This is a genomic window from Achromobacter anxifer, from assembly GCF_903652925.1.
GTDB classification, from domain to species: Bacteria; Pseudomonadota; Gammaproteobacteria; order Burkholderiales; family Burkholderiaceae_B; genus Achromobacter; species Achromobacter anxifer.
Genome location: NZ_CAHLAR010000004.1, coordinates 1 through 54353 on the forward strand (window position 1 = coordinate 1; position 54353 = coordinate 54353).

Annotated in this window: 56 protein-coding genes (1 of these 56 running past the window's edge); 26 read left to right on the forward strand and 30 right to left on the reverse strand. The window is 67.9% G+C overall.

Going from position 1 to position 54353, the window contains the following annotated elements; all coding sequences use genetic code 11:
* The first annotated feature begins 336 nt into the window (after window positions 1-336).
* The 4 genes from HWY37_RS12995 to HWY37_RS13010 all read left to right on the forward strand — a co-directional run bounded on the left by HWY37_RS12995 (window position 337) and on the right by HWY37_RS13010 (window position 4408).
* A complete protein-coding gene (locus HWY37_RS12995) occupies window positions 337-1002 on the forward strand; it encodes a response regulator transcription factor (RefSeq protein ID WP_175208477.1) in 666 nt (221 codons plus the stop codon).
* Window positions 999-2384 (forward strand): ATP-binding protein, encoded by a 1386-nt coding sequence (locus HWY37_RS13000; RefSeq protein WP_176088790.1) that lies wholly within the window; start codon window positions 999-1001, stop codon window positions 2382-2384. The genes HWY37_RS12995 and HWY37_RS13000 overlap by 4 nt, the downstream gene beginning before the upstream one ends.
* A gap of 111 nt (window positions 2385-2495) precedes the next feature.
* On the forward strand, window positions 2496-3725 hold the full coding sequence (locus HWY37_RS13005) for a helix-turn-helix domain-containing protein (protein WP_176088791.1): 1230 nt from the start codon (window positions 2496-2498) through the stop codon (window positions 3723-3725).
* Window positions 3726-3760: 35 nt separating this feature from the next.
* Entirely contained in the window at window positions 3761-4408 is a 648-nt protein-coding gene (locus HWY37_RS13010; protein WP_175208474.1) for a Vgb family protein, read from the forward strand.
* Window positions 4409-4417: 9 nt separating this feature from the next.
* Here HWY37_RS13010 and HWY37_RS13015 read toward each other — a convergent pair whose 3' ends face one another.
* The gene (locus tag HWY37_RS13015; RefSeq protein ID WP_175208473.1) at window positions 4418-5155 is read right to left on the reverse strand and encodes a hypothetical protein; all 738 of its coding nucleotides are present in this window, start codon (window positions 5153-5155) and stop codon (window positions 4418-4420) included.
* A gap of 290 nt (window positions 5156-5445) precedes the next feature.
* Between HWY37_RS13015 and HWY37_RS13020 the strand changes: the two genes are divergently transcribed.
* The 3 genes from HWY37_RS13020 to HWY37_RS13030 all read left to right on the forward strand — a co-directional run bounded on the left by HWY37_RS13020 (window position 5446) and on the right by HWY37_RS13030 (window position 9313).
* Window positions 5446-6570: a TRAP transporter substrate-binding protein gene (locus tag HWY37_RS13020; RefSeq protein WP_175208472.1), complete on the forward strand. Its 1125-nt coding sequence runs from the start codon at window positions 5446-5448 to the stop codon at window positions 6568-6570.
* A 116-nt stretch (window positions 6571-6686) separates the two neighbouring features.
* A complete protein-coding gene (locus HWY37_RS13025) occupies window positions 6687-7310 on the forward strand; it encodes a TRAP transporter small permease subunit (protein ID WP_175208471.1) in 624 nt (207 codons plus the stop codon).
* Window positions 7307-9313 (forward strand): TRAP transporter large permease, encoded by a 2007-nt coding sequence (locus HWY37_RS13030; RefSeq protein ID WP_175208470.1) that lies wholly within the window; start codon window positions 7307-7309, stop codon window positions 9311-9313. The genes HWY37_RS13025 and HWY37_RS13030 overlap by 4 nt, the downstream gene beginning before the upstream one ends.
* 113 nt (window positions 9314-9426) lie before the next feature.
* Here HWY37_RS13030 and HWY37_RS13035 read toward each other — a convergent pair whose 3' ends face one another.
* Window positions 9427-9885: a bleomycin resistance protein gene (locus HWY37_RS13035; protein WP_176088792.1), complete on the reverse strand. Its 459-nt coding sequence runs from the start codon at window positions 9883-9885 to the stop codon at window positions 9427-9429.
* Window positions 9886-10162: 277 nt separating this feature from the next.
* On the opposite strand from HWY37_RS13035, the gene HWY37_RS13040 reads away from it, so the two are divergent.
* Together HWY37_RS13040 and HWY37_RS13045 are read left to right on the forward strand one after the other, a co-directional pair.
* Window positions 10163-10693 (forward strand): MarR family winged helix-turn-helix transcriptional regulator, encoded by a 531-nt coding sequence (locus tag HWY37_RS13040; protein WP_246302279.1) that lies wholly within the window; start codon window positions 10163-10165, stop codon window positions 10691-10693.
* On the forward strand, window positions 10690-11469 hold the full coding sequence (locus HWY37_RS13045; RefSeq protein WP_176088793.1) for a DNA alkylation repair protein: 780 nt from the start codon (window positions 10690-10692) through the stop codon (window positions 11467-11469). The genes HWY37_RS13040 and HWY37_RS13045 overlap by 4 nt, the downstream gene beginning before the upstream one ends.
* A gap of 44 nt (window positions 11470-11513) precedes the next feature.
* On the opposite strand, the gene HWY37_RS13050 is transcribed toward HWY37_RS13045, so the two are convergent.
* Window positions 11514-12263: an SDR family oxidoreductase gene (locus HWY37_RS13050; RefSeq protein WP_176088794.1), complete on the reverse strand. Its 750-nt coding sequence runs from the start codon at window positions 12261-12263 to the stop codon at window positions 11514-11516.
* Between the two features lie 175 nt (window positions 12264-12438).
* Here HWY37_RS13050 and HWY37_RS13055 point away from each other — a divergent pair, with 175 nt between their 5' ends.
* Window positions 12439-13233 carry a DUF169 domain-containing protein gene (locus tag HWY37_RS13055; RefSeq protein ID WP_176088795.1) on the forward strand — a complete coding sequence of 265 codons (795 nt, stop codon included), beginning with the start codon at window positions 12439-12441 and terminating at the stop codon, window positions 13231-13233.
* Here the strand turns inward: HWY37_RS13055 and HWY37_RS13060 are convergent.
* Entirely contained in the window at window positions 13230-14138 is a 909-nt protein-coding gene (locus tag HWY37_RS13060) for a LysR family transcriptional regulator (RefSeq protein ID WP_176088796.1), read from the reverse strand. The genes HWY37_RS13055 and HWY37_RS13060 overlap by 4 nt on opposite strands.
* 107 nt (window positions 14139-14245) lie before the next feature.
* On the opposite strand from HWY37_RS13060, the gene HWY37_RS13065 reads away from it, so the two are divergent.
* Entirely contained in the window at window positions 14246-15424 is a 1179-nt protein-coding gene (locus HWY37_RS13065) for an MFS transporter (protein ID WP_176088797.1), read from the forward strand.
* A 69-nt stretch (window positions 15425-15493) separates the two neighbouring features.
* Entirely contained in the window at window positions 15494-16168 is a 675-nt protein-coding gene (locus HWY37_RS13070; RefSeq protein WP_176088798.1) for an HAD family hydrolase, read from the forward strand.
* Window positions 16169-16216: 48 nt separating this feature from the next.
* On the opposite strand, the gene HWY37_RS13075 is transcribed toward HWY37_RS13070, so the two are convergent.
* The 6 genes from HWY37_RS13075 to HWY37_RS13100 all read right to left on the reverse strand — a co-directional run bounded on the left by HWY37_RS13075 (window position 16217) and on the right by HWY37_RS13100 (window position 20880).
* Window positions 16217-17176 carry a DMT family transporter gene (locus HWY37_RS13075; protein ID WP_176088799.1) on the reverse strand — a complete coding sequence of 320 codons (960 nt, stop codon included), beginning with the start codon at window positions 17174-17176 and terminating at the stop codon, window positions 16217-16219.
* 82 nt (window positions 17177-17258) lie between these two features.
* Window positions 17259-18128 (reverse strand): AraC family transcriptional regulator, encoded by an 870-nt coding sequence (locus HWY37_RS13080; RefSeq protein WP_246302280.1) that lies wholly within the window; start codon window positions 18126-18128, stop codon window positions 17259-17261.
* A 70-nt stretch (window positions 18129-18198) separates the two neighbouring features.
* Entirely contained in the window at window positions 18199-19476 is a 1278-nt protein-coding gene (locus HWY37_RS13085; protein ID WP_176088800.1) for an RNA polymerase sigma factor, read from the reverse strand.
* Entirely contained in the window at window positions 19473-19880 is a 408-nt protein-coding gene (locus tag HWY37_RS13090) for a VOC family protein (protein WP_175208461.1), read from the reverse strand. Before HWY37_RS13090 ends, HWY37_RS13085 begins: the two co-directional genes overlap by 4 nt.
* 16 nt (window positions 19881-19896) lie before the next feature.
* Window positions 19897-20442, reverse strand: a complete 546-nt coding sequence (locus HWY37_RS13095; RefSeq protein WP_175208460.1) for an SRPBCC family protein — start codon at window positions 20440-20442, stop codon at window positions 19897-19899.
* 27 nt (window positions 20443-20469) lie between these two features.
* A complete protein-coding gene (locus HWY37_RS13100) occupies window positions 20470-20880 on the reverse strand; it encodes a YciI family protein (RefSeq protein WP_175208459.1) in 411 nt (136 codons plus the stop codon).
* A gap of 212 nt (window positions 20881-21092) precedes the next feature.
* Between HWY37_RS13100 and HWY37_RS13105 the strand changes: the two genes are divergently transcribed.
* Window positions 21093-21245: a hypothetical protein gene (locus HWY37_RS13105; RefSeq protein WP_175208458.1), complete on the forward strand. Its 153-nt coding sequence runs from the start codon at window positions 21093-21095 to the stop codon at window positions 21243-21245.
* Window positions 21246-21281: 36 nt separating this feature from the next.
* Here the strand turns inward: HWY37_RS13105 and HWY37_RS13110 are convergent, their stop codons facing one another.
* Together HWY37_RS13110 and HWY37_RS13115 are read right to left on the reverse strand one after the other, a co-directional pair.
* Entirely contained in the window at window positions 21282-21635 is a 354-nt protein-coding gene (locus HWY37_RS13110) for a YciI family protein (protein ID WP_175208457.1), read from the reverse strand.
* Between the two features lie 117 nt (window positions 21636-21752).
* Complete coding sequence (locus HWY37_RS13115) at window positions 21753-22172, reverse strand: SgcJ/EcaC family oxidoreductase (RefSeq protein ID WP_246302281.1); 420 nt, start codon at window positions 22170-22172, stop codon at window positions 21753-21755.
* A gap of 171 nt (window positions 22173-22343) precedes the next feature.
* Here HWY37_RS13115 and HWY37_RS13120 point away from each other — a divergent pair, with 171 nt between their 5' ends.
* Window positions 22344-24101, forward strand: coding sequence for a SulP family inorganic anion transporter (locus HWY37_RS13120; RefSeq protein ID WP_246302282.1), 1758 nt, complete (start codon window positions 22344-22346; stop codon window positions 24099-24101).
* A 36-nt stretch (window positions 24102-24137) separates the two neighbouring features.
* On the opposite strand, the gene HWY37_RS13125 is transcribed toward HWY37_RS13120, so the two are convergent.
* The gene (locus HWY37_RS13125; RefSeq protein WP_176088801.1) at window positions 24138-24770 is read right to left on the reverse strand and encodes a LysE family translocator; all 633 of its coding nucleotides are present in this window, start codon (window positions 24768-24770) and stop codon (window positions 24138-24140) included.
* Window positions 24771-24870: 100 nt separating this feature from the next.
* Between HWY37_RS13125 and HWY37_RS13130 the strand changes: the two genes are divergently transcribed.
* Window positions 24871-25323 (forward strand): Lrp/AsnC family transcriptional regulator, encoded by a 453-nt coding sequence (locus HWY37_RS13130; protein WP_175208454.1) that lies wholly within the window; start codon window positions 24871-24873, stop codon window positions 25321-25323.
* A gap of 70 nt (window positions 25324-25393) precedes the next feature.
* Here HWY37_RS13130 and HWY37_RS13135 read toward each other — a convergent pair whose 3' ends face one another.
* The 3 genes from HWY37_RS13135 to HWY37_RS13145 all read right to left on the reverse strand — a co-directional run bounded on the left by HWY37_RS13135 (window position 25394) and on the right by HWY37_RS13145 (window position 28075).
* Window positions 25394-26368 carry an OmpA/MotB family protein gene (locus tag HWY37_RS13135; RefSeq protein ID WP_176088802.1) on the reverse strand — a complete coding sequence of 325 codons (975 nt, stop codon included), beginning with the start codon at window positions 26366-26368 and terminating at the stop codon, window positions 25394-25396.
* A complete protein-coding gene (locus HWY37_RS13140; protein WP_175208452.1) occupies window positions 26365-27246 on the reverse strand; it encodes a motility protein A in 882 nt (293 codons plus the stop codon). The genes HWY37_RS13135 and HWY37_RS13140 overlap by 4 nt, the downstream gene beginning before the upstream one ends.
* Before the next feature lie 211 nt (window positions 27247-27457).
* Window positions 27458-28075: a GNAT family N-acetyltransferase gene (locus HWY37_RS13145; protein ID WP_246302283.1), complete on the reverse strand. Its 618-nt coding sequence runs from the start codon at window positions 28073-28075 to the stop codon at window positions 27458-27460.
* A gap of 93 nt (window positions 28076-28168) precedes the next feature.
* Here HWY37_RS13145 and HWY37_RS13150 point away from each other — a divergent pair, with 93 nt between their 5' ends.
* Genes HWY37_RS13150 through HWY37_RS13160 form a run of 3 tightly spaced genes read left to right on the forward strand, consistent with a single transcriptional unit; the run spans window position 28169 to window position 30740 of the window.
* Window positions 28169-29917 (forward strand): NYN domain-containing protein, encoded by a 1749-nt coding sequence (locus HWY37_RS13150; RefSeq protein ID WP_176088803.1) that lies wholly within the window; start codon window positions 28169-28171, stop codon window positions 29915-29917.
* Between the two features lie 9 nt (window positions 29918-29926).
* Window positions 29927-30433 carry a 2-thiouracil desulfurase family protein gene (locus HWY37_RS13155; protein ID WP_176088804.1) on the forward strand — a complete coding sequence of 169 codons (507 nt, stop codon included), beginning with the start codon at window positions 29927-29929 and terminating at the stop codon, window positions 30431-30433.
* The gene (locus HWY37_RS13160) at window positions 30420-30740 is read left to right on the forward strand and encodes a hypothetical protein (protein WP_246302284.1); all 321 of its coding nucleotides are present in this window, start codon (window positions 30420-30422) and stop codon (window positions 30738-30740) included. The genes HWY37_RS13155 and HWY37_RS13160 overlap by 14 nt, the downstream gene beginning before the upstream one ends.
* A gap of 21 nt (window positions 30741-30761) precedes the next feature.
* On the opposite strand, the gene HWY37_RS13165 is transcribed toward HWY37_RS13160, so the two are convergent.
* From HWY37_RS13165 to HWY37_RS13175, 3 genes are all read right to left on the reverse strand, one after another.
* Window positions 30762-31739 (reverse strand): Bug family tripartite tricarboxylate transporter substrate binding protein, encoded by a 978-nt coding sequence (locus HWY37_RS13165; RefSeq protein WP_176088805.1) that lies wholly within the window; start codon window positions 31737-31739, stop codon window positions 30762-30764.
* Window positions 31740-31870: 131 nt separating this feature from the next.
* Entirely contained in the window at window positions 31871-32446 is a 576-nt protein-coding gene (locus tag HWY37_RS13170; protein ID WP_175208448.1) for a hypothetical protein, read from the reverse strand.
* Between the two features lie 119 nt (window positions 32447-32565).
* Complete coding sequence (locus HWY37_RS13175; RefSeq protein ID WP_246302285.1) at window positions 32566-33027, reverse strand: carboxypeptidase regulatory-like domain-containing protein; 462 nt, start codon at window positions 33025-33027, stop codon at window positions 32566-32568.
* Between the two features lie 136 nt (window positions 33028-33163).
* On the opposite strand from HWY37_RS13175, the gene HWY37_RS13180 reads away from it, so the two are divergent.
* A complete protein-coding gene (locus HWY37_RS13180) occupies window positions 33164-33709 on the forward strand; it encodes a TetR/AcrR family transcriptional regulator (RefSeq protein WP_246302286.1) in 546 nt (181 codons plus the stop codon).
* A gap of 39 nt (window positions 33710-33748) precedes the next feature.
* Here the strand turns inward: HWY37_RS13180 and HWY37_RS13185 are convergent, their stop codons facing one another.
* The gene (locus tag HWY37_RS13185; RefSeq protein WP_175208446.1) at window positions 33749-34144 is read right to left on the reverse strand and encodes a hypothetical protein; all 396 of its coding nucleotides are present in this window, start codon (window positions 34142-34144) and stop codon (window positions 33749-33751) included.
* 108 nt (window positions 34145-34252) lie between these two features.
* Between HWY37_RS13185 and HWY37_RS13190 the strand changes: the two genes are divergently transcribed.
* Window positions 34253-35149: a LysR family transcriptional regulator gene (locus HWY37_RS13190; protein ID WP_176088806.1), complete on the forward strand. Its 897-nt coding sequence runs from the start codon at window positions 34253-34255 to the stop codon at window positions 35147-35149.
* Here the strand turns inward: HWY37_RS13190 and HWY37_RS13195 are convergent.
* From HWY37_RS13195 to HWY37_RS13225, 7 genes are all read right to left on the reverse strand, one after another.
* Entirely contained in the window at window positions 35146-36540 is a 1395-nt protein-coding gene (locus HWY37_RS13195; protein ID WP_176088807.1) for a M20 family metallopeptidase, read from the reverse strand. The two genes, HWY37_RS13190 and HWY37_RS13195, sit on opposite strands and share 4 nt — an antisense overlap.
* Window positions 36537-37508 (reverse strand): ABC transporter ATP-binding protein, encoded by a 972-nt coding sequence (locus tag HWY37_RS13200; protein WP_175208443.1) that lies wholly within the window; start codon window positions 37506-37508, stop codon window positions 36537-36539. The genes HWY37_RS13195 and HWY37_RS13200 overlap by 4 nt, the downstream gene beginning before the upstream one ends.
* Window positions 37505-38494, reverse strand: a complete 990-nt coding sequence (locus HWY37_RS13205; protein WP_246302287.1) for an ABC transporter ATP-binding protein — start codon at window positions 38492-38494, stop codon at window positions 37505-37507. The genes HWY37_RS13200 and HWY37_RS13205 overlap by 4 nt, the downstream gene beginning before the upstream one ends.
* A 2-nt stretch (window positions 38495-38496) precedes the next feature.
* Window positions 38497-39408, reverse strand: coding sequence for an ABC transporter permease (locus tag HWY37_RS13210; protein WP_176088808.1), 912 nt, complete (start codon window positions 39406-39408; stop codon window positions 38497-38499).
* 1 nt (window position 39409) lies between these two features.
* Window positions 39410-40327, reverse strand: coding sequence for an ABC transporter permease (locus HWY37_RS13215; protein ID WP_175208441.1), 918 nt, complete (start codon window positions 40325-40327; stop codon window positions 39410-39412).
* 14 nt (window positions 40328-40341) lie between these two features.
* The gene (locus HWY37_RS13220; RefSeq protein WP_176088809.1) at window positions 40342-41910 is read right to left on the reverse strand and encodes an ABC transporter substrate-binding protein; all 1569 of its coding nucleotides are present in this window, start codon (window positions 41908-41910) and stop codon (window positions 40342-40344) included.
* A 109-nt stretch (window positions 41911-42019) separates the two neighbouring features.
* On the reverse strand, window positions 42020-42775 hold the full coding sequence (locus HWY37_RS13225; protein ID WP_175208439.1) for a GntR family transcriptional regulator: 756 nt from the start codon (window positions 42773-42775) through the stop codon (window positions 42020-42022).
* A 201-nt stretch (window positions 42776-42976) separates the two neighbouring features.
* Here HWY37_RS13225 and HWY37_RS13230 point away from each other — a divergent pair, with 201 nt between their 5' ends.
* The 3 genes from HWY37_RS13230 to HWY37_RS13240 all read left to right on the forward strand — a co-directional run bounded on the left by HWY37_RS13230 (window position 42977) and on the right by HWY37_RS13240 (window position 47298).
* A complete protein-coding gene (locus HWY37_RS13230) occupies window positions 42977-44152 on the forward strand; it encodes a pyridoxal-phosphate-dependent aminotransferase family protein (protein ID WP_176088810.1) in 1176 nt (391 codons plus the stop codon).
* Between the two features lie 125 nt (window positions 44153-44277).
* Window positions 44278-45330 (forward strand): serine hydrolase domain-containing protein, encoded by a 1053-nt coding sequence (locus HWY37_RS13235; protein ID WP_176088811.1) that lies wholly within the window; start codon window positions 44278-44280, stop codon window positions 45328-45330.
* A gap of 957 nt (window positions 45331-46287) precedes the next feature.
* On the forward strand, window positions 46288-47298 hold the full coding sequence (locus tag HWY37_RS13240) for an aldo/keto reductase (protein ID WP_176088812.1): 1011 nt from the start codon (window positions 46288-46290) through the stop codon (window positions 47296-47298).
* Between the two features lie 125 nt (window positions 47299-47423).
* Here the strand turns inward: HWY37_RS13240 and HWY37_RS13245 are convergent, their stop codons facing one another.
* A complete protein-coding gene (locus tag HWY37_RS13245; protein ID WP_176088813.1) occupies window positions 47424-48764 on the reverse strand; it encodes an MFS transporter in 1341 nt (446 codons plus the stop codon).
* A gap of 85 nt (window positions 48765-48849) precedes the next feature.
* Window positions 48850-50487, reverse strand: a complete 1638-nt coding sequence (locus HWY37_RS13250) for a GMC family oxidoreductase (RefSeq protein ID WP_176088814.1) — start codon at window positions 50485-50487, stop codon at window positions 48850-48852.
* A gap of 180 nt (window positions 50488-50667) precedes the next feature.
* Here HWY37_RS13250 and HWY37_RS13255 point away from each other — a divergent pair, with 180 nt between their 5' ends.
* Complete coding sequence (locus HWY37_RS13255) at window positions 50668-51513, forward strand: IclR family transcriptional regulator (RefSeq protein WP_175208433.1); 846 nt, start codon at window positions 50668-50670, stop codon at window positions 51511-51513.
* 81 nt (window positions 51514-51594) lie between these two features.
* Here HWY37_RS13255 and HWY37_RS13260 read toward each other — a convergent pair whose 3' ends face one another.
* Window positions 51595-52311 carry a GntR family transcriptional regulator gene (locus tag HWY37_RS13260; protein ID WP_175208432.1) on the reverse strand — a complete coding sequence of 239 codons (717 nt, stop codon included), beginning with the start codon at window positions 52309-52311 and terminating at the stop codon, window positions 51595-51597.
* A 227-nt stretch (window positions 52312-52538) separates the two neighbouring features.
* On the opposite strand from HWY37_RS13260, the gene HWY37_RS13265 reads away from it, so the two are divergent.
* Both HWY37_RS13265 and HWY37_RS13270 read left to right on the forward strand, forming a co-directional pair.
* Window positions 52539-53534 (forward strand): Bug family tripartite tricarboxylate transporter substrate binding protein, encoded by a 996-nt coding sequence (locus HWY37_RS13265; RefSeq protein WP_246302288.1) that lies wholly within the window; start codon window positions 52539-52541, stop codon window positions 53532-53534.
* Window positions 53535-53591: 57 nt separating this feature from the next.
* Window positions 53592-54353, forward strand: the 5' portion of a protein-coding gene (locus tag HWY37_RS13270) for a M20 aminoacylase family protein (protein ID WP_176088815.1). The gene runs 429 nt beyond the window's last position; only the first 762 of its 1191 coding nucleotides appear in the window; the start codon lies at window positions 53592-53594; the stop codon falls past the right edge of the window.

Below are 54353 nucleotides of genomic sequence, written 5' to 3' on the forward strand. Positions count from 1 at the left end.
CGGCCGGGGCGGCCGGGGCGGGCGCCGCGGATGCGGCGGACAGGGCGGGCGCGGCAGGCAGGGCCGCCGCCAGCGCCAGCAACAGCGGTCCCGCGAGCCTGCGCGGAAAACCTCTCAAAACGCGAACTTCAACTGCCGGAAGACGACGCATCGATGCTCCTCGGTGGGAGAGAGAGAGAAGGGATGGTTTAACTCGTATATACAAGTATGGTCAAGCACGCTTTCTCAAACGTTTAGAATGTGCCGCTGCCGTCCCGCACCGTCCGGGCGGGGCTTTAACGAATTCTTAAAACGGTGCCGGCATGCTGCGGCATCGATGACTGTCCTGGAGCTTTCTTGCGTGTCCTGCTAGTGGAAGACGACGCCATGCTGGGCGACGCCGTGCACACCAGCCTGACGCAGTCGGGCGCGGACGTGCAGTGGGTGCGCGACGTCGCGCAGGCCCGGCTGGCCCTGGTCGAGCATGGCTTCAATGCCGTGCTGCTGGACTTGGGGCTGCCCGATGGCAGCGGGCTGACGGTGCTGAAGCAATTGCGTGCGCGCTACGACGCCACGCCCGTCCTGATCCTGACCGCGCGCGACCGCTTGAGCGAACGGGTGCAGGGCCTGGACGCGGGCGCCGACGACTACATCGTCAAACCCTTCCAGCTCGACGAACTGCAGGCCCGGCTGCGCGCCGTGGTCCGGCGCAGCAGCAACGCGGTGGTGTCGGCGCTGCGTTGCCGCGACGTGACGCTGGAGCCCGCCAGACGGGTGGTGACCCGCGACGGTGTCGAAGTCAGCCTCAGCGCGCATGAATACCGGACCCTGCTGGCGCTCATGGAGCGCACCGGCCATACCGTCAGCCGCGAACAGCTGGAGGCCGCGGTCTACGGCGACAGCGGCGCCATCGAAAGCAACACGGTGGCGGTCTACATCCATCAACTGCGCCGCAAACTGGGCGACAAGCTGATCGCCACGGTCCATGGCCTGGGCTACCGTATCGAGGCCGGATCCGAATGAAGACCCTGCGCAGGCAGCTGACGCTGACGCTGCTGCTGACCATGACCCTGTCCTGGATCGCGGTGTTCGCCTTCCAGCAGTACGAAACCGCGCGCTCGCAGACGGGCGCGCGCGACCAGTGGCTGCACGACGCCGCCAGCCAGATGCTGGCGTCCCTGCCGGTCAGCCTGCTCGGCAACGAGGCGCCGTCCGAGCGCTTCACGCCGCCCGCGTCCAGCCGCGTCGATGGCGACAAGGTGCGCTTTCACCTGTGGTCGCTGGCCGACCGCCGGCTGCTGCTGCGTTCGCCCGAGTCTCCCGGCGAGCCGCTGAGCGGCGGTTTCCAGGACGGCTATTCCGACGTGTCGGCCGATGGGGTCGACTGGCGCGTCTACGCGATCAGCGATGCCGGCGGACGCGTGCAGGTGCAGGTGGCCAGGCCCCAGAGCGAATTGCGCGCCCAGTCGCTGTACAGCCTGAAGCGCGGGTTGGTCATCGTGTCCGTGCTGTTCGCGCTGCTGGCCGTGGTGAGCTGGATGGTGGTGGGCCGCGCGTTCCGCAAGGTCGACCGCGCGGGCGCGGCCATTGCGCGGCGCGGCCCGTTCGACCTGGCGCCGCTGCCCATGGCCGGCATGCCCGGCGAATTGCGCCCCTTCATCCGCTCCATCAATCAGCTGCTGCTGCGGGTGAAGGGCGGCATGGACCGCGAGCGCCGCTTTCTGGAGGATGCGGCGCACGAGCTGCGTACCCCGCTGGCCGCCTTGAGCGCGCACGCGGAACTGGTGGCCCGCAGCGCCGGATCCGGCGACGCCCCGGCCGCCATCGAGAAGCTGCGCCAGGTGGCTCAGCGCACCTCGCGCCTGTCGGAACAACTGCTGGACCAGGCGCGCATGGATGCCCTGAGCGCCAGCGCCGACGCGCCCGAACCGGTCGAGCTGGATGCGCTGCTCGTCATGCTGGTGCGCGATTGGGAAACGGACGCCACTCGCAAGCAGTTGCGCATCCAGCTGGACGTGCAGCCCTGCGCGGTCCGGGGGCGGCTGGACGCCCTGGGCGTGCTGGTCCGCAACCTGCTGGACAATGCCGTGCGCTATACGCAGAGCGGCGGCCAGATCGCCGTGTCCTGCGGCCCCTTGGCGGATGGCGGCGTTTGCCTGCGCGTGGCCGACGACGGTCCCGGCATCGCGCCGACCGAACGCGCGCGCGTGTTCGATCGCTTCTACCGCGCCGCGGGCAGCGCCCCGGGCGGCAGCGGCATCGGCCTGTCGCTGGTGGCGCAGATCGCGCAGCAGCACGGCGCCCGGGTGGACCTCGACACGGGCCTGCACGGCGTGGGCGTGGCGTTGACGGTGACTTTCCCGCCCATGGCAGGGGAGTCCGCCGCCGGGGAATCGCGCACCTGAACGGTGCGCAGCGGCATTTCCGCCGGCCGGACCTGCTTGCGCGGATCCGCCAGATGGTAGATTAGGCTCCGGTCTGGGGACGGCGGGAGCGGCGGCAGTGGCGGGATTTCCATGGATGTTCTGATCACCTCGGCGGCGCGGGCACTGGCCGCGGGCGACCCATTGGGCGCCCTCAACTTCGTGGCCTTGCGCGACGACGCGCCCGCGCTGGCGTTGCGCGGCATCGCCATGGCGCAGCTGGGCGAGTTCCGCCGTGCCAAGGCCCTGCTGCGCAGCGCGGCCAAGGGCTTCGATTCCAGGAATGTGCTGGCCCGGGCCAGGTGCGTGGTGGCCGAGGCCGAGATCGCCCTGGTGTCGCGGGATCTCGCCTGGCCTGAGAAGGCGCTGGAGACCGCGCGGGCCGCCTTGGATGCCCACGGCGATCCGGCCAATGCCGCGCACGCGCGGCATCTGCAGGCGCGGCGCGAATTGCTGGTCGGACAGCTGGACCGCGCCGAGGCCACGCTGGGCACGCTGGATCCAACCGTCCTGGCGCCGGCGTCGCGCGCCATCCACGAATTGATCACGGCCGGTATCGCCTTGCGGCGCTTGCGCACGGGACCGGCGCGCGCCGCGCTGACCCAGGCGGAACTGGCCGCCCGCGGCGCCGCCATTCCCGCCCTGATGGCCGAAGTCGAAAGCGCCTCGCTGGTGTTGAACACGCCCGCCGCGCGCCTGATTGCGCAGGGCGAGCAGCGGCCCATCCTGCTGGATGAAGTGGAAGCGCTGCTGGCGTCCGACGCGCTGGTGGTGGACGCCTGCCGTCATGCGGTGCGCGGCGAGGGCAAGGCGGTCGCGCTGGCCAGCCGGCCGGTGCTGTTCGCGCTGGCGCGGGTCCTGGCCGAGGCCTGGCCGCAGGCGGCGCCCAGGGAAACGCTCATCGCGCAGGCGTTCCGAACCACGTATTTCGACGAGACGCACCGCGCGCGCCTACGCGTCGAGATCGGGCGCTTGCGCGCGGCGTTGCGCGGCGTCGCCGGCATCGCGGCGGAACGCGGCGGCTTTGCGCTGAAGCCGCGGGAGGGCAGGCAGGTCGCCGTGCTGGCCCGGCCGGTCGAGGAGGGCGACAGGGACCAGGGGGCGGTCCTGGCCTTTCTGGCCGATGGCGAAGCCTGGTCCAGTTCGGCCCTGGCGCTGGCGATGGGCGCCAGCCAGCGCACGGTGCAGCGCGCGCTCGACGCGCTGGCGGCGGCGGGCAAGGCGCAGGCTCGCGGACAGGGGCCGGCGCGCCGCTGGATGACCCCGCCAGTGCCGGGATTCACGACAACCTTGTTACTCCCGGCCGCGCTGACCGGCGACTAGGATGAAGGCTCGAACTTCAGTCCAAGGATACCGACATGAAACAGACGCAAGCCCAGATCATCCGCGAGTACGGTCCTTTTCCAGGCGTGAAAGCCGTGCACGGGGTCACCTATGACGGCCGCCGGGTATGGTTCGCTACCGGCGACAAGCTAGTCGCGCTGGACCCCGAAAGCGGCAGCACCGTGGATTCCATCAACCTCGTCTGCAACGCGGGCACGGCCTTCGACGGCAAGCACATCTATCAGATTTCCAACGGCGCCATCGTGAAGGTGGAACTGGAAAGCGGCCGCATCCTGGCGACCATTCCCCTGCCGGACGGCGGCGGCGCTTCCGGCATGGCCTGGGCCGAGGGCAGCCTGTGGGTGGGCGTGTACCGCGAACGCAAGCTCCATCAGCTGGATCCCGAGACCGGCCGGGTGCTGCGCACCATCGAATCCAATCGCTATGTCACCGGCGTGACCTGGGTGGATGGAGAGCTTTGGCATGGCACCTGGGAAGACGACAAGAGCGATCTGCGCCAGCTGGACCCGCAAACCGGCGCGCTGCTGCAAAGCGTGGACCTGCCGGCCGGCGTGTTCGTATCGGGGCTGGAATCGGACGGCGCGGACCGCTTCTTCTGCGGCGGCGGCGAAAGCGGAAAGCTGCGGTCGGTGCGGCGGCCGGCGGGCAAGGCCGCCGGCTAGCCGGCGTTCCTACCAGCGGATCGCGTAGGGGTTGTCGCCCAGGCCCCAGACGCCGTCCTTTCTTTCCAGCATGATGTAACGGGTTTCCCATTCCTCGGGCCGGTAGTCCGACGGGAAGCCCGAGATCCAGGGATGGAACACGGGATCCGCCGCCCAGCCGGCGGTGGCGCGGTCCAGCCGCCATTCGAACTTCACGGCCGACACGTCGTTGGGGTTGTCGTCGAAGGGATTCTTGGCGGGCTTGGTGTAGGTGAGGATCTTGCCGACCTGCAGGCCCGGGGCGCAAAACCTGGCCGTATAGATCAGGTTGCGGCCGACGCGGGCCTCGCCATCCGTATAGAAGGCCTTGCCCTTGTCGGTCAGCTCGACGCGGCTGGCCGCGTCCTCGGGATCTTGCGCCTGTTTCGATGACGCGCCCTGGCCGTCCGGCTCGATGGGCGTCACGGTGATGAGCTGGTGCTTGACCAGTCCCTGCACGATCTTGTCCTGGTCTTCGAGGAAGGCGTTGTACACGTCGCTGGGCAGGGGCCGCACGCCCAGGATGCTGACGCAGGCGCTGTCCGGCGCGTTGGTGGGCGTGGCCATGGCCTCGACCAGAATCTTGCGGACCTTGCTTTCGCTCAGGCCCGGCCCGAGGGGCGATTCCTTCCAGAAATAGAAGCCGACGGCGCCTGCAGCGAGCGCGGCCAGGGCCCAGGCCTTGCGCGGAATCCGGCGGCGTTTATCGGCACGCTGTGCTTGATTCATCCTCAACCTTGTCGATTTCAGTCCCCCGATAGTAGCGCGGGGCCTTGTATCGCCGCGCTTTCAGTCCCCCTTCGGATTGCATCCAACCTTGGGCCTAGTCCTCCTTCTAGGGTAATTCCTGACAAGAAGCTGATTGTCAGCAAATAGTCAGAAAGGTTTAATCAGCACACGGTTGCGCGTCATCCCCAAACGCGCCGTCGGGAGTCCGCGGCAGGTCTTGCGGTCCCGCATCCACGCTGCAGCAGTAACTATGAGCTGGTCCATGTAGTCCACCCAGGAGACAACACGCCATGCAACACGTTACAAAACCCCGCCGCAAGTTCATCTCCGGCGCTGCCGTGGCCGGAGCCGCCGCGCTGGGATTCCCGGCAGTCGCGCGCGCGCAGAACGCTCCGGTTTCCCTGCGCTTCCAGAGCACCTGGCCCGCCAACGACATCTTCCACGAGTTCGCCCGCGACTACGCGCAGAAGGTCAACGACATGGCCGGCGGCCAGTTGAAGATCGAAGTGCTGCCGGCTGGCGCGGTGGTCAAGGCCTTCGATCTGCTGGACGCGGTGTCCGCGGGCACGCTGGACGGCGGCCATGGCGTGGTCGCGTACTGGTACGGCAAGAACACGGCGGTGGCGCTGTGGGGGTCGGGCCCGTCCTTCGGCATGGACGCCAACATGCTGCTTGCCTGGCACGAGTACGGCGGCGGCAAGGAATTGCTGGTCGAGATCCAGAAGGCCATGGGCGTGAACGTGGTGTCGCTGATGTACGGCCCGATGCCGACCCAGCCCTTCGGCTGGTTCAAGCGGCCGATCACCAAGGCGGAGGACGTGAAGGGTCTGAAGTTCCGCACCGTGGGCCTGGCGATCGACATGTACACGGCCATGGGCGCGGCGGTGAACGCGCTGCCCGGCGGCGAAATCGTGCCGGCGCTGGACCGCGGGCTGCTGGACGGCGCGGAGTTCAACAATGCCTCGTCGGACCTGGCGCTGGGCTTCCAGGACGTGTCCAAGATCTGCATGCTGCAGAGCTTCCACCAGAGCGCGGAGCAGTTCGAGATCCTGTTCAACAAAGCCAAGTACGACGCGCTGCCGGAACACTTGAAGCACATCCTGGGTTATGCCGCGCAGGCCTCCAGCGCGGACATGTCCTGGAAGGCGGCGAACCGCTATTCGCAGGACTACATCAAGCTGCAGAAGGACCACAACGTCAAGTTCTACAAGACGCCCGACGCCATCCTGCAGCAGCAGCTCAAGATCTGGGACGAGATGATCGCGAAGCGTTCGGCCGAGAACCCCTTGTTCAAGAAGGTGCTGGATTCGCAGCGCGCCTTCGCCGAGCGGGTAGGGCGCTGGAACGGGGACACCACGGTCAATTACCGCATGGCCTACAACCACTACTTCTCGCGCACCGCGAAGCAGGCTTGAGACCCGCCCCGCGCCGTGCTGGCGCGGGCTTCCTCAAGGGGGCGGCGCCTCCGTATTCCACGCCTAGCGCCTTTCCGGGCGCGGCGGGACGCCATGCGTCTTGACCTGGAAGCGAGATGATCCGAATCATACGTTTCATAGACCGTATCTCCACTTTCGTCGGGCAGGCTTTCGCCTGGCTGATCGTCATCCTGACACTGCACATCTGCTGGGAGGTGGCCGCGCGCTACCTGTGGAACCAGCCCAGCGCCTGGGCCTTCGACATGCAGATGATGTATTACGGCATCCTCTTCATGATGGCGGGGGCCTATACCCTGGCCAAGAACGGCCATGTGCGCGGCGACATCCTGTACGGCTTTCTGCCGCCTCGGGTGCAGGCGACGCTGGACCTGATCCTGTACATCGTCTTTTTCTTTCCCGGCGTGATCGCGCTGGTCTGGGCGGGCTGGTACTACGCCGGCTATTCCATCGCCATCCGCGAGCACTCCTCGCTGATGGCCAACGGGCCGCCCATCTATCCCTTCAAGGCCTTCATTCCGCTCGCGGGCGCGGTGCTGCTCATGCAGGGCGTGGCGGAAGTGCTGCGTTGCGTGCTGTGCCTGCGGCGCGGCGCCTGGCCCTCGCGGGCCGAGGACGTCGAGGAAGTGGACGTCGATAAGCTCAAGAAAATGGTGCACGTCAAGGACGAGGACATCGCCAAGCTGGACCGCTACGTCACTTCCGGGGAGCCGCGCGCATGAAGATCCACAAAGCGCTTTGGTTCGGCCTGTCTTGCATCGCGCTGGTGCTGCTGATGATCGCGTTCCTGACGCCCTGGGACCATCTGACCACCGGACACATCGGCCTCCTGATGCTGGCGCTGATCGTGGTGGCCATCATGCTGGGATTTCCCACCGCCTTCACGCTGATGGGCATGGGGGTGCTGTTCACCTTCCTGGCGTACTACATGCAGAGCGCGGACGCGGGCCGTTCAGTGGGGCAGACGCTGGACCTGATGGTGCAGCGGACCTACGCCACGATGACCAACGACTCGCTGATTTCGATTCCGCTGTTCGTGTTCATGGGCTATCTGGTCGAACGCGCCAACCTCATCGAGAAGCTGTTCCGCTCCATGCACCTGGCCCTGGCGCGCCTGCCCGGCGCGCTGGCCGTGGCCACGCTGGCGACCTGCGCGATCTTCGCCACCGCCACGGGCATCGTCGGCGCGGTGGTCACGCTGATGGGCCTGCTGGCTATGCCCGCCATGCTGAAGGCTGGCTACAGCGTGCGCCTGACCGCGGGCGCCATCACGGCGGGCGGCTGCCTGGGCATTCTGCTGCCGCCCTCGGTGATGCTGATCGTGTATGGCGCGACGACTGGCGTGTCCGTGGTGCAGCTGTACGCCGGGGCGTTGTTCCCGGGCATCATGCTGGCCGTGCTGTACATGGTCTACGTGATCATCGTCGCCAAGCTGCGGCCGGACATGGCGCCGCCCTTGCCCAAGGAAGAGCGTGGCGTGCCCCTGTCCGCGGAATCGGCGGCGCTGGCCGCGGGCGGGTACACGCGCGCGCTGTCGGGTATGGTGGCGTCCCTGTTCAAGGGGCGCCGCAACCAGGACGTGCCGTTCGGCTTCCTCATGCGCAACATGGCACTGGCGCTGGCGCCGCTGGCGGTCACGGTGTTGCTGGTGGCCGTGGTCTACCAGGCGACGACGCGGCCCGCAGTGGTGTACGACATCCCCGCCGAACTGCAGCTGGGCTCCTCGGGAGGCTTCGATTCGGGGCTGAGCGAGCCGCCGGGAGATGGCTTGGCGGAGCCTCCGTCGGACGCGCTGGCCGAGCCGCCCTTGAACGACCCGGCGGGCGGGCTGTCCGAGCCTCCCTCGAACGAGCCGGCGGCGGGCGGACTGACCGAGCCGCCCGGCACGCCGGCCGGGGCAGGCGCTGCTACGGCTGCCGCGCCGCAAGCCCTTGCCGCCGCGCCAGCCGCGGGGCAAGCCGACGAGAGCATCGCCGCGCCCAAGGGCTTCTGGATCTTCGCGGCGATATGCGCGGCGATCCTGGCGGTCTTCTACGCGGTGTTGACCTGGTCGCGGCTGGAAATCTTCAAGATGCTGATGGGCTCGTTCTTTCCGCTGGCCGTGATGATCGCGGCGGTGCTGGGCTCCATCGCCTTCGGTCTGGCCACGCCCAGCGAGGCCGCCGCCATGGGCGCCATGGGCGGCGCGCTGCTGGCGCTGGCGTACCGCCGCCTGAACCTGCCCGTGCTGCGCGAATCGGTGTTCCTCACGGCCAAGACCAGCGCCATGGTGTGCTGGCTGTTCGTCGGTTCATCGATCTTCTCGGCCGCGTTCGCGCTGTTGGGCGGGCAGGCCATCATCGAGGAATGGGTGCTGTCGTTGGGGCTGACGCCATTGCAGTTCCTGCTGCTGGCGCAGGTCATCATCTTCCTGCTGGGCTGGCCGCTGGAATGGACCGAGATCATCGTGATCTTCATGCCCATCTTCGTGCCGCTGCTCAACACCTTCGGCATAGACCCGCTGTTCTTCGGCCTGCTGGTGGCGCTGAATCTGCAGACTGCATTCCTTTCGCCGCCGGTCGCCATGTCGGCCTTCTACCTGAAGGGCGTCTCGCCGCCGCACGTGACGCTGAACCAGATCTTCCTGGGCATGATGCCGTTCATGGGCATCCAGGTGGTGGCGATCTTCCTGCTGTATATGTTCCCGGGCATCGGCATGTGGCTGCCCACGGTGCTGTACCGATAGGGACGCGGTCCGGGGGCGGCCGGCTGGCCTCTCCCGGACTGGGGGCGTCACGTCATGCAGGCCCCTCCCGGATTGGGGCATCATGCAGGCCTGTCCTAGACCAGGCGCACCATTCAGACGGCGGCCGCAATGGGGCGCCTGCCCAGTCCCGCCGAAAAGCGCAGCAGATAACCATCGGGATCCTGCACCAGGAACTGCTGCACGCCGACCTCGCTGGCGTCGGCGCGATACCACTTCTCCTCGGGCTCCATGTACAACGGCCAGCCGGCGCTGCGCAAGGCATCGACGATAGGCGCGATCGCGGGCACTTCGATCTGCAGATTGATCCCGCGGCCCAGCGGCGCTTCCAGCGGGCCGGTGATCCAGTTCCTGCCGTGGCCGTATTCCTCCAGCATGACCTGGGAACCGTGCTTGTCCAGATAGGCGAAGTGGTCCTCGGGCCGATCGTAGGCTATCGAGAAGCCGCAGAGCCCGCACCAGAAATGCAGGCTCTTGCCGATGTCCGAAACCAGCAGCTCGGGCACGACGCGGGCGGCGGAGAATTCCGAGGCGGGGAGCACGGGGTAGTTCATGGCGGAGGTCTGTGGGGATGAGGCGGAAGACGGATCGCCGACGGGCGGCGGGTTCAGGCCGGCAATCATAGGCCGGATTGAGCGGACGGTCGCGCTAGCGAGTACACCAGGGTCTCGCGGCCGTAGTGGCGGTCGCGCGAAGAGGGCGGAGAATGGCTTCAGCGGGCTATGTTGGAGGCGGGTGGAGTGATAGCGGCTTGTACGCAGTGAAGGGCTTGCAGAGATATAATTAGGTGCCTTACTATCTGGCGCTTGAACGCCTCAAAGAGCCAAGCCCATGCACGACACGCAACACATGCTCGAACCCAAGCACCGCGCGCTGCTCGACGTTGCCGCCCGGCGCGGGCTGCCGTCGGCGAGCGGCATCGGCCTTTGCTTTCAACTGCTGTCGCTTGCCGGCGCCATCGACCGCGACTGCGCGGCGCGGCTGGCGCCGCGGCAATTGTCGGAAGGCAAGTTCGTGCTGCTGTTCCTGTTGCATGAACAGCCGGACGGCCTGTCGCCGCACGAGCTGGCGGAAGGCGCGGGCGTTACGCGCGCCACCGTCACAGGGCTGCTGGACGGCCTGGAGCGCGACGGCTTCGTGTCGCGGCGCGCCGGCAAGGACGACCGGCGCAAGATTATCGTGAAGCTCAGCGCCAAGGGCAGGGCCGAGGCCGGCAAGCTGCTGCAGGAGCACACGGACTGGATAGCTTCGTTGTTCTCTGGCCTGAGCGGCCCGGAGCAGGCGCGACTGCGCGAGTTGCTGGGCAAGATCTGGCTAGGCACGGACGCGGGCCGCGCCACGGCGCAGGAGACTGAACAATGAGCAAGACCGCAACCTCCGCGCCCACGGGCCGCGGCGTGAAGGACATAAGCGCCGAACGCCTGGCGCAGTTGAATGCCGGCGAACCGGCAAGCAACCTGACCGAATGCCTGGCCGTGGACTTTGCCGCGCTGATGCAGGCGGCCGCGCCGCAGGCCGGGGCCGAGGCGGTCGCCGCGTTGCGCGCCCAGGCGGGGCTGGGCATCTCCAAGCGCATGGCGCTGGCGGCGCAGATACTGCTGGAGCGCCAGGGCGCCGACGCCTTCAAGCAGTTGAAGACGCATCGCTCGGACACCGTGCGGGGCTGGGCCTGCTTCATGGTCGGAACGTTGCCGGACCTGACGCAAAAGCAGCGCCTGGCGATGATCCGGCCGCTGGCCGACGATGCGCATTTCGGCGTGCGGGAATGGGCCTGGCTGGCGGTACGGCCGCAATTGGCGTTGGAACTGGATGCGGCGGTGCAGCTGCTGCTGCCCTGGACGGCAGACCCGTCCGAGCGCTTGCGGCGTTTCGCCAGCGAATGCTTGCGGCCGCGCGGCGTCTGGTGCGCGCATATCGCGGCGCTGAAGGCCGATCCCGGCCGGGCGCTGTCCTTGCTGGAACCATTGCGGGCCGATCCCGCCGTCTATGTGCAGGATTCGGTGGCGAATTGGCTGAACGACGCCAGCAAGGACCAGCCGGACTGGGTGCGCGGCGTCTGCGCGCGCTGGTCCAAGGGCAATCCGGCCGAGGCGACGCAGCGCATCTGCAAGCGCGCGCTGCGGTCCATCGGCGCCTAGGTCCGGGCTGCCGGCTGCTGGGCTGTCCTGCCTTCCGGACGGCCCTACAACTGGCTCATGCCCCCGTCCGCAATGATCTCCGTGCCCACGATGAAGGCCGACTCCGGCGACGCCAGATGCAGCACCGTCGAGGCGATTTCCTGCGGCGTGCCGAAGCGGCCCAGCGGCACCTGGGCGCGAATGCTGGCGGCGGTCTTTTCCAGCGCCGCGGCGTCCAGGCCCAGCTTGTCGTAGATCGGCGTCGCGACAGGGCCGGGGCTGATGACGTTGACGCGGATGCCGCGCGGCAGCAGTTCGGCCGACAAGGTCTTGGCCAGCGAGATCAGGGCGGCCTTGCTGGCGGCATAGATGGATGATGCCGGCATGCCGATGCGGGCGTTGATCGAACCGTTCAGCACGATGGACGCGCCGGGATTGAGCAGCGGGTCCAGCGCCTGCAACTGGAAGAAGGCGCCTTTGACGTTGGTCGAAAAGGTCTGGTCCCAGAGCGCCTCGGTGGCTTCGGCCAGAGGGGCGAACTTGGCCACGCCGGCATTGATGAACACCGCGTCCAGGCGGATGCCGGCCTGTCGTAATTCAGCGGCCAGCGCGGTAGCCGCGCCCGGCGCGCCGGCGTCGTTGCGCAGGGCCAGGGCGTGCGAGCCCAGGCTGGCGCGGACCTGTTTCAGCACCGCCGCGTCGCGGCCGGTGACGACGACGCGGGCGCCTTCGGCGGCGAACGCCTGGGCCGCGGCCAGGCCGATGCCGCTGGTGCCGCCGGTGACCAGGACGGTCTTCTGTTCGAAACGGTTCATGGTGGGCTCCTAGGGAGTCGGGGAGAGTTTCCTGCGGGGGTGCCGCCTGCTGGATTGCCGTTTTCCACGATAGATCAATCAAGGAGCCGGCGGGCGATTCGTTATAGTCCTTGATGACCGCAATCAATCTGCGGCGATGCGGCAAAGGCCGCGCACAACAGTCCAGGGGACGGGCATGGAAGAGACAAGGCTGAATTGGGCATCGCTGGTCGATGACCTGAACAAGTTGTTGCGCCTGAAGACCACTGTCATCGGCATGAAGCTGTACGAGCGCGAGGAGGACATGGCTGCGGTGCAAGGCTTGCGGCGGCCGCAGGCCACGCACACCACGGACCAGATCGTCGGCATGGCCGCCAGGCTGGGCTGGACGGTGGGGATCACCGGGGATGATCTGGTCGGCGCGCAATGCCGCGCCGTGATCGGACTGGGTCCGCAGGATGAGGCCTGGAAGCGCGGCGAGGACTACGTGGGCGTCTGGCACGCTACCCAGGAAGACGCGCAGGCGCGCCAGGAGGCGCTGTCCTGTGTGCCGGCGGGCAAGTACCGCGGGCTGGTGGTGTCGCCGCTGGCCTCGGGCCGGCTGGACCCGCCGGACATCTGCCTGATCTACGCCACGCCGGGACAGATGATCATCCTGATCAACGGCCTGCAATGGAAGAATTACCGGCGCTTCGACTGGAGCGTGGTGGGCGAGACCGCCTGTGCGGATTCCTGGGGCCGGGCGCTGGCGACCGGCGAGCCCAGCCTGTCCTTGCCCTGTTTCGCCGAGCGCCGCTACGGCGGCGTGCCCGACGAGGAAATGCTGATGGCCATGCCGCCGCGCTACCTGCCCATTGCCATCGAAGGCATGAAGGCCTTGTCAGCCAACGGCCTGCGCTATCCGATCCCGCCCTACGGCATTCAGAACGACGTGCGCGCTGGCATGGGCGTGAGCTACGCGCGCGCGCCAGCCGCGCCGGCCAAGTCCTAGTGGGCCGCGCCGCGCAGGGCGGCCGCGAGCACGCGGGCGGCCGGTCCCAGGGGCTGGTCGATGCGGTGCGCCAGGTAGGTTTCGCTGGTGACCTGGCTGCCGCGGCCCAGGCTGTCGGTGGGCAGGCGCAGCAGCCGGCCCTCGGCCAGGTCGCGCTCCACCTGCCACAGCGGCAGGCGTCCCCAGCCCACGCCCGCCAAGATCAGCGCGTGCTTGGCGTCCTGGCCGTTGACGCGGCAGGTTTGCGGCGACAGCACCGCGAAGTCGCGGCCCTGCGTCAGCGAGGACGGGTCCGTTTGCACGATCTGTACGTGGTCGGCAAGCTCCGACGGACTCAGCGGCGCAGCGGCGGCCACGCGCCGCGCCAGGGCATGCCCTGCGCCGACCACCGCCACCATCTGCACCGAGGACAGCGCCTGCATGGCGATGCGCGGATTGCGGAAATGGTCTCCAGCGGTGATGGCCAGCGTGTGGCTGCCCGTCAGCAGGGCTTCTACCGGGCCGCCCAGCGGCAGCACGGATACCCGGACGGCGACGGAAGGATAGGCCGTGCGCAGGGCGTTCAGGGCGGCGCCCACTTCGGCTATCGGGTACAGGGTGTCCACCGCCAGCGACAGCTCCAGCTCCACGCCTTCGCCCAGTCCCTGGGCGCGGGCGCGCATGGCGTCGACGCGCAACAGGATGTCGCGGGCGTTCGCCAGCAGGGCCTCGCCTTGCGGCGTCATCACGGGCCGGTGGCCGCTGCGGTCGAACAGCGTCACGCCCAGCTGGGCTTCCATGTTGGCGATGGCGTGGCTGACGGCCGATTGCACCCGGGACAGCCGGCGCGCGGCCGCGCGGAAACTGCCGGCGTCCGCCACGGCGGCGAACACGCGCAACTGGTCGAGGGTCAGGGCGTCTATCATCTGGCCGGCTGATCTATTTAATCGATCGGTTTCATCAAAAGATTATCACTTACCAGGATCGGTTTGCGCTGGCATCCTGGCAGGGTTGAAAATGAGGGGAGACAAGGATGGGCAAGGAAGGAACGCGCTGGTCGGCGGTGCTGGCCATCGTGGGGGCGGGCGTGGTGGCCGCGCTGCAAGTGGGCAAGGTCATCATCGCCGCGCCCCTGCTGCGCAAGGACATGGGGCTGGACCTGGCGTCCATCGGGGCGCTGGCCGCGGTGTTTTCCATTCTGGGCCTGGTCGGCGGGATCGCCGCGGGCGGCGTCATCAACCGCTATGGCGCGCGCCGCATGCTGCTGGCCGGCCTGGTGGCGACGGCGGCGGGCTCGGTGACCGGGGCCATGGCGTCGGCATACGGCGTCCTGCTGACCTCGCGCGTGGTGGAGGGCCTGGGTTTCCTGATGATCACCGTGGCCGGGCCGGCGGCCTTGCAGCGCATGGTGTCGGCATCCACCCGCGATTTCGCGTTCGCCTTGTGGAGCTGCTATATGCCCGCGGGCATGGCCATCGCCATGCTTGCCTCGCAGGCGTTCACCGACTGGCAGGCCTACTGGTGGTGCGCGGGCGCGGCGGTGCTGGTGGCGCTGGCCTGCGTGGCGGCGCTGGCGCCGGCCACGCCCGGTGGCGCCAGCCTGTCGTGGCAAGGGCTGCGGCAGGACACGGTCGATACGCTGGGCGCGCCCGGCCCGCGCCTGTTGGCGCTGTCGTTCACGCTCTACAGTCTGATGTTCTTCGCGCTGTTCACCTTCCTGCCGGTCCTGCTGACCGAGCAGCTGGGGCTGCCGCTGGCCACGGCCGGCCTGTACAGCGCCATCGCCAGCGCCGCCAACGTGGTCGGCAACCTGGGCGCGGGCATGCTGCTGGCGCGCGGCTGGCGGCGTTCGACGCTGATCGCCGGCGCCAGCGTGATCATGGGCGCGGTGGCGCTGCTGATCTTCCGCTCGGTGCTGCCCGCGATGCCCACCTTCCTGCTGTGCGTGCTGTTCTCGGCGGTGGGCGGCCTGATCCCGGCCACGCTGCTGGGCACCGCGCCGCTGCTGGCGCCGCGGCCGGGCCTGACGCCGGCGTCGGTCGGGCTGGTGATGCAGGGCAGCGGCCTGGGCCAGGTGATCGGGCCGCTGGCGGTGGGCGGCGCGATCGACCGCTACGGCTGGTCGGTGGCCTCGCTGATCGTGGCGGCGGCCGGCTTGGGCGGGGTATTCCTGGCGGCGCGTTTGCGGCGGCTCAACGGACCCGGCATGTAAGCGGCGCGGACCGCGCGCGCTTGTCATGCGGCAGGCCTATCATGGCAGCTCGTCCATCGTGGAGCCTATATGCATACGCCTGCCCCCAGCCTCGTCATCTTCGACTGCGACGGCGTCCTGATCGACAGCGAGATCATCGCGGCGCGCGCCCAGTCGCGCGCGCTGGCCGCGCACGGCATCTCCATCACGCCTGAAGAGGCGGCACGGCGCTTCGCCGGCATTCCCGACGCGGATATGTGGCAGACCTTGCAGCAGGAGAATTCGCGCAGCTTGCCCGAAGGATTCGCGCGCGAGTACGCGGACGGGCTGGAGGCGACTTTCCGCGAGGAACTGCGGGCGTTGCCCGGCGCGCTGGAGACAGTCCGCGCGCTGCGCGAACACGGCCTGCAGGTCTGCGTGGCGTCCAGCAGCACGCCGCCCAAGCTGGAAGCCGCCTTGAAGTTGGTCGGCCTGTGGGATGAGTTCGCGCCCAACGTCTTCAGCACGGCCCAGGTGGCGCGCGGCAAGCCGGCGCCGGATGTGTTCCTGCACGCGGCCCGGCAGATGCGCACGGCCATCCTGGATTGCGTGGTGGTGGAGGACAGCGTGCCCGGCGTGCGCGCCGCCCGCGCCGCGCGCATGCGGGCCATCGGCTACGTGGGCGCTTCGCACAACGGGCCGGACCAGCGCCAGCGCTTGCTGGACGAAGGCGCTTCCGACGTCATCGACGATCTGCGCCGCCTGCCTGAATTGCTGCTGCCTTGATGCGTCGCCCGGCGGGGGAGCGATGCCGCCGCGACACGCAGCGCGGCATCACGCGGCAGCCGGCAGCGCTTCGGGCTTGACCCGCACCGCGCGCAACACGCCGACGATCAGGCAGGCAATGCCGACCAGCGTCAGCGGCTGGGGCATCTGCCCGCGCAGGATGTAGGCATAGGCCAGCGCCGCCAGCGTTTCGAACACGATCAGTTGTCCGGCCAGCGCGGTGGGCAGGCGCTGGCTGGCTTCGTTCCAGCACAGGGTGCCCAGCCACGACGCGAACAGGCCGATGATCGCCATCAGGGCCAGGAAGACTTCGGGCCTGGGGCCGGCGGGCATGGGAAAGGCGCTGCCGGTGGCGGCCATGCCTGCCCACAACAGCGCGTAGCCCGCCAGCGCCAGAGGCAGGGTGGCCACGCCCTGGGCCGTGGCCCAGGTGCGCGGGCTGCGATCGGGGTGGGCGCGCAGCCAGTCCGCATTGCGTAGCGGATACCAGGTCCAGCAGGCCACCGCGCCCAGCGCCAGCAGCGCGCCGATGGCGTAGCGCGACATGTCGGCATCGGCCTCCTGCCGCAGCGCCTGCAGCTCCACCTGGTTGACGCAGGCGATGCCCAGCGCGATCAGGGCCAGCGCGGGCGCCAGCCGTTTCCATGGCAGCCTGCCGTCGCGCCGGGCATTGCGCAGATTGGCGCTGATGGCGATGACCACCGGCAGGGTGCCGATGATCATGGTGGGCAGCGGGCCGCCGGCGCGCTGGATGGCGCTGGCCAGGCACAGGTAATACAGCAGGTTGCCGATGGCGGCCAGCTTCAGCGCCTCGATCCAGTCGGCGCGATTCAGTTGGCGAAGCCGGCGCCGGTCCAGCCAGGCCAGCGGCAGCGCGATCAGGCCGAAGGCCAGGTAGCGCGCCACGGATTGCAGCGCGGCCGGGTACTCCGGCAGCAGCAGGGGGCCCACGAACACCAGCCCCCACATCAGGCCGGCGGCCAGGGCGTAAAGGGTTCCAGCCCACATACAAACTCGCTTCAAGTCAGGGATGCGGGCAGTCTAGCCAGGGCGCGGCGGACGCGTCTTGTACCAGATTGCTGCGCCCTGCTCAGGCGCGGACCTGCTTCTGATAGCGGGCGGGCGTGACGCCGTAGCGGCGGGCAAAGGCGCGGGTCAGATGCGCCTGGTCGGTCAGGCCCGAGGCCAGCGCCACCTGGGCGGGGGATTCTCCCGCAGCCAGCCGGCGCTTGGCCTCGAACAGGCGCAGGGCCATCAGCATCTGCTGCGGCGTGGCGTGGTATTGCGCCTGGAAGCTGCGCAGGAAATGGAACGGACTGAGGCCGGCCACGGCGGCCAGCTCGTCCAGCGTCAGGCGGCGTGACAGGTGCGCGCGCAGGTACTCGATGACAGGTGCGAAGCGCGGCGCGCCTTCGGCCGCTGCTGGGCGCAGCACCCGCGCGTGGCGGCGGAATTCGCCCAGCAGCGTGTACAGCGCGCTGTCGAACGCCAGGGGCTCGCGCGCCTGCCACAAGGCGTCGAGCAGGGCGGTGATGCGCTGCGCGCCGGCGGCGTCATGGCCCACGGCGGCATCGAACCACCAGCCGCGTTCGCCGGTCACCCGCGTCACCACTTCAGGATCCAGATAGGCCATGCGATAGCGCCAGCCGCCCTCGGTTTCGGCGCGGCCGGTATGCAATTCGTCCGGATTCATCAGCACCACCGAGCCCGACGGCGCCAGATGGTCCGCGCCGCGATAGCGGAAACGCTCGACGCCGGACTCGATCGCGCCCAGCCCGTAGGCTTCGTGGGTGTGCGGCTCGAAGGCATAGCGGACGATATGCGCGCGGTACAGCTCCACGCCCGCCAGGTGCGGCGCATGGCGGAACTCGGCCCGGTCGCCAGGATGGTCGAACGCCGCCGGCACGCCCGGCATGGCGGGCGCGGCGGGATCGGACGGGATGGTATCGGCGGGGCGCATGGCTTGATTTAAGCATGCGGGCAAGCGACGCTGGGGGAGGCCGGAAGGGCGTTCAAGAAGTGAACAGACCCTAGGCGCCGGAAACTTCCCGCGCCCGCGCCAGCAGCAGTTCGCGTTCGCGCGCATTGCGCGTCATGCCGGCCGCGCGCTCGAATTCGGCGCGGGCCTCGGCGTTGCGCCCCAGCTTGGCCAGCAGGTCGGCGCGTACGCTGGGCAGCCAGTGGTAATTGGCCAGCGCAGGTTCCTGCGCCAGATGGTCGGCCAGGTCCAGCCCGGCTTGCGGGCCGAACGCCATGCCGACGGCGACGGCGCGGTTCAGTTCCACCACCGGCGATGGCATGGCCTGCGCCAGCGCGTCGTACAGCGCCACGATGCGCGGCCAGTCGGTCTCCTCGGGCGCGCGGGCGCGGGCGTGGCAGGCGGCCAGTTCGGCCTGCAAGGCGTAGGGGCCGCGCGGACCGCCCAGGCTGTCGGACTGCGCCAGCGCCGCCAGCCCGCGGCGGATCAGCAGATGATCCCAGCGGCTGCGGTCTTGCTCCATCAGCAGCACGGGACGGCCTTGCGCGTCGGTGCGCGCGGGCAGGCGCGAAGCCTGCAATTCCATCAGCGCGGCCAGGCCATGGACCTCGCTGTCGGCAGGCGCCAGCTGTGCCAGGATGCGGCCCAGGCGCAGGGCTTCGTCGCATAGCGCCGGGCGCATCCAGTCGTCGCCGGACGTGGCCGAATAGCCCTCGTTGAAGATCAGGTAGATGACTTCCAGCACGGACGCCAGGCGCGGCGCGCGCTCCTCGGCCCGCGGCACCTCGAACGGCACCCTGGCGGCCGTCAGGCTGCGCTTGGCCCGCACGATGCGCTGGGCGATGGTCGATTCCGAAGCCAGGAAGGCGCGCGCGATTTCCGCCGTGGTCAGCCCGCCCAGCAGGCGCAGGGTGAGCGCCACGCGCGCCTCGGTGGACAGCAGCGGATGGCAGGCGGTGAACACCAGCCGCAGCAGGTCGTCGCCAATGTCGTCCTGGCGCGCGGCGTCCAGCGCGTCGACGAAGTCGGGCTCGACGTCGGCCTGCAGGGCTTCCAGCTCGCGGCCGATCTGCTCGTGCTTGCGCGTATGCAGCGCGTCCAGCCGCAGCCGGTCGCGGGCTCGGTTCTTGGCGGTAGTCATCAGCCAGGCTCCCGGGTTGTCCGGAACACCGGTTTTGGGCCAGTGTTCCAGGGCAGCGACCAAGGCATCCTGCGCCAGCTCCTCGGCCAGGCCGACGTCGCGCACCAGGCGCGCGACGCCGGCGATGACGCTGGCGGCCTCGATCCTCCAGACCGCCTCGATGGCGCGATGCGCGGCCGCCTGCGTCATACGTTGGGGACTTCGCCAGGGACCATGTAGATCAGTTCCCAGACGTGGCCGTCCAGGTCCTCGAAGCCATGAGCGTACATGAAGCCATGGTCCTGCGGCTGGCGCGGCGCGGTGCCGCCGGCGGCCAGGGCGCGCGCCACCTGCTCGTCCACTTCGGCGCGGCTGTCGCAGGACAGCGCGATCAGCACCTCGGTGGTCTTGGTGGCGTCGGCCACCGGCTTGCCGGTGAAGGTCTGGAAGAAGTCCTTCACCAGCAGCATGACGTAGATGCTGTCGCTCACGACCATGCAGGCGCCCTGGTCGTTGGTGAACTGCGGATTGAAGCTGAAGCCCAGGCTCTTGAAGAAGGCCTGCGATTTCTGCATGTCGCTGATGGGGAGATTGACGAAGATCTGGTTGTGCATGATGTTCCCGCGTCCTTTATTTGGTATTTGAGTCCTGGCGCCTTTCTGCCAGGGCTTTGAGGTTGGCCAGCCCGTCTTCGAAGTCCTTCCCGACCATGCTGTCCATGTTGAAAAACAGATGCATCAGTTTGGCGATGTAATTGAGCCGGCCCTCCATGGCCCAGGTGACTTGCGTGCCGTCGCCAGCCGGCGCAAGGGTGAAGGTGACCTGATTGACCGCGGCGAACGGCTTCACGAAGGTCAGCCGCAAGGTCACGGTCGAATCCGGCACGGCGGTCTCGATCCGCATGTCGCCCACGCCCACCTTGTCGCTTTCCCAGGCGTAGGTCGCGCCCGGGCCCGCAGTGACCGCGCCGTAGCTGCCCTTGATGGCGGGATCCTTCTTTTCGTAGGGGTTCCAGGTGTTGAACGCGTGCAGATCGTTGATCAGGGGGAACACGCGTCCGGGCGGCGCCTGGATCTGCGCGCTGCGTTCGACGCGGAAACTGTCCGGACGCGTGGTGGCGTAGAGCAGCACCACGGCGATGGCGGCCAGGACGATGAGCAGCAGGGTTTTCAGCATGAATGGGATCCGGTGGGGGGGGGGCGCTTATTGGCCGTTGCCCGCGATCTGGCGGAAGCGTTCGACGCCTTCGCTGGGGCCCAGCTCGTCCAGCTCGAACAGCTGGCGCACTTCGACGGAGCAGGGCTGGTCCGGGAACGGGTCCGGAAAGCGCAGCGCCCATTGCATGGCTTCCTCGCGCGAGCGCACCTGGATCAAGGTGTAGCCGGCGATCAGCTCCTTGGTTTCGGCGAACGGGCCGTCCACGACCTTGCGTTCGCCCTTGTCGTAATGCACGCGCCAGCCCTTGGACGAGGGCTGCAGGCCATTGGCGTCCAGCAGCACGCCGGCCTTGGCCAGGGCTTCGTGATAGGTCGCCATGGTGGAGAGCATGCTTTCCTCCGGCATCACGCCGGCTTCACTGTCCGCCGTGGCGCGGACGATGATCATGTATCGCATTTCTGAGACTCCTGGATTCGGATTACCGAGCCCGTTATCGGGCTTGTACTGGCACGACGAACGGCAAGACGCGGAATCGACAGAAAAAAGTCACACCTAGGGTAAGTACTAGGTTTGGGTGGTGGGGCGGCGCGAAACCTGGTTACAAAGGCTCAGCCCTGGTTGCCACGCGCGTCCATACACTCGCTGCGTCTACAACTTTGAATAGCGATATGAAAATCCTGTGCAGCCTTGCCTTGCTGACGGCCTTGCTTTCGGGCTGTGCCGTCTACACCCCCAGCGGTTCGGTGGTGGTCGATCCGCACGACGGCGGCGGCCGCGGCGGCTTCTGTCCGCCGGGTCAGGCCAAGAAAGGAAATTGTTGAAGCGGGGCCCGGACGTACGCCGTCCGGGATCCTTGCCTACATGAAGCAGGGGCCAAGTTCGCGGACTTCGACCGTGGCCCATTGGGCGGCAGGGCATTCGGCCGCCAGGGCCAGCGCCTCTTCGCGGGTGTCGCAGTTCAGCAGGAAAAAGCCGCCGATCATTTCCTTGGCTTCGGCGTAGGGGCCGTCGACCAGTGAGCGTTCGCCGTCGCGGATGCGCAGCCGAACGGATTCCGATTCGGACTTCAGGGATTCGGCGCGGACCAGCAGGCCGCGCGAACTCAGGTCTTCGGCGTAGCGCACCATTTGCGCGTAGGCTTCGCGGCCCTCTTGGGGCGTGCGCTGGGCGCGCTGGCCCACGGGTTCGACGATGAAAAGCAGATAGGACATGGGATCTTCCAGTGCGGACTGCCGATAAGGTTCGCTAGATTACCGCTGTTTGTTGCGCCTGTGCGATCGGGCGCGGACGGCCCTGGCCTTCTTTGTAAGCAGAGGTTGGCGCTCGGCTCATCCGTCGTCCCGCAGCACCGGAACCCCGGTGCGGGGATTCACCAGCGTGACGTTTTCCAGCGCCTTGATGCGCCAGGCGCCGGCCTGCCGCGTCATGACGGCCAGGATCAGCGTGTCGACGGCATGGACCCCGGCCGGGTGGGCCGCGCCGGCGGCCAGACGGCTCCAGAAGTGCACGACCGCGGCATCCTCGCCCAGCGGCGTCACATCGATGAGTTCGTTCGCCAGCGTCGAGTCGCTATAGATGCTGGCGTGGATGGGGGCGTGCATCTTGACGATCTCGTCGACGCCGCGCACGTAATGGCCGAACCGGTTCACGAAGGTCGCGTCCTCATGGAACAGCGCGCCCAGCGCCTGCATGTCGTGGGCGTTCCAGGCGGCCTGGAAGGCGGAGGGCGCATCGGCGGGTTTTTCCATCTGTGTCATCTGGGTCCTCGCGGGTGTCTGTGTGAACAGCGCCGTCGCAGGCGCCGGCCCGGGTCTGCGGGCGCAGACGTGAATAATGCGGCAGACTATGGAGTTCGCGCCATTGGATTTGCAGCCTGACACCTGGTTCCGGCTGCCGGCCCCATGACTGACCAAGGTTCCATGGCTACGCCTACGCCCGACACCTCGCAAACATCGACTCCCGGAGCCGCTCCCGAGCCCGCCCCCGTCTGGCTGCGCTGGCTGCCCGGCCTGGCCGCGCTGCGCTCCTACCAGGCCGCCTGGCTGCCGAAGGACCTGGCCGCCGGCCTGGTGTTGACGACCATGCTGGTGCCGGTGGGCATCGCCTACGCCGAGGCGTCCGGCGTGCCCGGCGTCTACGGTCTCTATGCCACCATCATCCCGCTGCTGGCCTACGCGCTGTTCGGCCCCAGCCGGATCCTGGTGCTGGGGCCGGATTCGGCGCTGGCGGCGCCCATCCTGGCGGTGGTGCTCAGCGTTTCCGACGGCGACCCCATGCGCGCGGTGGCGGCGGCGGGCCTGATGGCCATCGTCGCCGGATTGTTCTGCATCGTGATGGGCCTGCTGCGGCTGGGCTTCATCACCGAGCTGCTGTCCAAGCCGATCCGCTACGGCTACATGAACGGGATCGCGCTGACCGTGCTGGTCAGCCAGCTGCCCAAGCTGTTCGCGGTGTCGATCGACGATGCCGGTCCGCTGCGCGAACTGTGGCAGCTGGGGCAGGCCGTGTTCCGCGGCGAGACCAACGGGTACAGCCTGGCGGTCGGCGCGGCCACGCTGGCGCTGATCCTGGTGCTCAAGCGCTTCGAGCGCGTGCCTGGCATCCTGATCGCGGTGATCCTGGCCACGCTGGCGGTCAGCCTGCTGCACCTGGACGAGCAGGGCGTGAAGGTGCTGGGCGAGATTCCCCAAGGCCTGCCCAGCTTCGCGCTGCCCTGGCTCAGCAATGCGGACCTGGTCAAGATCGCGCTGGGCGGCTGCGCCGTGGCGCTGATCGCCTTCGCGGACACCAGCGTGCTGTCGCGCACCTATGCCGCGCGCACGAACTCGAAGGTGGACCCCAACCAGGAAATGGTGGGGCTGGGCGTGGCCAATCTGGCCGCTGGCTTCTTCCAGGGCTTTCCGATCAGCAGCAGCGCCTCGCGCACGCCGGTGGCCGAGGCCGCGGGGGCGCGCACGCAGCTCACGGGCGTGGTGGGCGCGGTCGCCGTGGCCGGCCTGCTGGTGGCGGCGCCGAACCTGCTGCGCTACCTGCCCAGCAGCGCGCTGGCCGCCGTGGTGATCGCCGCCGCCATCGGCCTGTTCGAATTCAAGGACTTGCGGCGCATCTACCGCATCCAGCAATGGGAATTCTGGCTGTCCATGGCCTGCTTTGCCGGCGTGGCCGTGTTCGGGGCGATTCCCGGCATCTGCCTGGCCGTGGTCATCGCCGTCATCGAGTTCCTGTGGGACGGCTGGCGTCCGCACTTCGCGATACTGGGCCGCGTGCCGAACCTGCGCGGCTACCACGACCTGAAGCGCTATCCGCAGGCCTCGCTGATCGACGGCCTGGTGCTGTTCCGCTGGGACGCGCCGCTGTTCTTCGCCAATGCCGAACTGTTCCAGCAACGGTTGATGGAAGCGGTGGACGCTTCCCCTACGCCGGTGCGGCGCGTGGTGGTGGCGGCCGAGCCCGTCACCAGCGTCGACGTCACCTCGGCGGACATGCTGCGCGAGCTGAGCCGCAGCCTGGCCGAAAAAGGCGTCGCGCTGCACTTCGCCGAGATGAAGGATCCGGTGCGCGACAAGCTCAAGCGCTTCGAGCTGTCCGAGGTGTTCAGCAGCGACCGCTTCCATCCCACGGTGGGCAGCGCGGTCGACAGCTATCTGGAAAGCGCGGCCGGCCATCCCGGGGATTAGGGCCCGCGCAAAGCGGTATTAATTCCCTGCGCACTGCTAGGCCATCAACACCGCCAACTGTTCGCCGAACAGGATCAGGGCGATGACGATCATCGCCAGCCCCGAGAACTGGCTGACCCTGCGCGCCGCCGCCGGGCGCGTTTGCAGGACCGCCTTCGATCCCAATCCCACCAGGGTGTAGATCACCGCGCAGTTGAGGATCTGCAGTATGCCCAGCGCGGTGATCTGGGTCGAAATCGGCCAGGCGCCGTCGCGGCTGGTGAACTGCGGCAGCAAGGCCAGGAACAGCAGGATGGCCTTGGGGTTCACGCCGCTGACCGCGAAGCCGCGCGCGGCCCAGGCCAGCCAATGGCCCGCGGCCTGGGTCTCGCCGGCCTTGGGCTCGGCGGGATGGGCCAGCACGTTGGCGCCGAGCCACAGCAGATAGGCCGCGCCCACCAGCGTCAGGACGGTAAGAATGGCGGGTTGGCTTGCCACCAGGGCGCCGATGCCCGCCGCGACCACCATGGTGATCATCAGATAGCCGGTCAACATGCCCGCCACCGCGGGCAACACCGCCTTGTCGCGCAGGCCGGCGGAAATGGCATACGCCCAATCCGCGCCCGGAACCACCACCAGCGAAAGCGAAACAAGCCAGAACGCCACCAAGTTGCCGGTTTCCAACTGCATACCCCAAATGAATCTCAGGCGGGGAATGTTATCGGCGAAGCAGGGGGAAGTGCTCCCGCTATCTACCTGAGACATCGGGATGTTGGGTAGAATCTTCCTCATGGATGAGATAGATAGAAAGATTCTTGCCGAGCTGCAACAAGATGGCCGGATTTCGATCACGGAGCTGGCCGAAAGGGTCGGCCTGAGCCTGTCCCCGTGCCACAGGCGGCTGCGGGCATTGGAAGAGGCCGGCGTGATCAGCGGCTACGGCGCCAACATCAATCTGGCCGAGGTCGGACTGAATTTCTCGGCCATCGTCTTCGTCACGATGCGCGAAGGCAGCAGCGACCGCGTGTCGGCCTTCGAGGCGGCCTTGAGCGACATTCCAGAGGTGGTGCAGGCGCAGCGCCTGTTCGGCGATCCGGACTACATGCTGCACGTCGTCACGCAGGACCTGCCCGCGTTCCAGGCGCTTTATGACCGGGTGCTGTCCGCGCTGCCTAGCGTGCTGCGGCTGAGGTCGACGCTGGTGATGAAGAACGTGTTGCGGAACCGGCCTGTGCCGCTTTGAGTGGCGCCGCCCCGTGCCGCCGCGAGGTGGCGGGGCAATTGGGGCAGGGGCCGCGAGCGGCCCCGCCGGTTCAGGACTTGGCGGCCGCAGCAGGCGCTGCTGCAGCAGGCGCCACAGAAGGCGCCGAGCCTTGCGCCGCCTTCTGCGGCGCCGTGATGTCCATGATCAGTTCCACGCGCCGGTTGGCGGCGCGGCCGGCCTGGGTGTCGTTGGATTCGATCGGGCGCGTTTCGGCGTAGCCGACGGCGCGCAGGCGCTGCGCCGATACGCCGTCGCGGACCAGCTCGCGCAGCACGCTGGTGGCGCGGCTGCTGGACAGTTCCCAGTTGGAGGCGAATTGCCGGGTCTGGATCGGCACGGGATCGCTGTGGCCTTCGACCGAGACCTGGTAGTCGTTCTTGTTGAGGATGGCGGCCAGGCGCTTGATCACGTCCAGGCCGGTGGGGCTGAGGGTGGCCTGGCCCGACGGGAACAGCAGCTCGTTGCTGATGCGAAAGCTCACCGACTGTTCGTTGATGATCACGTCCACCGATTTGCCCAGGTCGCCCAGGCCCAGAGATTCCTTGGAAGGCGCGCGCAGCGGCGGCGCGGCCGCGGCCACGACTTCGCCTTCCTGGGCGGGCTGCGCCTGCGCGGCGGCGACGGCCGGGACGGCGGGCGCTTCGGGTTCGGCCCAGCTCGCGGGGATATGGACGGCGTCGAATTCGGCGTACTCGCCGTCATAGGCGGGCAGGCTGGTGGCGGCCAGCGTGCCGACCAGCTCCACCGGCTGGTCCGACTTGCCGAACACGCCGCCGTGCAGGCGCGCCAGCGCCAGCAGCACGACCAGCATGGCCAGCAGCAGGGTGATCAGGTCCAGGTAGCTGAGCAGCCAGTTCTCGGAATCCTGTTCGACGGTTTCCTCGACGTGCCAGCGGGCGTAGCGGTCCTTGCGGTCGCTCTTGCTGGGGCGCCAGCCGCTGTTGGCCGCCGCTTTCTCGGCGCGCAGCTGGGCCTGGCGGGCCTGCTCGATCCGCTGCGCCAGGGAAGGGGAAATCAGGCTCATTGACGCGCGGCGGCAGGACGGGCGATGGAGACGGGCTGGGCGGCGGCGGGCTTCACCTGGCCTTCGGTCTTGGCTTGCGCGGCGTTCTTGGGCTTGGCGTCGGCGCCGCCGTCGTAGATTTCATCCTCGACGTGCATCACGAAGGAATTCAGGGTTTCGCGCACGACCGCGGGGCCGCGCTTCTCGCACATCATGGCGATGCCTTGCAGCACCATGTTCATTGACTCGACGCGCCGGGCGGTGCGGCGTTCGAGCTTGAGCGCGATGGGCTTGCAGATCAGGTTCGCGAGCAGGATGCCGTAGAAGGTGGTCATCAGGCCGATGGCCAGCTGCTGTCCGATCATCTGCATGCTGCCGTCGCCCAGCACCGACATCAGGTTGATCAGGCCCACCAGGGTGCCGAGCATGCCGAAGGCCGGGGCGAAGGTGGCCATGACGCGGAACATCTGGGCCTCGGCCTGTTCGCGCGCGCGCAGCCGCGCCACGCGCCATTGCAGCAATTCGATGATCTGGTCTTCGGGCGTGTTGTCGATGATCAGCTGCACGCCGGTGCGCAGGAAGGGGTTGCTGACCTTCTTGAGTTCCGTCTCGACCTTGCGCACGTCGGTGTTCATCCACAGCTGGGCCATGGACACCAGTTCTTCGATGTCGCGCTGCTGGTCGTGCTGGTCGTTGCGGAAGACAGTGCGCACCAGCTTGAAGACGCGCAGCACCTCGGACAGCGGGTAGGCGATGAACAGCGCGGCGGCGGTGCCGCCCAGCACGATGGCCAGCCCCGGCAGGTTGATGTACATGCCGGGGTCGGTGGCGGCCAGGGCCACGACGATAACCAGGGTGAGCAGGCCGACGGCGGCGCCGATGACGGTAGACGGATTCATGGATCTTGCCCGATAAACATAGGCATCCCGTGCGCGGAATGCCGGATTGTCGGGAATTCTAGCCAGCGCCGGCCCAGGTCAATCGCCCGGAAAACGGGGCGAAAAGGGCGGTAAGCGGCGGCTTGAACCGGCCATCGGACGGACGCCGCCCGGCGGAATAAAAGGGCCGTATCAGGGCCGCCAGCCGCGGCGGGCGGTCTTGCGATCCGCGCTAGCCCTCGCGGTCCCGCCGGGCGATCCATTCCTCGCGGGTGATCTCCCAGATTTCGGCGGGCATCCGGCCGCTGACGAAGCCGCGTTCCTCGGTGGCGACCAGGCGCATGCCGCTGCGCTCGGAGATCCGGCGCGAGGCGGTGTTGGCGATGGCCTTGGGCGCGCGCAGCAGCGGCTTGCCCAGCGCTTCGAACCAATAGGCGGTGGCGGCGTCGCTGGCCTCGGTCATATAGCCGCGGCCGTGATGGGCGGGATCCAGCCAGAAGCCGCGGTTGTTGCCGGTCTCGTCGTCCATCAGGCTGACGATGCCGATCAGGCTGTCGGGTTGCGCGCGCGTTCGGATCGACCAATGCCATTGTTCGCCGCGGCGCATGGCCGGTATCGCGACATGCTCAAGATAGGCGCGCGCGCCGTCAGGCGGATAGGGCCAGGGCACCTGGTCGGCCAGGAAGCGCACCACTTCCCACTGCGGAAAGACACGCTGGATGGCGTCCGCATCCTGGATTTCCAGGGGCTGCAGGATCAGGCGGGCGGTGGTCAGCGAGGGAAAAGGCGGGGCTTCGGGCATGGCTTGCGAGGGCTGTCGCCGGGGACCGGCGGCAGATATGTATATCATGGGCGTCATCTGGCGGCGTTCAGGACCCGCGCCAGGCTTGTTTCAGTGTGGACAGGCCGGGGCGCGGCGGGCGCCGCAGCATTGGAGCAGAACATGAATACCCCCAACGAAAACGTCAGCATGGCGCTTTTCTGTGATTTCGAGAACGTGGCGCTGGGCGTGCGCGACACCAAGTACCAGAAGTTCGACATCCGGCCGGTGCTGGAACGGCTGCTGCTCAAGGGCAGCATCGTGGTCAAGAAGGCTTATTGCGACTGGGAGCGCTACAAGGAATTCAAGGCCCCCATGCACGAGGCCAATTTCGAGCTGATCGAAATTCCGCACGTGCGCCAGTCCGGCAAGAATTCGGCCGACATCCGCCTGGTCGTGGACGCGCTGGACTTCTGCTACACCAAGTCCCATGTCAACACCTTCGTGATCATCAGCGGCGACTCCGATTTTTCGCCGCTGGTGTCCAAGCTGCGCGAGAACAACAAGAAGGTGATCGGCGTGGGCGTGAAGCAGTCCACCTCGGACCTGCTCATCGCCAACTGCGACGAATTCATCTTCTATGACGACCTGGCGCGCGAAGGCCAGCGTGCGGCCGATGCGAAGCGCGACAACCGCGGCGGCGCGGCCAATCAGCAGCGCCGCACGCCTGACGAGGAACGCCGCCGCAAGGAAGAGCTGGAAGCGCGCAAGACCCAGGCCGTGGAGATGGTGGCCGAGACCTTCGAGGCGCTCATGGCCGAACGCGGCGACAGCGGCAAGGTCTGGGCTTCGGCCCTGAAGGACGCGCTCAAGCGCCGCCGCCCGGATTTCAACGAGTCCTACTATGGTTTCCGCGCGTTCGGCAACCTGCTGGACGAGGCCCAATCGCGCGGCCTGCTGGAAGTGGGGCGCGAGGAAAACGCCGGCACCTATGTGTACCGCGACAGCTCGGGCGGGGCGCCTGCCGCGCAGCGCAGCGCCGCGCAGGGCGCGGCCCGTCCGGCGCCGGCGAATCAGTCCTCCAATCAATCCGTCAATCAGCCCGCAGCGGCTGAAACCGGCGACGCGCAAGCCGGCAAGGTCCAGGAAGAATCCGGCGGCCGGTCCGGCCGCAAGTCGCGCGGCGGCCGCAAGTCGGGCAACGGCGGCAAGAGCGCCGGCCAGCTTGCCGAGCAGGGCGCAACGGGCGACAGCGCGGCCGTGTCCGCGGAAAGCTCGTCCGCAGCTGCGTCCTCTGAAGCTGCGCGGACGAGCGTGTCCGTAGCCGCATCGTCCGAGGCGCCGAGCCACGCTTCGTCGACGGCCCCGTCATCCGCGGCTGCCGCAGCGGCATCCAAGGCGCCGGCAGCAGCGCCGGCCACGCCTGCGCCCGACGCCGCCGCCCAGGCCGCCGAAAAAGAGGACGCCGCCAGGCTGGACGCCTTGCGGGCCAATGCCCTGGCGCGCGCGCAAACGTCCAAGCCGGCTCAGCCTTCGCGCCTGCCCCCGATGCCCAAGCCTTTGCCGCAAGCGCGCCAGCCGCTGCCGAAGGTGAACATCGCCGAATGGACCTTTGCGGAACCCTCGGCGGAAAGCCGCCGCGAGCCGGCCGGCAAGGCGCCCGCCAAGGTCTCCGATCCCTTCGAGGGCGGCGTGGCGAACCTGAGCGCCAAGGCCGAGGCCGCCAAGCCTGCGGCCAGCAAGTCCGCAGCGGACAAGCCGGCCGCCGACAAGCCTGCCGCCAAGCAGGCGACGCCCCGCGCCGCGAAAAAGACCGCGGCGAAGAAGGCCGCGGCTCCGGCATCGGCCGAACCCGTCGCCGCCGAGGCGCCGGCCAAGCCCGCCCGCAAGACTGCCCGCAAGACCGCCAAGAAGGCCGATGCGGAATCCTGATCCTGCGCCATGCAATATGTATTGATCAGTTCCTGCCTGCTGGGCAACCCCGTGCGCTATGACGGGCGCGGCGTGTCGCATGACAACGCCGTGCTTGCCCGCTGGCGCGGCGAGGGCCGGGTGGTGGCCGTCTGTCCGGAAATGGCGGGCGGCATGCCGGTACCCCGGCCGCCCGCCGAGATCGAGCCGGGTTCGGACGCGGTGGCCGTGCTGGCCGGGCGCGCCCGCGTGGTCGCGGTGTCGGGCGAGGACGTGACGCAGCCTTTCGTGCATGGCGCGCAGGCGGCGCTGGAGGCCGCGCGCACGCGCGGCATTGGCATCGCGGTGCTGAAGGAGGGCAGTCCCTCCTGTGGCAGCGGCTATGTGTATGACGGTCATTTCGCCGGCCGCAAGCAGCCCGGCGTGGGCGTAACGGCCGAGCTGCTGGCACGCGCCGGCTTGCGCGTCTTCAGCGAGCATCAATGGCAGGAAGCCCAGGACTGCCTGGAGCGCCTGGAAGCGGATGCTGGGCCTTGACGCTGGCGATCTGCTGGCGCTGCTGGGCGTCGCCGCATGCGCGGTCCTGGCCTGGAAGGCAGCGCAGCGCGCTGGCCGCAGCCGCGGGCTGCTGCGCTTGACCGCGCTGGTTTGCCTGGCGCTGGCCGCCTTCTTGTTCTATCTCTGGTACGCGCAGTACCTGAAGTGGGACTTCAACGAGCTGGGCCGCCATTACGACCCGGTCGATGAGGTGGTCTACACGGATGCGGGATTCGTCTGGGTGCTGCCGGCCGGCGTCTTGCTGATTGCCGGCCTGCTGTGCGCCTGGCGGGGCTGGCGGCGCTGAGCCGCGGGCCCCGGCGGTCCGCTACTCGCTGCGGATGTTGGCCTGTTTCACGATCAGGCCGTTGTCCGCGTATTCCTTCTGCACCTGGGCCGAGAATTGCGCCACCGTGCCGGGCGACATGATGTTCAGCGCCTCGGTCAGGGGCTTGCTGATGTCCGGCATGGCGGCGATCCGGTTGATCAGCGCGTTCATGCGCGCGCGGAATTCAGGGCTGGTGCTGGCCGGCGCGAAGAAGCCGAAGGTGGACGTCATGTTGGCCATGGGATAGCCGAGCTCGGCCAGTGTGGGCGTGTTGTTCCGTCCCGGCAGCCGGGCCGGCGAGCCCACGGCCAGCAGGGTCAGCTTGCCTTCGTCGATCAGCGCGTTGACCGGACCCGAGGCATTGACCAGCATCAGCGTGAACTGGCCGCCCAGCGCATCGGGCACCATCTGCGCCATGCCCTTGTAGGGTACGTGCGTGATGCGCACGCCGGCCTGGCCGTTGATCTGTTCCAGCATCAGGTGGCCCAGCGAACCCACGCCGGCGGTGGCCAGAGACAGCCCGCCGGGATCGGCCTTGGCCTGGGCCAGCATGTCCTGGAAGGTCTTGCCCGTGAACTTGGGACCGCCCACCAGATAGACCGGCGAATACATCACGGCGGCTACCGGCGCCAGGTCCTTCATGGGGTCGTAAAGCGTCTTCATCACGTGCGGCGACAGCGTGACCGGGCTGACGGCGGTGAAGGCCAGGGTGTTCTCGTCATGCGCCCGCGCCACCGTGTTCATGCCTATCATGCCGCCGGCGCCGCCACGGTTTTCCACCACCACAGGCCGGCCCAGCTCGGCGGCGAGCTTCTGCGCGAAGGCCCGCGCCGTGTTGTCGACGATGCCGCCCGCGCCATAGGGCACGACGATGGTCATGGCCTGCGATTTGGCGTCGGACTGCGCATGCGCGCCGGCAGAGAACGCGCAGGCCGCGCCGATGGCGCACAGCCCGACGATCCGCTTGATATTGAACATGCTTGTTTTCCCCTTTCATGCCCGGCGGCCTATCCGCCGGGACGCGGCTGCGACCGTCCAATGCGGCGCGCCGGCATGCAGTGTGTGCAGGCCGGCGCAGCGGGACAAGCGGGAATACCCGGAACCGGGCGTTACTGGGCGCGATAGCCGCGGCTGGTCATGCAGGAATCCAGGGCGCGGTTGTACGAGTCCACCATGACCTGGGTGGTCCATTGCGAGATGGTGGCCGGGTCGTAGCCGCTCTGGTTCATGGCCCAGCGCTGGCAGTCCACGGTGGCGCTGGCCTGGGCCTTGTTGACGGGCGGCGCGGGTTCGTACTGCACCGGCGCGTACTGCGGCTGCGGCGCGGCGTAGACCGGCGGCGCTTCATACACCGGCGCGCTGTATGCGGGCGCTGCATAGACCGGAGGGCTGGTATAAGCCACGCCCGGCGCATAGACGCCGGCCTGGGCATAGGACGGGCTGGAATCGGCCGCCAACAGCAAGCCGACCGCGGCCAGCGCGAACGCGCCGCCTATCCACCAGCCGTCGGAACTGCTGCCGCCGCCGCCGTGGTAATGGTGGTATCCACCGCCGTGCCCGCCACCCCAATTACCATGGCCGCCGCCCCAGTTACCGCCGCCGCGCCCGCCGGCCATGGCGGGCGCGCTTGCCACGGCCAACACCAGCGCCGCGACGATGGCCATACGGCCAGAAAACCGCTTCATGATTCTGCTCCTGATCCAGCCTGGGGCGGGCGTCCTGCCAGACCCGGGCCGATAGCGTCACTTTACTGCGGCCGCGCTTGCATAAGGTGTCTCAAGCGCTACGGAGATTTCAACTGATTTCAGGAGGGCGCGGGCCAGCCCCACAGGCCGGACATGCTGTTGCAGGAACGCGACTCGCCAGGCCGCAGGCGGATCTGCGGCTTGGCGTCGAACAGCTCCGCATCCCGATCCGAGGTTACATAGGTTTCATAACCTGTCTTTTCCACGCACCAGTTCCAGAAGTACACCTGCGCGCCATGGATCATCATCGATTCGGCGCGCCATTCGCGCTGCGCCTCGAAGGCGGCGGCGCCGTCCGCGCCCGTGAGGGTTTCGTTGCGCGTCTGCTCCCTGCCATAGGGGTAGGTGCTGCTGATCAGGACCACCCGGGCGCCTGCCAGCGGCAGCGAATTCTCGTCCAGCACGGTGGCGCGGGACTCGGGTTGCGTGGTCTTGTAGACGGGGTAGGGCACGCAGCCGGCGGCCATGCTGGCAAGGACTGCGGCGAAGACCAGGGGCAAAAGTTTCAGGGGTGACGTCACGGTATCTGAATCTATCCTGGAAACAGTGGCTAAAAGCGCCGAAGGGTAGTATTTTCTCGCGATGATTACGGCACGACCTATTTCCTTATCGCAAGATAAGCGTCTCACCAAGGGTGAACGCACACGGCTACAGCTCTTGGAGGTTGCGGCGGCGGAATTCGCGGAACGCGGGTTCCAGCATACCCGGATCAGCGACATCGTCGCCCGGGCCGGCGTGACCCAACCTGTCTTCTACCAATACTTCGCCAGCAAGCAGGCGGCCTACGACGAACTGGTGGGCATGTTCGCGCAGCGTTTGCGCCAGGCCATCGGCCAGGCGCGCATGCCGGACGGCCTGCCAGACTCTGGCTTGGACAGCCGCGTCCGCCTTGGCGTCAGCGGCCTGCTCGCCATCCTGCAGGAAGATCCGAACCTGACGCGCATAGGCTTCTTCCAGGCCGCCGAGGCCGAGGCGCTGAAGAACGAGCTGGCAGCGATGATCGCCGACAACGTAAGAGCCGAGCAGCAGGTGGGGCTGCTGCGCGAGGACATCCCGGCCGACTGGTACGCCCAATCCATGATGGGCATCATCGAGCGCTTCACCAGACAGGCGCCGGACGCGGCCAGGCAACAGGTCCTGGCGGAAGTCATTACCAGCCTGCTGCTGGACGGGATACGAAAGCCACTCCGACAAGCCTCCTAGCCGGAGGCTTTTTTTATGGCCTGACTCTGGGCCCGGCTCTCAAGCCCAGGTTTCCTGCAAGTACATCCATTGCGGCTGGCTGCCAGGCAGTACGGTGAACAGCGCAGTCGCGCGCCGCTGGGTCGCGCCCGCGCTCCAGGCATGGCGCTCGCGGTAGCTCAGTACAACCGCATCGGTGCCCGCGTGCAGCACGGCAAGCTCGTCGATTTCGATCTTCAAACCGGGGCGCGCGCCTCGCAATCTGCCGAACAAGGCCGGCAACGCCTCGGCGGGCAGGCGCTGGCCGTCGGCGGCGATCATGCTGAAGCCGGGCGCAAAGTCATCCAGCAGGACGGCCAATTGCGCGTCGGGAGCATCGGGCGATCCTATCCAGTTTTCGATACGAGAATGGACGTCGAAAGCCAGGCGCAGGCATTGGGAAGACAGGTCGGACATGGGAAGGATCCACGGAAAGGGAGCGCCATTCTAGGAGCCGCGTGGTTCCAGAAAAACGAGTTATCGATGGATATACTGTTCGTGTTTTTTTGACAATGAAGGCGCGCCATGATCAACCTGAATCGTCTGGCCATGTACGCGGCGGTGGTCGAAGCCGGCTCGTTCACGGCGGCGGCCGACGCGCTGGGCGCGACCAAGGCGGTGGTCAGCTTCAACATCAAGCAACTGGAACAGGAGCTGGGCGTGGCGCTGCTGACGCGCAGCACCCGGCGGCTGGCGCTGACCGAGGCGGGCGAGGGCTTTTACCGGCATTGCGCGCGTTTGTTGCGCGAAGCCGAGGCCGCCGTGGACGAGGCGCGTTCCGGCCAGTCCGCGCTGTCAGGCAGCCTCAGGGTGACGGCGTCGGTCGACTACGGCAACCGCGTGGTGGCGCCGGCCCTGGCGGCGTTCGCGCGCGAGCATCCCGGCTTGCAGGTGAGCTACCGCGCCGGCTCGGCGCATGCCGATCTGATCGCCGAGAGGCTGGACCTGGCCATACGGGTAGGCGCCCTGGAAGACTCCAGCTATCGCGCCACGCGCATCGGCCAATTCAAGCTGTGGCTCGTGGCCAGTCCCGCACTCCTGGCACAGCACGGCGCGCCGCGTTCGCCGCAGGCGCTGGCGGCGCTGCCCTGGCTGGCCAACCGGCCTGGGCGCAGCGACCGCTGGCGGCTGATCGACGGCAAGGGGCGCGAGCACGAGTTGCGCGTGGCGCCCGTGGCGCAGGCCGACACGGCCTCGGCCCTGCTGGCATTCGCGCTGGCCGGTTGCGGCGTGGCGGCATTGCCCGAATGGCTGCTGGAAGAGCCCCTGGCGCGGGGCGCGCTGCAGCGTGTGCTGCCGTCGTATTCGCTGCCGCGCCAGGAGGTTTACGCGGTCTATCCCGACACGCGCCACGTCAGCGCCAAGGTCCGGCGCTTCATCGATTTCCTGCGGGCGCGGCTGGGACCGGCCGGTGCGGCTTAGCGTGCCAATGCCGGCGTGCCGCCCGCGCCCAGATCCCAGTACAACCCCGTCATCAAACTCAACGCCTGCCGCAGCAGTGCGGGCGGCAGGTGTTCATTCGGCGCATGCTGGGAGCAGCCGGGATAGGAGTGCGGCACCCAGATGGTGCGCAGGCCCAGCACGTCGGTGAAGATGTCGTTGGGCAGGGAACCGCCCAGATTGGGCAGCACGGCGGTCTTGGCGCCGGAGGTGCGTTCCAGCGAATCCACCGCCCAGCGCACCCAGGCGTCGTCGGGGTCGATGCGGGTGGCGCGGAACATGTTCTCGCGCGTGAGCGTGATCTGGACCATGGGAAAGCCCTGGCGGTCCAGATGGCGGCGCAGCGCGGGAACCAGGTCGTCGGGGTCCACGCCGACCACGAAGCGCAGCTGGCAACGCGCCCAGGCGCGCGGCGGAATGGCGTTGACGGGCGTGTCGGGATTGCCGGTCTTGTAGGCCAGCACCTCGAACGAGCACCAGCCGAACACGCGCTCGGCCGGCGACAGCCCCGGCTCGCCCCACCAGGGCTCGATCTCGGGACCGTCGGCGCCGCCGTCCACCTGGCAATCGGCCAGGGCGCGCCGTACCGCGGCGGGCAGTTCGCGCGGCACCCATTCGGGGATGCGGATCTGGCCGGTGGGCGAGACCAGCGTGGAAATGGCGTGGGCCAGCTGGATGCCCGGGTTTGAGATCAGGCCGCCCCAGTTGCCCGAGTGGTGGCCGCCTGCGCGGGCCTCGATGCTCAGGTCGAAGTTCAGGCTGCCGCGCGCGCCCAGGAAGATGGTGGGGCGTTCCGCACTTAGCCGCGGGCCGTCGGAGGCGATCAGCAGATCCGCGGCCAGCAGCGCGCGATGTTGTTCGCACAGGTCGCGCAGGCCCATGGAGCCGGTTTCCTCGCCCATCTCGATCAGGTACTTGGCGTTGAAGCCAAGCTTGCCGCGCGTTTCCAGCACCAGCCGCAGCGCCTCCATGTTGATGCTGTGCTGGCCCTTGTTGTCGGCGATGCCGCGGCCGTACCAGCGGCCCTCGGATTCGGTCAGCGCCCAGGGCGACAGGCCTTCCTTCCATTCCTTTTCCAGGCCGCGGATGACGTCGCCATGGCCGTAGCCCAGCACGGTGGGCAGGGCCGGGTCCTCGACGCGCTCGGCGTACAGGAACGGCGCCAGCGCCTTGGGATGCGTCAGCGTGCGGCAGGTGAAGCCCAGCGCCTCGAAGGCGGGGCGGATCTCGGTTTCCAGGTAGGCCGCGAGCTCGGGCGCGCGCGCCGGGTTTTGGCTTTCCGTGGGCTGGGCCAGGCGGCGCGCCAGCAGCGCGCGGAAAGCGCCGCAATCAAAACACTGTTCCGCCTGGGCAATGGCTTGTGCGCGGGTCATGATGGCTGGGCTCCGTTGGAAGTAGGGGGATAGAGGTGGCACGCCACCACGGATTGCGCGCGCGGCGTCAGCGCCGGGCGCTCGGTCTTGCATTGCGCCATGGCCTGCTGGCAGCGGGGATGGAACGGGCATCCCGGGGGCGGGCGCAGCGGATCGGGGAACGACAGGCCCAGGCCCATGTCGGGTATGCCCAGGCCCGGCTCCGGCGTCAGCACCGAGGCCAGCAGCGCCTGCGTGTAGGGATGGCGCGGGTCGTGGAACAGCTGCGCCGTCGCAGCGGATTCGACCACCCGGCCCAGGTACATCACCGCCACATGGGTGGCGATGTGCTCTACCACCGCCAGGTTGTGGCTGATGAAGACATAGGTCAGGTTGAATTCACGGCGCAGATCCATCAGCAGGTTCATGATCTGCGCCTGCACCGACACGTCCAGCGCCGAGGTCGGCTCGTCGCAGATGACGATCTCGGGATGCATCACCAGCGCGCGCGCGATGGCCACGCGTTGGCGCTGGCCGCCGGACAGCTGCCCCGGCGTGTTGTGGGCCAGCCGCGGCGGCAGGCCCACGCGCTCCAGCATCTCGATGGCCTTGTGCTGCTTCGGATTGGCGATGCCGTGCACTTCCAGCGGCAGCGACACGATGGAGGCGATGGAGCGCCGCGGATTGAGCGAGGAATACGGATCCTGGAAGATCGGCTGGACGCGGCGGGCAAGCGCGCGCCGGCCCAAGCTGCGAATGTCCTGGCCGTCGAGCCGGATCGAGCCCTCGGTGGGCGGCGTCAGCCCCAGCAGCATGCGCGCCAGGGTGGACTTGCCGCAGCCGGATTCGCCCACGATGCCCAGCACCGCGCCGCGCTCCACCGCCAGGTCCACGCCGTTGACGGCGTGCAGCGTGCTGCGCGGGCGGAACATGCCCGAGCGGATCGAGAACTGCCTGCTGACGGCGTCGGCTTGCAGCAAGGGGCTCATGCCGGGACTCCTTCGGGTTGGAGGATGCAGCGCCATTGCTGGCCGGAAGCGGCGGCATGCACCGGCACCTCGGCGTGGCATTGCGGCTGCGCGTGCGGGCAGCGGTCACGGAAGGCGCAGCCGCGCAATTCGCCGACCAGCGCGGGCACCACGCCCGGGATGGTGCCCAGCGCCGCGCCGGGCGCGGTCCGGCCGGGCACGGGGATACAGGCCAGCAGCCCCTGGGTATAGGGATGGCGCGGCGAGGCGAACAGTTCCGCCACCGGCCCTTCCTCCACGATTTGGCCGGCGTACATCACCGCGACCTGGCGCGCGATGCGCGCGACCACGCCGAGGTCGTGGGTGATCAGCACCATGGCGATACCGAGCTCGGCCTGCAGGTCCGCCAGCAGGCGCAGGATCTGCGCCTGGATGGTGACGTCCAGCGCCGTGCTGGGCTCGTCGGCGATCAGCAGTTCCGGCCCGCACATCAGCGCCATGGCGATCATCACGCGCTGGCGCAGGCCGCCTGACAACTGGTGCGGATACTGCGACAGGCGCTGCGCCGCCGAGGCGATGCCGACCTTCTCCAGCAGCTCGACCGCGCGGTCGCGCGCCTGCCGCGCGCCGGCCTTGCAGTGGTGGATGTAGTGCTCGGTCAGCTGTTCGCCGATGGCGTAGGCGGGGTTCAGCGCCGTCATGGGCTCCTGGAAGATCATTGCCATCTTGCTGCCGCGCAGCGCGTTGACGCGCCGGCCGCGCGCGGCCGACAGGTCTTCGCCCAGCACCGACAAGCGGCGCGCGCCGCGCCGGGCGGCCTTGGGCAGCAGGTCCATGATGGCCAGCGAAGTCATCGACTTGCCGCAGCCGGATTCCCCCACCAGGCACAGCGTTTCGCCGCGCCGCACCTGGAACGACACGTCGCGCACCGCATGCAGCGTGCCGCGCGGCGTGGCGATGTCGACGGTCAGGCCCTGCACGTCCAGCACGATATCCGTGGCGTTCATGCTCAGGCCCTCTCTTCAGGCGTCAGGAGTTGGTGCAGTCCGTCGCCGGCCAGGTTGATCGCGAAGATCAGCAGGGCCAGCGCCGACCCCGGGATGGCGATCAGCCAGAACGAGAAGAACATATAGGCCTTGGCCTCCGAGATCATCAGGCCCCAGGACGGCAGCGGCGGCTGCACGCCCAGGCCCAGGAAGGACAGCGACGCTTCCAGCAGGATGGCGCTGGCGGCCTCCAGCGTGGCGATCACGATCAGCTGCGGCACCACGTTGGGCAGCACCTCGCCCCAGACGATGCGCCAGGTGGACGCGCCCGCGGCCTGCGCCGCGGCCACGTATTCCAGCGAACGCACCTGCTGGGTGGCGCTGCGCATCACCACCGCGTAGCGGTCCCACTTGAGCAGCCCCAGCACCAGGATCACCACCCAGAGCGAGCCGCCGACGATGGCGACCGTGGCCAGCGCCACCAGGATGACGGGCATGGACAGACGGGTGGTGATCAGGAAGGACACCGCCATGTCGACCTTGCCGCCGAAGTAGCCGGCCGCCATGCCCATGGCGGTGCCGATCAGGCCGGAGATCAGCGCCACGCTGATGCCGATCAAGAGCGAAATGCGCGCGCCGTAGAACAGGCGCGACATATAGTCGCGGCCCAGCTGGTCGGTGCCCAGCGGATGCAGCCAGGTGCCCTTGTCGTACCAGACCGGCGGCGCGGTGCGGTAGGCCAGATCCTGGAAGTAGGGATCATGCGGCGAGATCCACGGCGCCAGCAGCGCGATCAGCACGATGACGAGCAGGATGCCGCCGCCGGCCAGCAGCGCCTTGTTGCGGCGCAGCCGCCGCCAGCGCAGGGTGGACGCGGACAGTTCCAGCGGCGCCTGGACGGCGGGAGCGGACGGGCTCAGGGTAGGCGTAGTCATGTCAGGACACCCGGATGCGCGGGTCCAGCCAGGCGTTGGCGATATCGGCGGCCAGGGTCAGCAGCACGTACAGCACCGACAGCAGCAGCACGATGAGCTGCATCACGGGATAGTCCTTGTAGGTGATGCTCTGGTAGGCCAGATAGCCCAGCCCGTCCAGCGCGAAGATGGTTTCGATGACGACCGAGCCGCCCAGCAGATAGCCCAGCTGCACCGCAGCCAGCGCCACCACCGGCACGATGGCGTTGCGCAGCGCGTGCTTGAAGACGATCTTGCGCGCCGGCAGGCCCTTGGCGCGGGCGGTGCGGATGTAGTCGGCGGCCAGGACTTCGATCATGCCGGCGCGGATCAGGCGCATGAAGGCAGGGGCCACGTAATAGCCCAGCGCGATCGCCGGCATAACGAAATGCTGCCAGCTGCCGCTGCCCGACACCGGCAGCAGCCGCAGCGAGATCGAGAACAGCATGATCAGGATCAGCGCGAAGAAGAAGTTGGGCAGCGCCTGTCCCAGCACGGCGATGGCCAGGCAGATGCGGTCGATCAGGCTGCCCTTGTACAGCGCGGCCAGCACGCCCAGCGGTATCGAGATCAGCAGTGCGAAGGCCAGCGCGCCCATGCCCAGCAGCAAGGTGGTCTTGAGCTTGGACAGGATCAGCGGCCCGGCCTCGGTCTTGAAATACACCGAGGTGCCGAAATCGCCCTGCAGGATGTGCCAGAGCCAATCCGCGTACTGCACGGCCAGCGGCCGGTCCAGGCCGTAGGTCTTGCGGATCATGTCGATGTCGGCCTGCCGGGCGCCTTCGCCGGCCAGGGCCAGCGCCGGGTCGCCCGACAGGTGCAGCAGCAGGAAGGCCAGGATCGAGACCGTCAGCGCCACCAGCACCGCCAGGCCCAGGCGCCTGATCGTGAAATACAGCATGGGCTAGCTCTCCCTTACTTCCAGCTCATGTCCCAGAAGCGCACCAATTCGTCCGAATAGGGCTTGAAGTTCACGTCCTTGGTGGCTACGTAGTAGGCGGGCAGGGTCCACAGCGGCACGGCATAGGCCTTCTGCGCGATCAGGTCCAGCGCCTGCTTGTAGGCGGCGTTGCGCGCGGCGCTGTCGATGGTGCGGTCGCCTGTGGCGAGCAGGTCGCGCACCTGCGGGTCGCGGGTGATGTCGTCGTTGCCGAAGCCGAAATACACCGGCGTGGACGCCGACACGTCGTTGACCAGGTTGGAGCCCCAGGTCTGGTGAGTGAGCGAGGCCTTGTTGGCGCGGATCATGTCGCGCATGGCGGCGTACTGCAGGAAGTTGAGCTTGGCGCGGATGCCGACGGCCTGCAGGTAGTTGATGATGGCTTCGGTCTGGTTGCGCTCGCGGTAGGCCACCAGGTCGATGTCGAAGCCGTTCGGGTAGCCGGCTTCGGCCAGCAGTTTCTTGGCCTGGGCCGGGTCGTACTTGTAGACCGGCGCGCCTTCCTGGGTGCAGCCCGTCTGCGAGGGCGTGCAGATGGTGTTGATGAGGCCGCCGCCTTCGCCCACGATGTTCTTCAGCATGGCCTCGCGGTCGATCGCGTGGATGATGGCGCGGCGCACGCGCTCGTCCTTGAGCTGCGGCGCGGGCGTGCCTTCCAGGATGTTCATCTGCATGAACACGATGCGCATGGTGTTGCCGGTGACCATCTGCAGCGACGGCATCGAACCCAGCTGTTCGGCCTGGTCCTTGGGCACGCTCATGATCAGGTCTTCGCCGCCCGAAATGACCTCGGCCATTTGCGTCTGGCGGTCGGGGATGAAGCGGATCACGACCTTGCCGATCTTGGGCTGGGCCTTGGGCGAATCCTTGAAGTAATCGGCATTGCGTTCCAGCGTGATGGACTTGCCGGGCTGGTAATCCACCACCTTGTAGGGACCTGAGCCGACCGGCTTGGCGTTCATGCCCTTGGGCCCGACTTCCTGGTAGTACTTGGCCGGATGGATGGCGGCGGTGGTGGACAGGTATTCCTTGGCGCCGGGGAAGGGCTCCTTGGTGGTCAGGCGCACCTTGTACTTGTCGATCTTCTCGACCTTGTCGATCCAGGCCACGTTCTGCTGCGTCACGGCCTTGTTCTTCGGGTCCGCCACGTAGTTCAGCGTGTACACCACCGAATCCGCGTCGAACTCCTCGCCGTTATGGAATTTGACGCCTTGGCGCAGCTCGAATTCCATGGTCTTGTCGTCGACCTGCTTCCAGCTCTTGGCGAGCTGGCCCTTGTACTCGTTGGTGACGGGGTCGCGGTACAGCAGGGTGTCCCAGACGTTGGCGGCGATGATGACGCCGATCCGCACGTTGTTGTAGTAGGGGTCCACGCTTTCCGGCGCCTGGTCGTAGGCCATGCGCAAGGTGTCGTCCTTCTTGCCGGCCAGGGCCGGCTGGGCCGCCAGCGCGGCGCAGGCCAGCAGGGCGCCAGCCAGTGCCTTGAGCGGGAAGGATGCGCGCCGGGACGGCGCGAAGGCGGGGGTGATGCGGAAATCAGTCATGGCGAGGCTCCTGTGGAAGTCACTGCACGTACTGCGTATCTGACATCTTGTGGCGGGCGGTCGGGCCCGCTGTGCTGCTTGCTCCGCCCAAGAACCGGGCGGCGCGGATTCAACCGGAATCGGCCGGCGCGGCGGGCGGATGGGCGATGGCCTTCAGAGCCGCCTCGCATTTGCGTTGCAAGTGCTGGCGCATGATGCCGGCCAGCCGGTCGGCGTCGCGCGCGTCCAGGGCCTCGGCCATCTCGACGTGCTCGCGCATCGCCAGATCCCATTTCTGGCGGTTCTCGTTCGAGACAAAACGCAGGTTCTGGATGCGCGAGTTCTGCGCGTCGTACAGCTGCTTGAGCAGGCTGTTGTGCGCGGCCAGGCTGATGCGTTCGTGGATGTCTCGGTTGGTCTGGAAGTAGGTGGGCAGGTCGTGGCGCGCGTGGCTGGCCATCATCTCGTAGGTCAGCGCGCGGATCTCGGCGATCTCGGCATCGGTGGCCCGTTCGCAGGCCAGGCGGCACGACATGGCTTCCAGTCCGCCTATGACCTCGAAGGCCTCGCGGATGTTCGCTTCCGACAGCGCCACCACCTGCGCGCCGCGGTTGGGTTCGATCTGCACCAGGCCTTCGGCGGCCAGCACGCGGAAGGCCTCGCGCAAAGGCGTGCGCGACACGCCCAGCAGGTCGCACAGCGCGCGTTCGTTCAGGCGCGAGCCGGGCGGAAACTCGCCCTGGATGATGCGTTCGCGCAGCTGCCCGGCCACCGTCGCCGGCAGCGTGCGGCCGTTGCCCGCGCTGCGGGCCGCAGGCGGCGGCGCGCTTTCGGGCGCCACGGCGGACGCGCCGGAATCAGGCATCAGGCTGGAAACGCTGCTCATTGGTATACAAAAATTCCCCGTGTTTTGCGAGACTATAAACCTGGATGCGCATCTGGCCTGCTGGGTGTATACCCTAGGTTATTAACGCAAAAACAATGGGATAGAGTGGCGCATGCCGCAAGTCCGCGTGCCGGGAATGTCACGCTTGTGCACCCGGTATCTTCCCTTGGTATACAAAAATATTCCATTTTGGGGCTACGCATGCTTACCCTGAACAGTCATCCGTCCGGCCGCCATTTCCTGCAGATTCCGGGGCCCACCAACGTGCCCGACCGCGTGCTGCGCGCCATCGACCAGCCCACCATCGACCACCGCGGACCGGAGTTCGGCGCGCTGGGCCTGGCGGTGCTGGAGGGCGTCAAGCATGTCTTCCAGACCCAGTCTCCCGTGGTGATCTTTCCCTCATCGGGCACCGGCGCCTGGGAAGCGGCGCTGGTCAACACGCTGTCGCCGGGCGACCGCGTGCTGATGGTGGAGACCGGCCATTTCGCCAGCCTGTGGCGCAAGCTGGCGGGGCGTCTGGGGCTGGAAGTGGATTTCCTGGAGGGCGACTGGCGCCATCCGGTGGACGCGGCTGCCATCGCCGCGCGCCTGGCCGCGGACAGCGCGCACGCCATCAAGGCCGTGTGCGTGGTGCACAACGAAACTTCCACCGGCGTCACCAGCGACATCGCCGCTGTGCGCGCGGCGATCGACGGCGCCGCGCACCCGGCGCTGCTGATGGTGGACACCATCTCGTCGCTGGGCTCCATCGACTACCGCCACGACGAATGGGGCGTGGACGTCACGGTGGCCGGCTCGCAGAAGGGCCTGATGCTGCCACCCGGCCTGGCCTTCAACGCCGTCAGCGCGCGCGCCCTGGCCGCGGCCGACCAGGCGCGGCTGCCGCGCTCGTACTGGGACTGGCGCGAGATGCTCACCGCCAATGCCCGCGGTTACTTCCCGTACACGCCGTCGACCAATCTGCTCTACGGCCTGCACGAGGCCCTGGCCATGCTGCGCGAAGAAGGCTTGCCGCAAGTCTTCGCGCGCCATCAGCGCCACGCCCACGCGACGCGCCTGGCGCTGGCGGCCTGGGGCTTGGAGCTGCTGAGCCTGGACCCGGCCGCGCACAGCCCGGCGCTTACCGCCGCCATCATGCCGCAAGGCCACGGCGCCGACGCCTTCCGCAAGGTGGTGCTGGAACGCTTCGACATGTCGCTGGGGCAGGGGCTGGGCAAGCTGTCCGACCGCGTGTTCCGCATCGGCCACCTGGGCCACTTCAATGACCTGACGCTGTGCGGCACGTTGGCGGGCGTGGAAATGGGCCTGGCCGCGGCGGGCGTGCCGCACCGCGCGGGCGGCGTGCAGGCGGCAATGGAATTTCTAGCGGGGTAGGCCTCCCCCAACCCGCTTGCGCGGGCCCCCAGGGGACGGCGCTGGCGGACCGGCAGCGCCGGATCCGCGGCGCCCCGGCTGAAAACACGAAGCAATGAACACGAAGCAATGACGATGAGGCAACAATGAACACACTTATGCAGCAGGCGATCCAATTCGCCAACGACCACGAATCCGCCTGGGACCGCAGCGTCAAGGGCAATTTCGGCGTGCACCTGAACGATCCGCCGCCCTGGAACCGCCTGCTGGGCCCGATCCACGACCGCGGCCCGGTGTCGGGTGTGGTGACCGTGCGCGGCGAGACCATCGCATCCTGGGGCGAGCCCGAGCGCGCCGACCTGACCTTCAGCGTGGCCAAGCTCTACCTGGCGATCCTGGCCGGCGTGGCCCACGACCGCGGCCTGCTGCCGGACGTGGACGAACCCGTGGGCAAGCGCGTGCCCGGCATCGGCTTCGATGAAGGGCAGAACGCCGACATCACCTGGCGTCACCTGCTGCAGCAGACCAGCGAATGGGAAGGCGAGCGCTTCGGCGTGTCCGACCAGGCCGACCGCTACCGCGCCGTCACTTTCGGCGTGCCGCCCGGCGGCAAGAAGGGCGACGCGCGGCCGCTGCAGCGTCCCGGCACGTACTGGGAATACAACGACGTGCGCATCAACCAGCTGTCGTACGCGCTGCTGCACCTGTTCCGCAAACCCTTGCCCGAAGTCTTCCGCGAAGCCGTCACGCGGCCCATCGGCGCCAGCGAAAACTGGCAATGGGTGGGCTACGACAACGCCTGGGTCGAGATCGACGGCCAGCGCATGCCCTCTGTGCCCGGCGGTTCGCACTGGGGCGGCGGCATGTCAATCAGTGCCCGCGACCAGGCGCTGATCGGCCAGATGCTGCTGAACGATGGCACGGCCAATGGCCGCCGCATCCTGTCCAGCGAATGGATCCGGGACATGCGCACGCCTTGCGCGATTGCGCCGTATTACGGTTATTTGATCTGGCTGAATCATGAGGGCCGGGTGTTTCCCAGCGTGCCTGCCTCCAGCTTCTTCGGCGTTGGAGCGGGGAGCTCGTTCACGTGGGTCGAGCCGGAACGCGAGATGGTGGTGATCGTGCGTTGGCTGGATTCGGCGCATGCGGATGCTTTGTTCGGGAAGATCCTGGCGGCGGTGGATGCTGGCGGCTAGAGAGTTTGGCTTTTGACGATCCAGGGCGCGGGGGGCTTCTTCTAGCTTGCGGACGTCGGGGTTCTAAAACGCCGAGGCTGCCCTGCGCCATTCCGATGCTCACCCCGGTGGGGCTGCGCTTCGGATGGCTCCGGGCAGCCTCGGCTGACAGTCGCCTAATGCGATGGCTTTTTCTCCCGTTCAGGGGCGGATGCCCTGAGCCGGTGGCCGGACGGAGGGATCCGAAGCGCAGCCCCACCGGGGCGAGCATCGGAATCCCGCAGTCCGGACATCGGCGGCTCAAGAACTCCGGTGTTAGGGGGTAAGGGAGCTTCCAGCATGCGGATGTCGGGGTTCTGAACCGCCGAGGCTACCCTGCGCCATTCCGATGCTCGCCCCGGTGGGGCTGCGCTTCGGATAGCTCCGGGCAGCCTCGGCTGGCAGTCGCCCAATGCGATGGCTTTTTTTGCCATTCCTGGGTGGATGCCCTGAGCCGGTGGCCGGACGGAGGGATCCGAAGCGCAGCCCCACCGGGGCGAGCATCGGAATCCCGCAGTCCGGACTCCGGCGGCTCAAGAACCCCGGTGTTAGGGGGCAAGGGAGCTTCCAGCATGCGGATGTCGGGGTTCTGAACCGCCGAGGCTACCCTGCGCCATTCCGATGCTCGCCCCGGTGGGGCTGCGCTTCGGATGGCTCCGGGCAGCCTCGGCTGGCAGTCGCCCAATGCGATGGTTTTTTTTGCCGTTCCTGGGCGGATGCCCTGAGCCGGTGGCCGGACGGAGGGATCCGAAGCGCAGCCCCACCGGGGCGAGCATCGGAATCCCGCAGTCCGGACGCCGGCGGCTCACGAACCCCGGCCTTGCAAAACCAAACGTCAACTATCCAACCAAGAATGCCTGAGATGCGAATTTGACGGGCGCAGGCTTGCCGTTGCATGCTCGCGTCTAAACCATTTCCGTGAATGAGAGGAAGCCAACCATGAACTACCGCCGCCTCGGCCGCAGCAATCTCCGCGTCTCTCCGCTTTGCCTGGGCACCATGATGTTCGGCGAGCAAACCCCCGACGATGAAGCCGCCCGCATCGTCGCGTCCGCGCGTGACCATGGTTTGAACTTCATCGACACCGCTGACGTCTACAACGGCGGCCGTTCCGAAGAAGTGGTGGGCAAGCTGCTCAAAGGCCAACGCCACGACTGGGTGCTGGCCAGCAAGATCGGCAACGCCGTCGGCGAAGGTCCGAACCAGGCCCACTATTCGCGGCAATGGCTCATGCGCGGCGTCGAGGACAGCCTCACGCGGCTGGGCACCGACTTCATGGACATCCTTTACCTGCACCGCGACTACCACGAGGAAAACCTCGAAGAAGCGCTGTGGGCGCTGGGCGACTTGATCCGTGCTGGCAAGCTACGCAGCTTCGGCCTGTCCAACTTCCGCGGCTGGCGCATCGCCGAAGTCATGCGCCTGTGCGAAAAAATGGGCGTGCCGCAGCCGGTGGTGTGCCAGCCTTACTACAACATGCTCAACCGCGGCCCCGAAGTCGAGATCCTGCCGGCGTGCAAGCACTACGGTCTAGGCGTCGTGCCCTACAGCCCGATTGCGCGCGGCGTGCTGACTGGCAAGTATCTGCCGGGCCAGGCGCCTGCGGCGGACAGCCGTGCGGGACGCGGCGACCGCCGCATCCTGGCCACCGAGTTCCGCGAGGAATCCCTGGAAATTGCGCAGAAGCTCGTGGCGCACGCCGCCGCGCGCGGTACGCAGGCGGGGCATTTCGCCACTGCCTGGGTATTGGCCAATCCCATCGTCACCGCCGTCATCGCCGGCCCGCGCACGTTGGCGCAGATGGAGGACTACTACGCGGCCCTGGACGTGAAGATCACGGTCGAGGACGAGGCCGTCGTCAACGACTGGGTGACGCCGGGCCATGCTTCCAGCCATGGCTACAACGATCCCAACTATCCGTTCTATGGCCGGCCGGTAGCGGAGGCCTGAGACGGAAGTGCTGAGGCTGGGTTTCGGAGCGTTGCGGCCAGCTGGCGGCCGCCCGAGGCGATAGCCCTGAAGCGTAGTCCCCAGGCGTACAAGGCGCCGGCCCCCCGCGGCCGGCGCTTTCACGTTCAGGCCTTGCGCAATCCGCCGCGCGGCATGGCGGGGGCCGGCGCCGCGTCGATTTCCGCCGGCTGTCCGCTGCGCCCGATCAGCATGGCGCATATCGCCGACACCACGCCCGCGAACAGCACGTACAGGCAGATCAGCCAGGGCTGGCCGCCGCCTGTCTTCAGCAGCGCGGTCGCGATGATGGGCGTGATGCCCGAGGCGAAGATGCCCGAGAACTGATAGACGAAGGAAATGCCCGTGTAGCGCACCTTGGCGTCGAACAGCTCGCAGAACAGCGCCGCCTCGGGCCCGTACACCGCGGCGTACAGGATGCCGAAGGGGATGATGATGGCCAGCCACACCAGCATCACGCTGCCCTGGCTATTCAGCATCAGCCAGAAGCCGGGGAAGGACGCCGCGGCGGTGATGAGCGAGCCCCAGAAATAGACGCGCGTGCGGCCGATGCGGTCGGACAGGCGGCCGAAGAAGGGGATGAAGAAGCACATCACCAGGGCCGCGGCCATCACGCCCGTCAGCGCCTCGGTGCGGGTGATCTGCACCGTCTGCGTCAGGTACGAGATCGAGAACACGCCGAACACGTTGAAGAACACGCCGTCGATGTAGCGCGCGCCCATGCCTTTGAAGACATTGCCCGGGTAGCGTTTGAGCATGTCGAAGAAGGGAATGCGGCTTTCGGCGTTGCTGGCCTTGACCGCCGCGAACTCGGGCGTTTCCTTGATGTTCAGGCGGATGTACATGCCCACCAGCACCATGGCGGCCGACGCCAGGAAGGCGACGCGCCAGCCCCAGGCCATGAATTGCGCGTCGGTCAGCAAGGTGGACAGCAGCGCCACGGTGCCCGACGCCAGGCACAGCCCGATGGCCAGCCCGATCTGCGGCAGCGAGGCGTAGAAGCCTTTCTTGCCGGGCGGTGCGTACTCGTAGGCCATCAGCACCGCGCCGCCCCATTCGCCGCCCAGGCCTATGCCCTGGAACACGCGCAGCAGAAGCAGCAGGATCGGCGCCCAGACGCCGATGCTGTCGTAGGTCGGCACCAGCCCGATCAGGAAGGTGGAGATGCCCATGATCATCAGGGTCATCACCAGCATGCTCTTTCTGCCTATGCGGTCGCCGAAGTGGCCGAAGATCAGCCCGCCCAGCGGCCGGGTGACGAAGCCCACGGCAAAGGTGGTGTAGGCCAGCATGGTCGAGACCAGCGGGTCGCCGGTGGGGAAGTACAGCTTGTTGAATACGATGCCCGCGACGACGCCATACAGGAAAAAGTCGTACCACTCGATGGTGGCGCCAATCAGCGACGCGGCGACGACTTTGCGCACCGCGGCTTCGTTTTGCTTGGCCATGTCTAGTCTCCTTTGGTGGGCGGCCGGGCAATCTGCGTTGTCCTGCGCCGTGTGGTTCTGCTATCCGGGGTCAGCCTTCTCCAATTCAGGCGGCGACGCGCAGCGCCTGCGGCTGCGCTTGCCTGAGGTCCTGCAAAATGAAATCGGCCGCGCGTTCGGCCAGCATCACCACGGGCACATTGGTGTTGCCTGAGACCAGCGTGGGCATGATCGAACAGTCCACCACGCGCAGGCCCGCCACGCCGTGCACGCGCAGGCGTTCGTCCACCACCGCCATGGGGTCGCTGGACGGCCCCATCTTGGCGGTGCCTGAGGGGTGGAAGATGGTTGCGCCGTACTCGCGGCAGAAGTGCAGGATCTCGTCGTCCGTGACGACTTCGGGCCCCGGACGGAACTCGCGCTTCATCAGGGCGGCCAGCGGCTGGGTGGCGGCGAGCCGGCGCGCATACTTCACCGCGGCCACGACCATGCTGCGGTCCAGCTCGGTGGACAGGTAGTTCGGCTGCATCGACGGCGCCTCGAAGGGATCGGCGCTGCGCAGCCGCACCCGGCCGCGCGACGAGGGTCGCAGCTGGCATACGGAATAGGTGCAGCCCGAAAACGGATGCACCTTGCCGCCGGCCATGTCGGCCGACAGCGTGGCGAAATGGAACTGGGTGTCGGGCGTGCGGCTGGCCGGATCCACGCGGCAGAACACGCCGCCCTGGTTGATGCCCACCGCCAGCGGGCCGCCGCGGAACAGCAGCCATTCCAACCCCATGCGGGCGCGGCCCGTCAGGGTTCGCAGCTGGTCGTTGGTGGTGATGGGCCGGGTGGTTTCGTAGATCAGACGGATCTGCAGATGGTCCTGCAGGTTCTCGCCCACGCCGGGCAGCTCGTGCACCATGCCGATGCCGAACTGGCGGAGCAGGTCAGCCGGCCCGACGCCGGACAGCTGCAGCAGCTGCGGCGATTGCAGCGCGCCGGCGCACAGCACCACTTCGCGGCGCGCGCGCAGGGTGTGCACCTGGCCGCCGCGCCGGTAGCGCACGCCGCAGGCGCGCTTGCCTTCGAACAGCACGGCCATGGCGTGCGCGTCGGTCTCCACGCGCAGATTGCTGCGGTCCTGGGCCGGGCGCAGATAGGCCACGGCGGTCGAGCAGCGGCGGCCGTTGCGCGTGGTCAGCTGGTAGTAGCCCACGCCTTCCTGGTCGCCGGTATTGAAGTCGTCCAGGTGCGGCAGCCCCAGGCTTTGCGCCGCACCGATCAGCGCTTCCACCAGCGGATGAGGCGTCTTGATCGAGGTGGCGTTGAGCATGCCCTCGGTGCCGCGCGTGGGGCCGGGGCCGAGATCATTGTTTTCCAGCTTGCGGAAGTAGGGCAGGCATTCGTCCCAGCTCCAGCCGGGATTGCCGGCGGCGGCCCAGGCGTCGTAGTCGCGCCGCTGGCCGCGGATGTAGATCAGGCCGTTGATGGCGCTGGAGCCGCCCAGGGTGCGGCCGCGCGGCCAATAGATGCGCCGGTCCAGCATGCCGGGATCGGGGTCGGTGTAGTAGCCCCAGTTCACGACCTTGTGGAACATCGTCTTGCCGTAGCCGATGGGGATGTGTATCCACGGGTAGCTGTCCTTGGGCCCGGCTTCGAGCAGACAGACGCTGTGTTCGCCGTTGGCGCTCAACCGGTTGGCCATCACGCATCCGGCCGAGCCGGCGCCCACCACGATGTAATCCACGGTATCGGACATGTCCGCAAGCTCTCCCTGCAGCAGGGCGCCGCGCCTGGCCTACGGCGCGTTAACCCTGCTTGTCGTTGTGGGGCGCACTTATATACTGGATCGATGCCGGCGCATGGGCGCTGCGGCATCTGAGGCGATTCTAGGAAGCGCGCGCGCAGAGCAAAGCACAACAGGCGCAGGGGCGGAAAAGTGGAACAGAATATGCAGATTCGGTTTCAAAATCGCAGTGCAGCATCGGAGCAGCCGGCCGAGGACGCGGCGTCGCACCAGGAGGCCGCGCGCACGCTGCGCGCGCTGGTGGTGCTGGACCATCTGGCGCGGGCCCAGCATCCGCCCACGCTGGCGCAACTGGCGCAGCGGCTGGACATGCCCAAGACCACCTTGATGCGCTTGCTGGCGGCCATGCAGCGCGCCGGCTTCGTCGCCGCCACGCCCACCGAGAACGGCTTCGTGCCCGGGCCGCAGGCAGCGACCCTGGCTCTGGCGACCTTGCGCGCCTCGGCCTTCACGCGCGCCTGCCGCGCCGTGCTGGCGCAACTGGTCGGCACCCTGGGCGAAACCTGCAACCTGACCGCGCCCGACGGCGACCGCGTGGTCTACATGGAACGCGTGGAAACGACCGAACCGCTGCGCCTGTTCTTCGCGGTGGGCAGCCACGTGCCCATGCACTGCACCGCCAGCGGCAAGCTGTTCCTGGCGTCCATGAACCGGCTGGAGCGGGGGCGGGTGCTGGCGCGCCTGCCGCTGACGCGCAACACGCCGCGTACCTTGACGGACCCGGCCAGGCTGGAAGAAGAGCTTGAACGGCTGGCTGCGCGCGGCATCGGCATCGACAACGAAGAGTTCGTGCGCGGCATGAGCGCGGTGGCGGTGCCGGTGCGCGACGCGGATGACCGGGTGGTGGCGGCGGTGGCCTGCCATGCGCCGACCGCGCGCGTCATGCTCGACGATCTGCTGCGGGCCGTGCCGGTGCTGGAACGCGCGGCGCGCTCCATGCATGAGGTGCTGGCGCAGCACCGCGCCGGCGCGGCTTGAGCGGCGCGGCTCGCGCCAGGGCGTTTCAGGTCCGTGCGCTTCGCGCCAAGATGCTTGAGGTCCGCGCCTGTGCGCTTCGGATCAGGCTTGCGGATTGAACAGGTCCGGCGGCAGGCGCGCCACGGCGTCGTAGGTCAGGCGGATGTGCGCCGCCAGCAGCGCACAGGCGCGGTCCGCGTCGCGCGCCAGCGTGGCGTCCAGGATGCCCTTGTGTTCGTCGTCCAGGTCGCGCGCGATGGGCTTGCGCGTGACGGTCAGGCGGCGGTAGCGCTCGGCCTGCTGGTACAGGATGCCCAGGAAATGATGCAGCCAGCGCGAGGGACAGGCGCGGATCAGTTCACGGTGGAACTCGCGGTTGCGTTGTTCCCATTCCTCGAAACGGGTGTCGGGGTCGGCGGCCAGACGCTGTTCGGCCTTGCTCAGGCGATGGAAGGCGGCGAGCACGGCGCTTTCCCAGTCGTCGTCGCCCAGCGCGATGGACTGGCGCAGGGCCTGGGTTTCCAGCAGCACGCGGTTCTCGGTGATGTCGCGGAAATCTTCGAGCGAGATCGGCGTGACGTGGAAACCGCGCTGTCCTTGCGCGATGACCAGCGCGTCCGACACCAGCAGCGCCAGCGCCTCACGGAGCGTGCCCGCGCCCACGCCGTAATCGTCCTTCAGGTGTTCCACCCGCAGCCGTGAGCCCGGCGGATGCACGCCTTGGATGATGTCGCGGCGCAGATTGACATAGGCCGCGCCGACCAGGGTGTTGGCCGAGGCGGAATGGGCGAGCGGGGGGAGGGTGGCGCCGTCTGACATGGGAGCTACTTTATCACTGCCTTTCAAAAATCTCGATAAAAATTATTGACGCCGAGATTTATGCTGCTTATCGTAGAAAAAAGCGTCGAGACTACGACCGGCATGCAGCCGGCGGCAGGCGCAACCAGGAGACAAGCACAGTGATACGGCCACACGACGTCCGGCACGCCGGTCCGCGCACCCGCAACTTGCCTGAAACGCCCGCCCGGCGGCCCTTGCTGCGGCCGATGTCGCTCCCGATGTTGCGTCCAGTGCTGCGTCACATTGCGGCCTGCGTGGCGGCAGTGGCCGCCCTGGCTGCCAGCCCTGCGGCCAGCGCGGAAACCTGGCCGGCGCGGCCGGTGACCCTGCTGGTCAATGGCGGCCCCGGCAGCCTGCCGGACCTGTTCGCGCGGCCCTTGGCCGAACGCCTGCACCGCTCCCTCGGCCAGCCCGTGGTGGTCGAAAACAAGCCCGGCGCCGGCGGCATGCTGGCGATGCAGCAGCTCAAGTCCGCGCCGGCGGACGGCCATACCCTGGCCCTGGTCACCAACGCTCACCTGGTGTGGAACCCCTACATCTTCCCGGCCCTGACCTACGATCCGGCGCGCGACCTGCAGCCCGTGAGCCCGCTGGCGGTCATTCCCATGGCACTGACCGTCAACGACAAATTGGAGGCCAAGTCCCTGGACCAGCTTCTGGTGCTGGCGCGCCAGAAGCCAGGCCGCCTGAATTACGCGTCCTCGGGCAACGGCAGCCCGCCGCACGTGCTGTTCGAGATGCTGCGCGAACAGGCCGGCGTCGACATCCTGCACGTTCCGTTCAAGACCGGCACCGGCGCTTTGAACTCGGTGCTGGCGGGCGATACCGAAATCTATTTTGCCGGCACCGCCCTGGTCGAGCCCATGGTCAAGGAAGGCCGTTTGCGCGTGCTGGCGATGAGCGAGACCGTGCCGGATGCTGCCTTTGGCAAGGCGCCGACGCTGGCCGCCAGCAACTTCAACGGCTTTGAAGGCGCGGTGTGGCTCGGTGTGGCCGCGCGCGCCGGCACGCCCGACGCGATCGTGCAGCGGCTCAATGAAGAAATCGGCCGCGCGCAGCAGGACGGCGCGCTCAAACAGATGTACGCCACCCATGGCACCTTGCCGTACCATCTGGCGGCGGCGGCCTTCGCCCAGCGCGTCGCGGCGGAGCGGGACACTTCCGGTCCCGTGCTGCGCAAGCTGGGCATCAAGCCCGATTGAATTCCTTTCTTCCAACCCTAGTATCCCGGGCTCCGCTGGCGGAGCCCGCAGCCGCTTATGAACCTGATCGAAGAGATTGTTGAAAACTCCCCGTCCATCCGCGACATCCGCAGGGACATCCATGCGCATCCGGAACTGGCGTTCGAAGAGAACCGCACCTCGGATCTGGTGGCCCAGCTGCTGGAAAGCTGGGGCATCCCGGTGCACCGCGGCTTCGGCAAGACCGGCCTGGTGGGCGTGATCCGCAACGGCGACTCCGGGCGCACGCTGGGCCTGCGCGCCGACATGGACGCGCTGCCCATGCACGAAGTGAACCAGTTCAGCCACGCCAGCAAGCACCCCGGCGTGATGCACGCCTGCGGCCACGACGGCCATACCGCCATGTTGCTGGGCGCGGCCCAGCACCTGGCGCGCCATCGCAACTTCGACGGCACCGTGTACCTGATCTTCCAGCCCGCCGAAGAGCGCGGCGGCGGCGCGCGCGAAATGATGCGCGACGGCCTGTTCCAGAAATTCCCCATGGAAGCGGTGTTCGGCATGCACAACATGCCCGGCATTCCGGTGGGGTGCTTCGCCTCGTCCGCCGGGCCGGTACTGGCGTCCAACAGCGAATTCCACGTCACCGTGCGCGGCAAGGGCGGCCACGCGGCCATGCCGCACCTGTCCATCGATCCCATCCCCGCGGCGGCCCAGATGATCGAGGCCTTCCAGACCATCATCAGCCGCAACAAGAAGCCGCTGGAGACGGCGGTCATCTCGGTGACCACGGTGCAGGCGGGCGGCGTGGTCAACGTCATCCCCGACACCTGCGAACTGCGT

Coding starts and splice junctions, on each gene's coding strand:
- HWY37_RS13000 (WP_176088790.1), top strand. CDS start 999: ATGAAGACCCTGCGCAGGCAGCTGACGCTGACGCTGCTGCTGACCATG.
- HWY37_RS13005 (WP_176088791.1), top strand. CDS start 2,496: ATGGATGTTCTGATCACCTCGGCGGCGCGGGCACTGGCCGCGGGCGAC.
- HWY37_RS13010 (WP_175208474.1), top strand. CDS start 3,761: ATGAAACAGACGCAAGCCCAGATCATCCGCGAGTACGGTCCTTTTCCA.
- HWY37_RS13015 (WP_175208473.1), bottom strand. CDS start 5,155: ATGAATCAAGCACAGCGTGCCGATAAACGCCGCCGGATTCCGCGCAAG.
- HWY37_RS13020 (WP_175208472.1), top strand. CDS start 5,446: ATGCAACACGTTACAAAACCCCGCCGCAAGTTCATCTCCGGCGCTGCC.
- HWY37_RS13025 (WP_175208471.1), top strand. CDS start 6,687: ATGATCCGAATCATACGTTTCATAGACCGTATCTCCACTTTCGTCGGG.
- HWY37_RS13030 (WP_175208470.1), top strand. CDS start 7,307: ATGAAGATCCACAAAGCGCTTTGGTTCGGCCTGTCTTGCATCGCGCTG.
- HWY37_RS13035 (WP_176088792.1), bottom strand. CDS start 9,885: ATGAACTACCCCGTGCTCCCCGCCTCGGAATTCTCCGCCGCCCGCGTC.
- HWY37_RS13040 (WP_246302279.1), top strand. CDS start 10,163: ATGCACGACACGCAACACATGCTCGAACCCAAGCACCGCGCGCTGCTC.
- HWY37_RS13045 (WP_176088793.1), top strand. CDS start 10,690: ATGAGCAAGACCGCAACCTCCGCGCCCACGGGCCGCGGCGTGAAGGAC.
- HWY37_RS13050 (WP_176088794.1), bottom strand. CDS start 12,263: ATGAACCGTTTCGAACAGAAGACCGTCCTGGTCACCGGCGGCACCAGC.
- HWY37_RS13055 (WP_176088795.1), top strand. CDS start 12,439: ATGGAAGAGACAAGGCTGAATTGGGCATCGCTGGTCGATGACCTGAAC.
- HWY37_RS13060 (WP_176088796.1), bottom strand. CDS start 14,138: ATGATAGACGCCCTGACCCTCGACCAGTTGCGCGTGTTCGCCGCCGTG.
- HWY37_RS13065 (WP_176088797.1), top strand. CDS start 14,246: ATGGGCAAGGAAGGAACGCGCTGGTCGGCGGTGCTGGCCATCGTGGGG.
- HWY37_RS13070 (WP_176088798.1), top strand. CDS start 15,494: ATGCATACGCCTGCCCCCAGCCTCGTCATCTTCGACTGCGACGGCGTC.
- HWY37_RS13075 (WP_176088799.1), bottom strand. CDS start 17,176: ATGTGGGCTGGAACCCTTTACGCCCTGGCCGCCGGCCTGATGTGGGGG.
- HWY37_RS13080 (WP_246302280.1), bottom strand. CDS start 18,128: ATGCGCCCCGCCGATACCATCCCGTCCGATCCCGCCGCGCCCGCCATG.
- HWY37_RS13085 (WP_176088800.1), bottom strand. CDS start 19,476: ATGACGCAGGCGGCCGCGCATCGCGCCATCGAGGCGGTCTGGAGGATC.
- HWY37_RS13090 (WP_175208461.1), bottom strand. CDS start 19,880: ATGCACAACCAGATCTTCGTCAATCTCCCCATCAGCGACATGCAGAAA.
- HWY37_RS13095 (WP_175208460.1), bottom strand. CDS start 20,442: ATGCTGAAAACCCTGCTGCTCATCGTCCTGGCCGCCATCGCCGTGGTG.
- HWY37_RS13100 (WP_175208459.1), bottom strand. CDS start 20,880: ATGCGATACATGATCATCGTCCGCGCCACGGCGGACAGTGAAGCCGGC.
- HWY37_RS13105 (WP_175208458.1), top strand. CDS start 21,093: ATGAAAATCCTGTGCAGCCTTGCCTTGCTGACGGCCTTGCTTTCGGGC.
- HWY37_RS13110 (WP_175208457.1), bottom strand. CDS start 21,635: ATGTCCTATCTGCTTTTCATCGTCGAACCCGTGGGCCAGCGCGCCCAG.
- HWY37_RS13115 (WP_246302281.1), bottom strand. CDS start 22,172: ATGGAAAAACCCGCCGATGCGCCCTCCGCCTTCCAGGCCGCCTGGAAC.
- HWY37_RS13120 (WP_246302282.1), top strand. CDS start 22,344: ATGGCTACGCCTACGCCCGACACCTCGCAAACATCGACTCCCGGAGCC.
- HWY37_RS13125 (WP_176088801.1), bottom strand. CDS start 24,770: ATGCAGTTGGAAACCGGCAACTTGGTGGCGTTCTGGCTTGTTTCGCTT.
- HWY37_RS13130 (WP_175208454.1), top strand. CDS start 24,871: ATGGATGAGATAGATAGAAAGATTCTTGCCGAGCTGCAACAAGATGGC.
- HWY37_RS13135 (WP_176088802.1), bottom strand. CDS start 26,368: ATGAGCCTGATTTCCCCTTCCCTGGCGCAGCGGATCGAGCAGGCCCGC.
- HWY37_RS13140 (WP_175208452.1), bottom strand. CDS start 27,246: ATGAATCCGTCTACCGTCATCGGCGCCGCCGTCGGCCTGCTCACCCTG.
- HWY37_RS13145 (WP_246302283.1), bottom strand. CDS start 28,075: ATGATATACATATCTGCCGCCGGTCCCCGGCGACAGCCCTCGCAAGCC.
- HWY37_RS13150 (WP_176088803.1), top strand. CDS start 28,169: ATGAATACCCCCAACGAAAACGTCAGCATGGCGCTTTTCTGTGATTTC.
- HWY37_RS13155 (WP_176088804.1), top strand. CDS start 29,927: ATGCAATATGTATTGATCAGTTCCTGCCTGCTGGGCAACCCCGTGCGC.
- HWY37_RS13160 (WP_246302284.1), top strand. CDS start 30,420: ATGCTGGGCCTTGACGCTGGCGATCTGCTGGCGCTGCTGGGCGTCGCC.
- HWY37_RS13165 (WP_176088805.1), bottom strand. CDS start 31,739: ATGTTCAATATCAAGCGGATCGTCGGGCTGTGCGCCATCGGCGCGGCC.
- HWY37_RS13170 (WP_175208448.1), bottom strand. CDS start 32,446: ATGAAGCGGTTTTCTGGCCGTATGGCCATCGTCGCGGCGCTGGTGTTG.
- HWY37_RS13185 (WP_175208446.1), bottom strand. CDS start 34,144: ATGTCCGACCTGTCTTCCCAATGCCTGCGCCTGGCTTTCGACGTCCAT.
- HWY37_RS13190 (WP_176088806.1), top strand. CDS start 34,253: ATGATCAACCTGAATCGTCTGGCCATGTACGCGGCGGTGGTCGAAGCC.
- HWY37_RS13195 (WP_176088807.1), bottom strand. CDS start 36,540: ATGACCCGCGCACAAGCCATTGCCCAGGCGGAACAGTGTTTTGATTGC.
- HWY37_RS13200 (WP_175208443.1), bottom strand. CDS start 37,508: ATGAGCCCCTTGCTGCAAGCCGACGCCGTCAGCAGGCAGTTCTCGATC.
- HWY37_RS13205 (WP_246302287.1), bottom strand. CDS start 38,494: ATGAACGCCACGGATATCGTGCTGGACGTGCAGGGCCTGACCGTCGAC.
- HWY37_RS13210 (WP_176088808.1), bottom strand. CDS start 39,408: ATGACTACGCCTACCCTGAGCCCGTCCGCTCCCGCCGTCCAGGCGCCG.
- HWY37_RS13215 (WP_175208441.1), bottom strand. CDS start 40,327: ATGCTGTATTTCACGATCAGGCGCCTGGGCCTGGCGGTGCTGGTGGCG.
- HWY37_RS13220 (WP_176088809.1), bottom strand. CDS start 41,910: ATGACTGATTTCCGCATCACCCCCGCCTTCGCGCCGTCCCGGCGCGCA.
- HWY37_RS13225 (WP_175208439.1), bottom strand. CDS start 42,775: ATGAGCAGCGTTTCCAGCCTGATGCCTGATTCCGGCGCGTCCGCCGTG.
- HWY37_RS13230 (WP_176088810.1), top strand. CDS start 42,977: ATGCTTACCCTGAACAGTCATCCGTCCGGCCGCCATTTCCTGCAGATT.
- HWY37_RS13235 (WP_176088811.1), top strand. CDS start 44,278: ATGAACACACTTATGCAGCAGGCGATCCAATTCGCCAACGACCACGAA.
- HWY37_RS13240 (WP_176088812.1), top strand. CDS start 46,288: ATGAACTACCGCCGCCTCGGCCGCAGCAATCTCCGCGTCTCTCCGCTT.
- HWY37_RS13245 (WP_176088813.1), bottom strand. CDS start 48,764: ATGGCCAAGCAAAACGAAGCCGCGGTGCGCAAAGTCGTCGCCGCGTCG.
- HWY37_RS13250 (WP_176088814.1), bottom strand. CDS start 50,487: ATGTCCGATACCGTGGATTACATCGTGGTGGGCGCCGGCTCGGCCGGA.
- HWY37_RS13260 (WP_175208432.1), bottom strand. CDS start 52,311: ATGTCAGACGGCGCCACCCTCCCCCCGCTCGCCCATTCCGCCTCGGCC.
- HWY37_RS13265 (WP_246302288.1), top strand. CDS start 52,539: ATGTCGCTCCCGATGTTGCGTCCAGTGCTGCGTCACATTGCGGCCTGC.